Source organism: Streptosporangium heterodermiicola (assembly GCF_051390675.1).
GTDB lineage: Bacteria > Actinomycetota > Actinomycetes > Streptosporangiales > Streptosporangiaceae > Streptosporangium.
In genome coordinates, this window is sequence record NZ_JBPJSR010000038.1 from 1 (window position 1) to 48690 (window position 48690).

Annotated in this window: 34 protein-coding genes; 25 read left to right on the forward strand and 9 right to left on the reverse strand. The window is 72.6% G+C overall.

Annotation, left to right across the window (positions count from 1 at the left end; translation table 11 throughout):
• Positions 1–337 precede the first annotated feature (337 nt).
• The gene (locus tag ACSC1Q_RS40740; protein ID WP_436764094.1) at positions 338–2023 is read right to left on the reverse strand and encodes an FAD-dependent oxidoreductase; all 1686 of its coding nucleotides are present in this window, start codon (positions 2021–2023) and stop codon (positions 338–340) included.
• A gap of 83 nt (positions 2024–2106) precedes the next feature.
• Between ACSC1Q_RS40740 and ACSC1Q_RS40745 the strand changes: the two genes are divergently transcribed.
• Positions 2107–2697 carry a helix-turn-helix domain-containing protein gene (locus tag ACSC1Q_RS40745; protein WP_436764095.1) on the forward strand — a complete coding sequence of 197 codons (591 nt, stop codon included), beginning with the start codon at positions 2107–2109 and terminating at the stop codon, positions 2695–2697.
• A 62-nt stretch (positions 2698–2759) separates the two neighbouring features.
• Here ACSC1Q_RS40745 and ACSC1Q_RS40750 read toward each other — a convergent pair whose 3' ends face one another.
• Positions 2760–2942 (reverse strand): hypothetical protein, encoded by a 183-nt coding sequence (locus tag ACSC1Q_RS40750; protein WP_436764096.1) that lies wholly within the window; start codon positions 2940–2942, stop codon positions 2760–2762.
• A 31-nt stretch (positions 2943–2973) separates the two neighbouring features.
• Here ACSC1Q_RS40750 and ACSC1Q_RS40755 point away from each other — a divergent pair, with 31 nt between their 5' ends.
• Positions 2974–3351 carry a hypothetical protein gene (locus tag ACSC1Q_RS40755; RefSeq protein ID WP_436764097.1) on the forward strand — a complete coding sequence of 126 codons (378 nt, stop codon included), beginning with the start codon at positions 2974–2976 and terminating at the stop codon, positions 3349–3351.
• A gap of 173 nt (positions 3352–3524) precedes the next feature.
• Here ACSC1Q_RS40755 and ACSC1Q_RS40760 read toward each other — a convergent pair whose 3' ends face one another.
• Complete coding sequence (locus ACSC1Q_RS40760; RefSeq protein ID WP_436764098.1) at positions 3525–4346, reverse strand: nitroreductase/quinone reductase family protein; 822 nt, start codon at positions 4344–4346, stop codon at positions 3525–3527.
• A 706-nt stretch (positions 4347–5052) separates the two neighbouring features.
• Between ACSC1Q_RS40760 and ACSC1Q_RS40765 the strand changes: the two genes are divergently transcribed.
• Genes ACSC1Q_RS40765 through ACSC1Q_RS40780 form a run of 4 tightly spaced genes read left to right on the forward strand, consistent with a single transcriptional unit; the run spans position 5053 to position 8476 of the window.
• Positions 5053–5577, forward strand: coding sequence for a PadR family transcriptional regulator (locus tag ACSC1Q_RS40765; protein ID WP_436764099.1), 525 nt, complete (start codon positions 5053–5055; stop codon positions 5575–5577).
• Positions 5570–6232, forward strand: coding sequence for an ABC transporter ATP-binding protein (locus ACSC1Q_RS40770; RefSeq protein WP_436764100.1), 663 nt, complete (start codon positions 5570–5572; stop codon positions 6230–6232). The genes ACSC1Q_RS40765 and ACSC1Q_RS40770 overlap by 8 nt, the downstream gene beginning before the upstream one ends.
• Positions 6229–7593, forward strand: coding sequence for an FtsX-like permease family protein (locus ACSC1Q_RS40775; protein ID WP_436764101.1), 1365 nt, complete (start codon positions 6229–6231; stop codon positions 7591–7593). Before ACSC1Q_RS40770 ends, ACSC1Q_RS40775 begins: the two co-directional genes overlap by 4 nt.
• A 28-nt stretch (positions 7594–7621) precedes the next feature.
• The gene (locus tag ACSC1Q_RS40780) at positions 7622–8476 is read left to right on the forward strand and encodes a (2Fe-2S)-binding protein (RefSeq protein WP_436764102.1); all 855 of its coding nucleotides are present in this window, start codon (positions 7622–7624) and stop codon (positions 8474–8476) included.
• Between the two features lie 102 nt (positions 8477–8578).
• On the opposite strand, the gene ACSC1Q_RS40785 is transcribed toward ACSC1Q_RS40780, so the two are convergent.
• On the reverse strand, positions 8579–9004 hold the full coding sequence (locus tag ACSC1Q_RS40785; protein WP_436764103.1) for an SgcJ/EcaC family oxidoreductase: 426 nt from the start codon (positions 9002–9004) through the stop codon (positions 8579–8581).
• A gap of 377 nt (positions 9005–9381) precedes the next feature.
• On the opposite strand from ACSC1Q_RS40785, the gene ACSC1Q_RS40790 reads away from it, so the two are divergent.
• The 8 genes from ACSC1Q_RS40790 (at position 9382) to ACSC1Q_RS40825 (ending at position 17566) form a co-directional block, all read left to right on the forward strand.
• Positions 9382–9543, forward strand: a complete 162-nt coding sequence (locus ACSC1Q_RS40790) for a hypothetical protein (RefSeq protein WP_436764127.1) — start codon at positions 9382–9384, stop codon at positions 9541–9543.
• A gap of 7 nt (positions 9544–9550) precedes the next feature.
• Positions 9551–9934 (forward strand): diol dehydratase small subunit, encoded by a 384-nt coding sequence (locus ACSC1Q_RS40795; protein ID WP_436764126.1) that lies wholly within the window; start codon positions 9551–9553, stop codon positions 9932–9934.
• Positions 9935–10058: 124 nt separating this feature from the next.
• Positions 10059–12386 (forward strand): propanediol/glycerol family dehydratase large subunit, encoded by a 2328-nt coding sequence (locus ACSC1Q_RS40800; RefSeq protein ID WP_436764104.1) that lies wholly within the window; start codon positions 10059–10061, stop codon positions 12384–12386.
• 57 nt (positions 12387–12443) lie between these two features.
• Positions 12444–14309, forward strand: coding sequence for a diol dehydratase reactivase subunit alpha (locus ACSC1Q_RS40805; RefSeq protein ID WP_436764105.1), 1866 nt, complete (start codon positions 12444–12446; stop codon positions 14307–14309).
• The gene (locus ACSC1Q_RS40810; protein ID WP_436764106.1) at positions 14306–14818 is read left to right on the forward strand and encodes a glycerol dehydratase reactivase beta/small subunit family protein; all 513 of its coding nucleotides are present in this window, start codon (positions 14306–14308) and stop codon (positions 14816–14818) included. Before ACSC1Q_RS40805 ends, ACSC1Q_RS40810 begins: the two co-directional genes overlap by 4 nt.
• On the forward strand, positions 14811–15254 hold the full coding sequence (locus ACSC1Q_RS40815; RefSeq protein ID WP_436764107.1) for an OsmC family peroxiredoxin: 444 nt from the start codon (positions 14811–14813) through the stop codon (positions 15252–15254). Before ACSC1Q_RS40810 ends, ACSC1Q_RS40815 begins: the two co-directional genes overlap by 8 nt.
• Positions 15255–15396: 142 nt before the next feature.
• Complete coding sequence (locus tag ACSC1Q_RS40820) at positions 15397–15855, forward strand: GlcG/HbpS family heme-binding protein (protein ID WP_436764108.1); 459 nt, start codon at positions 15397–15399, stop codon at positions 15853–15855.
• Between the two features lie 214 nt (positions 15856–16069).
• A complete protein-coding gene (locus tag ACSC1Q_RS40825) occupies positions 16070–17566 on the forward strand; it encodes an aldehyde dehydrogenase family protein (protein WP_436764109.1) in 1497 nt (498 codons plus the stop codon).
• 192 nt (positions 17567–17758) lie between these two features.
• Here ACSC1Q_RS40825 and ACSC1Q_RS40830 read toward each other — a convergent pair whose 3' ends face one another.
• Entirely contained in the window at positions 17759–18958 is a 1200-nt protein-coding gene (locus ACSC1Q_RS40830) for a hypothetical protein (protein WP_436764110.1), read from the reverse strand.
• A 322-nt stretch (positions 18959–19280) separates the two neighbouring features.
• Between ACSC1Q_RS40830 and ACSC1Q_RS40835 the strand changes: the two genes are divergently transcribed.
• Together ACSC1Q_RS40835 and ACSC1Q_RS40840 are read left to right on the forward strand one after the other, a co-directional pair.
• Complete coding sequence (locus tag ACSC1Q_RS40835; protein WP_436764111.1) at positions 19281–19997, forward strand: polyprenol monophosphomannose synthase; 717 nt, start codon at positions 19281–19283, stop codon at positions 19995–19997.
• Between the two features lie 340 nt (positions 19998–20337).
• Entirely contained in the window at positions 20338–21444 is a 1107-nt protein-coding gene (locus ACSC1Q_RS40840; protein WP_436764112.1) for an ice-binding family protein, read from the forward strand.
• A 98-nt stretch (positions 21445–21542) separates the two neighbouring features.
• Here ACSC1Q_RS40840 and ACSC1Q_RS40845 read toward each other — a convergent pair whose 3' ends face one another.
• Complete coding sequence (locus ACSC1Q_RS40845; protein ID WP_436764113.1) at positions 21543–22094, reverse strand: DinB family protein; 552 nt, start codon at positions 22092–22094, stop codon at positions 21543–21545.
• A gap of 479 nt (positions 22095–22573) precedes the next feature.
• On the opposite strand from ACSC1Q_RS40845, the gene ACSC1Q_RS40850 reads away from it, so the two are divergent.
• Both ACSC1Q_RS40850 and ACSC1Q_RS40855 read left to right on the forward strand, forming a co-directional pair.
• The gene (locus ACSC1Q_RS40850; RefSeq protein WP_436764114.1) at positions 22574–23923 is read left to right on the forward strand and encodes a PP2C family protein-serine/threonine phosphatase; all 1350 of its coding nucleotides are present in this window, start codon (positions 22574–22576) and stop codon (positions 23921–23923) included.
• Positions 23924–24102: 179 nt separating this feature from the next.
• A complete protein-coding gene (locus tag ACSC1Q_RS40855) occupies positions 24103–25416 on the forward strand; it encodes an aminotransferase class V-fold PLP-dependent enzyme (RefSeq protein WP_436764115.1) in 1314 nt (437 codons plus the stop codon).
• Positions 25417–25651: 235 nt separating this feature from the next.
• Here the strand turns inward: ACSC1Q_RS40855 and ACSC1Q_RS40860 are convergent, their stop codons facing one another.
• From ACSC1Q_RS40860 to ACSC1Q_RS40870, 3 genes are all read right to left on the reverse strand, one after another.
• Entirely contained in the window at positions 25652–26983 is a 1332-nt protein-coding gene (locus ACSC1Q_RS40860) for an MFS transporter (RefSeq protein ID WP_436764116.1), read from the reverse strand.
• Positions 26980–28281, reverse strand: a complete 1302-nt coding sequence (locus ACSC1Q_RS40865) for a PLP-dependent cysteine synthase family protein (protein ID WP_436764117.1) — start codon at positions 28279–28281, stop codon at positions 26980–26982. Before ACSC1Q_RS40865 ends, ACSC1Q_RS40860 begins: the two co-directional genes overlap by 4 nt.
• Before the next feature lie 113 nt (positions 28282–28394).
• Positions 28395–28838 carry a hypothetical protein gene (locus ACSC1Q_RS40870; protein WP_436764118.1) on the reverse strand — a complete coding sequence of 148 codons (444 nt, stop codon included), beginning with the start codon at positions 28836–28838 and terminating at the stop codon, positions 28395–28397.
• Between the two features lie 235 nt (positions 28839–29073).
• Here ACSC1Q_RS40870 and ACSC1Q_RS40875 point away from each other — a divergent pair, with 235 nt between their 5' ends.
• The 7 genes from ACSC1Q_RS40875 to ACSC1Q_RS40905 form a co-directional block, all read left to right on the forward strand.
• Positions 29074–29520 (forward strand): MarR family winged helix-turn-helix transcriptional regulator, encoded by a 447-nt coding sequence (locus tag ACSC1Q_RS40875; protein ID WP_436764119.1) that lies wholly within the window; start codon positions 29074–29076, stop codon positions 29518–29520.
• Positions 29521–29630: 110 nt separating this feature from the next.
• Positions 29631–30140: a hypothetical protein gene (locus ACSC1Q_RS40880; protein WP_436764120.1), complete on the forward strand. Its 510-nt coding sequence runs from the start codon at positions 29631–29633 to the stop codon at positions 30138–30140.
• 191 nt (positions 30141–30331) lie between these two features.
• Positions 30332–31189 (forward strand): isocitrate lyase/PEP mutase family protein, encoded by an 858-nt coding sequence (locus tag ACSC1Q_RS40885; RefSeq protein ID WP_436764121.1) that lies wholly within the window; start codon positions 30332–30334, stop codon positions 31187–31189.
• Positions 31190–31531: 342 nt separating this feature from the next.
• The gene (locus ACSC1Q_RS40890; RefSeq protein WP_436764122.1) at positions 31532–33097 is read left to right on the forward strand and encodes a LuxR C-terminal-related transcriptional regulator; all 1566 of its coding nucleotides are present in this window, start codon (positions 31532–31534) and stop codon (positions 33095–33097) included.
• A gap of 104 nt (positions 33098–33201) precedes the next feature.
• Positions 33202–43194 (forward strand): type I polyketide synthase, encoded by a 9993-nt coding sequence (locus tag ACSC1Q_RS40895; RefSeq protein ID WP_436764123.1) that lies wholly within the window; start codon positions 33202–33204, stop codon positions 43192–43194.
• A gap of 14 nt (positions 43195–43208) precedes the next feature.
• Complete coding sequence (locus tag ACSC1Q_RS40900) at positions 43209–48113, forward strand: type I polyketide synthase (protein WP_436764124.1); 4905 nt, start codon at positions 43209–43211, stop codon at positions 48111–48113.
• Between the two features lie 31 nt (positions 48114–48144).
• Positions 48145–48690 (forward strand): beta-ketoacyl synthase N-terminal-like domain-containing protein (locus ACSC1Q_RS40905; protein ID WP_436764125.1); only part of this gene is annotated, 546 nt, incomplete at its 3' end.

The window sequence follows — 48690 nt, forward strand, 5'->3', positions numbered from 1 at the left end:
AGGTCGGGCCCGAGCCCCGGATCTCGTAGTGAAGGGTCGCGCCGGGGACCTTCAGGGTGTTCGTCTTCGTGGGTTCCATGCTCGTGTCTCCTCGGGACTCGCCGGTCTCGGTTCGGCCGGTCACCGAGGGGTCGGAGCCGTGGCCGCCTTCTCGACATCCTCGCGCGCGATTTCCCCGGAGACCCCGGGCACCGTCACAGGTCACGCGATCCAGGCGGGTGCCGGGGGTTCGTACTCCAGATCGCACGGCTCGTTGACGGGACGTGCTGACGGTGGCCGCCGGTTCGCCGGAGGCAGGCCCCCCGCCGTACGGAACCCGCACGGCGGGGGCGGTGGCTCAGCCGTGCAGGCGCCGGACCTTGAGGACGTTGTCCCTGCGGGTGGTGGGCTGCCCGTCGGGGTCGTTCTGGATCCGGTCGTGTTCCTCGCAGAGCAGCACCTCCCACTCCCCGTCCGGGAGCTCCAGGCTTTCCAGGACCTCCTCCGGCGTGGGGAGGTGCACGTCGGGGTGGGGGTTGTGCTCCCAGGCGGGGAACCCGGCGTGCCCGACGACGAGGAGCGTCCCGCCGGGCGCGACCGCCGAGGCGGCGGTCCGCAGGATCTTCTCCCGGGGCATGTCGCCGGGGGAGTGCAGGAAGTGGGCGGAGACGAGATCGAAGAGGCCGTCGGGGAAGGAGACCCCCAGGTCGTGCCGCTGCCAGTCGACGCGATCGGCGACGTCCGCCGACGCGGCGTGCCGGGCGGCGCGCTCCAGGGCGACGCCGGAGATGTCGGTGGCGGTGACGCGCCATCCTCGCCGCGCGAGCCAGATCGCGTCGGCCCCCTCACCGCATCCCAGGTCCAGGGCGCTGCCCGGCTCCATGCCGGTGACCTCGCGGACCAGGATGACGTTGGGGTTCCCGCTCCAGATCTGGTCGCTCTCGCCGTAACGGAGGTCCCAGAACTCCGCCTCCGGGAGGGCGGTCTCCCGCGCGTGCTCATGCCCGGCGGACTCGCGGGCGGAAAGGGATTCGCGGCGGGCGGCGACGGCCCGGCGGGTCTCCTCGGCGATCAGGTCGGTGTTGATCGCCGCGCCGGCGCGCACGCCCGCGGCGGCGGCGCCGATGACCTGCTCGGTCAGGACGGTGACGTTCCCGGCTACCCACACCCCGGGCAGCGCCGTCGCCCCGGTCGGGTCGGAGGCGACGTAGCTGCCGATCACGTGCCCGCCCATCTCCTGGTCGGTCGTCTCCAGACCCAGGCCGGTGAGGAGGCCGGAGCGGGCGGTGAAGCGCGGGCCCGCCACGAGGGCCTGACGGGGGATCACCCGGCCGTCGGCGAGACGTACGCCGGTGAGCCGGTCGCCCGTCGTCTCCAGAGCCGCCACCCGCCCGTCCACCACCACGATGCCCCGGGCGGCCAGCTGCTCGTGCTCCTCGGCGCCGAACCCGGGCGCGGTGTGCGTGAAGAGGGTGACGTCCGCGCTCCACTGCCGCCACTGCAGGGCCTGGTGGACCGCGAGCGGTCCGGTGGCCAGGATGCCGATCGCCTGGTCGCGCACCTCCCAGCCGTGGCAGTACGGGCAGTGCAGGACGTCGCGCCCCCACAGCTCCGCGAGCCCCGGCACCTGGGGCAGCTCGTCGACCAGGCCGGTGGTCACCAGCAGCCGCTCCGCCACGACCGAGGACCCGTCTTCGAGGACGACGCGGAAGCCCCCGGCCTCCAGGCGCTCGGCCGCGACGGCGTCGCCCCGCGTGATCTCGCCGCCGTAGCCGGTCACCTCCGCGCGCCCCGCGGCCAGGAGCTCCGAGGGGGGCACGCCGTCGCGCGTCAGATAGGAGTGGACGTGGGCCGCCGGAGCGTTGCGCGGCCGGCCCGCGTCGATCACCAGCACCGAGCGCCGTGCCCGTGCCAGGACCAGCGCCCCGCTCAACCCGGCGGCCCCACCGCCGACGACCACCACCTCATAGCGCCGTTCCCCGTCAGAGAGGGCCGAGGAGTCCGGGGGAGCTGTTGTCACTTTTTGTTCCGTTCGTCCGCTCATGTGTGATTCCTCCGTTCACCGCAAATGGTCCACCCTGGCCCCCGGATTTGACAAAATTACTTGCCGGGTCAGCAAATAGAGGCATGGCAGACGACACCCTCGCGAGCGTGCTGACCGCCGTGGGCCCCCGGCTGCGGGCGCTGCGCCGCACTCGCGGCACCACCCTGGCCCAGCTGAGCGAGACGACCGGGATCTCGCTCAGCACCCTCTCGCGCCTGGAGTCCGGGCAGCGCAAACCGACCCTGGAGCTCCTGCTGCCCCTGGCGAAGGCGTACGGCGTGCAGCTGGACGAGCTGGTCGGCGCGCCGGAGACCGGTGACCCCCGCGTGCACATGCGTTCCTTCACCCGGCACGGCATGACCTTCGTGCCGCTCGCCCGCCACCTCGGCGGCCTGCACGCCTACAAGCAGATAATCCCGGGCAGGCCGCACGGGGACGCGCCGCTGGAACAGCGGACGCACGAGGGCTACGAGTGGCTCTACATCCTGTCAGGCCGGTTGCGGCTGCTCCTGGGCGAGCACGACCTCGTCCTCAGCCCCGGGGAGGTGGCCGAGTTCGACACCCGCACCCCGCACGGGTGGGCCGCCGCCGGTCCGGAGCCGGTCGAGTTCCTCAGCCTGTTCGGGCTGCAGGGCGAGCGCATGCACGTGCGGGCCAGGCCCACCGACAGCTGATCCACTGATCCACCGACCTGCCGATCCGTACACCGTGGGAAGGCTTTCCCGGCACACCGCCGTCACGGGCAGGGCGGCCGGTAGGTCACGCCGGGGAGATACCGGTCCCAGTCCGAGCGGGTGATCGCGGGGTGGGCGAGCGCGCAGACCCGCCTGGCCACGTTCTCCACGTCGGTGTCCCACAGCCGTACCGTGGCGTCGACGCCTCCCGAGGCCACGGTGTGACCGTCGGGAGCGAACGCCACCGCGAAGACGTTGTCCGAATGCCCGGTGAGGGTGGCCAGCGCACTCGGGCGGCGGGGATCGGCGACGTCCCGTCCGGTCGGCGCTCGCCGTGGCGAGAAGCCGCCCGCCGCCTACGTCACGGCCAAGGGCGACCCGGCCGATCCGGCGATCGACTCCAGCCACTCCCACGGCGACGGAGAGGTTCCGGCCGTCACCCGCCTCGCGCCGGGCCACTACCGGCTCACCTACGCCGGGATCGGAAAGCCCGGCGACAGCGCCCAGGTCTCGGCGATCACGGCCGGGCGGTACTGCCACCTCGGGACGGTGAACTCCTGCAGCGCCACGCCGCTGCTGGTCCTCGACGTCTACTGCCACTCCGCGGCCGGGACCGGCGCCGACTTCGGCATCGCCTATCTCCGGGCACCGTAGGCACTCCGGCGTCACACGGGCTCTGCAGCGTAAACCCTCCGGCGGCACATGGGCCCTCGCCACCGGACGCCCGCCTGCCGGGCCGGCGCCTCCGGGGGCGTCGGCCCGGCCTGCGGGGTCCGGGGTGCACGTGGACCTCACCTCCCCGGTGTCCCCGGCCGGGGAGGTGAGGGCTACGTGTCGAGGATCGGCATCAGCTGCCGCTCCTCGTAGGCCAGGTGCCTTTCGAGCTCGTCCGTCAGCCGTTCGACCTCGGCGAGCACCAGCATGGAGTCCGCGCCCTCGGCGGAGATGACCTCCCGCAGCTCCTCGACGAGAGCCGCGATCTTCTCGTGTTCGCGGCTCAGGCGCTCCAGGGTGGGGGCGAGTTCGGGGTAGCGCCGGGCGAGGAAGGGGAACATCGCGATGTTCTCACCGGTGTGGTGGTTGTGCAGCCCTTGGCAGAGGGTGAGGCAGTTCACCCGCAGCTGGGCGCCCAGCCCGGGACCCGACTCGGTGACCTCCTTGCGGATCAGGGCGAGTTCCCGCCGGAACATGTCGTGGACCCGCTTGAGGGTCTCGCTCGCCGACCCCGCGTTCGGCGGCCCGCCCCCGGCCAGGGCGACCACGGGGATGACACGCGTCGTCCTCGCCTGATAGTCGGCCCAGCCGGGGTCGGCCTCTGCCGCGCGGGCGAAGACGCGGTCGCGTTCGGCGCCCTCCAGGACGACGGCCCGCGCCTCGTACGTGAAGATGCCGTCCTCGACCGTGACGACGGGGTTGGCCACCAGGTTGTGGTACCAGGCCGGATGGTTCGGCGCGCCACCGGCCGAGGCGATGACCAGGACCCGTTCGCCGCCGTCGTGAAGGTAGCCGAGCGGGGTCGTGTGCCGGGCGCCGGACCGCGCTCCGACGGTGGTCAGCAGGAGCAGCCGGGCCCCCTCGAAGGGGCCGCCGACCTTCCCGCCGTTGGCACGGAACTCCTCGATGATCTGCTGGTTGAATTCGATCGGCATTCTCTGTTTTCTTCTCCGGGATCTGTGGTCCCGCGAGCTGTTCGCGGGCATGACGAAGGACCGCCCGGCGGGCGGCACGAAGACACCACGGGGCGACCGCGACCGTGGTGCGGGAAACGAGGGAGGGCGCGCCGGACGACCGGCCGGACCGGCGGTTCACCGCCGGGGCCGGTTCGCGGGTGGCGCGGGATCGGCGACGGCCGGCGACGACCGGCACCGTGAGAGCACGTGGGAATCACGCGAAACGTGGCGGCCACCTGGGACGCGGAGACCGCGAGGTGGGGACCACGGGAAACGTCACGCTCGACGCGTGGAAGGAAGGAGAGAAGGGGTGGGCCTCTGGCCCGCCCGGGGCTCACGCCTCGGCCGGGTGCCCTACTCGCTGTTGGCCCAAGGCCGACCCGGCAGTCACGGGATCAACCGTAGTGCCACGGACGCGCCAAGGCAACGCCGCTTCCGCCGTCACCGGCCGTGCGTCGCTCCGCCGTCGGTGACGATCCGGGCCAGGGCCGCCGAATGGACACCGCCCGCCTCCGGTCCCGAACGGCGGTTCCGGCCGGTCGGTGCGGGCTCGGCGCACTGTCAGTGCGCTATCAGCGCACCGTCGGCGCATGGTCGGCCGGGATCTCCGGATTCCGGCCAGGGTGCCGGGTGATCGTCGTCAAACTATTCACCTGGTGTATGCATCGAGTGTATAGTCATGATCATGTCTACCGGACACGTCATGCTCGGGCTGCTCGCCAAGCGGCCCAAACACGGGTACGAGCTCAAACGCGAGCACGACCAGCGCCTGCCGGGTGCCAGGCCGCTCGCGTACGGACAGGCCTACGCGACGTTGCAGCGCCTGCAGCGGGACGGGTTCGCCGAGGTGGCGGAGACCGTGCAGGAGGGCGGTCCCGAGCGCACGGTGTACGCGATCACCGAGGAGGGGCTCGCCGAGCTGGCCCGATGGCTGGAACAGGTGGAGACACCCGCGCCGCACGTCTCCAGCGCGCTCCTCTCGCGCGTGGTGGTGGCGATCGTCGCCGGTGGCGCCGCGGACGGCTACCTGGTCAGGCAGCGCGCCGCCCATCTGGCGCGGATGCGCGAGCTCACCGCGGAGCGGGCCTCGGGATCCCCCGCGCAGGTGCTCGCCGCCGACTACGCGCTCCAGCACCTCGACGCCGACCTGCGCTGGATCGGGACGGCGATGGAACGACTCGCGGATCTTAAGGAGGAGATGGATGCTTGAGGCACGTGCGTTACGCAAGACCTTCGCCAGGACCGTCGCGCTGGACGGGGTGTCGGCGGAGATCGGCGACGGGGAGATCGTCGCGATCACCGGCCCGAGCGGTTCCGGCAAGTCGACGCTCTTGCACTGCCTGGCCGGGATCGTCCGCCCCGAGGCGGGGGAGGTCCACTTTGACGGGCGGCGCGTCGACACCCTCGGCGACGCCGATCGCACGAGGCTGCGCAGGCAGAGCTTCGGCGTCGTCTTCCAGTCGGGCGGGCTGGTCCCCGAGCTGACCGCCGAGGAGAACGTGGCGCTGCCGCTGCTGTTCAACCGGCACGGGCGCCGGGAGTCGCTGCTGGCCGCCCGGTCCCGGCTGGAGAGACTGGACGTGATCGGCTGCGCGGACAAGCGGCCGGGCGAGCTGTCCGGCGGCCAGCTGCAGCGGGTCGCCGTGGCCCGCGCGCTGGTCACCGGCCCCCGGGTGGTCTTCGCCGACGAGCCGACCGGCGCGCTCGACTCGCTGGCCGGTGAGCGGGTGATGGACGAGCTCGTCGGCACGGCCCGCGCGGACGGCACCACGCTGGTGATCGTCACCCACGACAACCGGGTGGCCGCCTACGCCGACCGGGAGATCGCGCTGCGCGACGGCAGGCTCGCCGGGGTGACCGTGTGATCGCCGTGATGCGGATGCTCGCCAGGGGCGGGTCGCGGCGCGAGCGGGTACGGGGGCGCCTCATGACCGCGGGGGCGGCGCTCGCGACCTTCCTGCTGTGCGTGGCGGCGAACCTGCTGGCGTTCGGGCTCGGTATCTCGGTTCACCCCGGGGGCTTCCTCGTCCAGACGCGGATCGAGTATCTGGGCTTCTTCTCCGGCCGGGACGCACGGCTCATCACCGCGCTGACGCTGGCCCTGCTGGTCGTGCCCACCATGGCCTTCGTCTACCAGGTGAGCCGCCTGGCCACCGCGACCCGGGAACGGCGGCTCGCCGCGCTCCGGCTGGCCGGGGCCACACCGCGCGAGGTGCGCCTGCTCGGGGCGTACGAGAGCGGGTGGCGGACCCTGCTGGGCGGGGTGTGCGGCGTCGCGCTGCACCTGGTGGCGAACCTGGTGCTGGCGGCGGCGCTGGAGGGCCCGGTGCCCCTGGTCCCGGCGGCGCAGATCGCGGCGATCCTCGTCGCGGTGACGCTCGCCGGGACGCTGTCCGGGCTGAGGGCGGGGCGGCACGTGGTGACCTCCCCGCTGGGCGTGGTCCGGCGGACGCCCGCGACCGGTCCCAGGCCGCGCGACCTGGTGCTGGTCGCGGTGGGTGTCGGGCTGCTCGCCGCCGGGATCGCCGGTCTGGGAAGGTTCCCCGGCGGGCCGTACGCCGCGGCGCTGTCCGTGACGACAGGCATGGTGCTCCTGCTGTTCGGCCTGGTCCTCGGTACCGCGTGGCTGATCAGGGTGGCCGCCCGGCGGGTCGGTGACCGGGCCGGGGCGGCGGAGACCCTGCTGGCCGCCCGGATGGTCGGGGCCGATCCCCGGGGGTGGGCCCGCGCGCTGTCGGTGGTGGGGCTGACCGTGTTCTTCGGCGCCGGGGTGGGCGCCCAGCAGGGGCCCATCCTCCTCGGGGGCGGCCTCGACTCCTCCTGGGCCGTGGCCTACCTGCTCGTGGACCTCGCCCTGCTGGTCGCGCTGGTCACCTCGGCCGCCGCCCTCGTGGCGCACCAGGCGGAGGACCTGCTGGACCATCGGAGCTCGTTCGCGGCCCTGGCCGCCTCGGGCGCGCCCGGTCCCGCGCTGGGCCGGGTGCTCACCCGGCAGGCGCTCATCGCGGCGCTGCCGGTGTGCGTCGTGGCCGCCGCCGCCGGGGTGGGGGTGGTCCTCTCGACGGGGTGGGACGTCTACCGCGAGGTGCCGGAGGGGCTCGCCTTCACAGCCGTCCGGGCGGTGCTCATGGTGGGGATCGGGGTGCTGGCCGCGACGCTGGTGGCACGGGCCGCCCGGCCGATCCTGCGCCGCACGCTGCGTCCCGAGGAGCTCAGGGACGAATGAGGGGGAGCGGGGCTGTGTGAGTATGGGGGTGACTCTTCCTGAAGTCTTCCCCGGCTCTCCCAGAGAGGACGTGGTCGCCGTGCCGTCCGTCCGGTCCGGAGCACCGGGACCGTTTCCCGCCTCCCCGGCCGCAATCGCGGCGGCGGTCGCGGACGTCTCCGCCGCCGGGGGGTACTTCGGCCTGGAACTCGGACCGCTTCTCCCCGAGCCCGGCTGGCGGCCGCTCACCGATCTGCTCACCGATCCCGGCACCGTGGAGGCCCGGGTCGCGGACATGGCCGGGCGGCTCGGCACCGCGCAGACCCGGGTGGCCGCCTCCATCCTCTTCCAGGGCCTGGCCGCCCGTTTCTGGTCGCCGTCCCTCGGCGCCGCGGTCGCGCACGACCTGCTCGTCGATCTGGCTCCCCGGCACGTGTACTGGCGTCCGGCGGCCGGTGGTCCGCTGCCGTTGCGGGCCGTCCACCTGGAAGGGCAGGAGGTCCGCGACCCCGCGAGCATCACCGGGCCGCTGTACCGGACCGTGGTGACCGGGTTGCTGGAGCCACTCGCGGAGACGGTACGGCGGGTCGTGCCGACGGCCCCCGGCCTGCTGTGGGGCAACGCGGCCTCCGCCCTGGTGGGCACCCTCCTCGAACTGGGCCGCCACCGCCCCGGACTCGCCGCCAAGGCCGTGGCACTGGGCCGCGAGCTGCTGGACACGGGCCTGCTGCGCGGCACCGGCGAACTGGCCGAACCCGTCCCCGGCCGTCCCCTCTTCGCCCGGCGCAGTTGCTGCCTGTTCTACCGCCTGCCCGGCGGCGGCATGTGCGGTGACTGCGTTCTGGTCGATCCCGAGATCCGTCGCGAGCGGTGGGCGCGAGCCGCGCGGGAGTCCGGCCGGTGACCGTGTCGTTCCCGTGCCCTTCGTCGTCCGGGCGCGCCCCGGGTTCCCGGCCGGGTGAGGACCGCCCGGTCGGGGCATCGGGTTCTCAGCGGGGCCCGGCGGTCACCCGTCGAGCACCTCCGTGTTCTGGCAGGCGACCAGGAGCCACCGTCCGTCCTCCTTGGCCATGACGTACAGCGGGCTGCCCTCGTTCTGTCCCTCGATCGGGTGGCCGTCGAGTGTCACCGCCCGCTGGCGCACCTTGACGGCGGCGACGTCGGGACGGATGAACAGCACGTGCACCACCTCGTAGTCGCTCGTCGAGTCCCTCATCGCGCCGGGAAGCACCCGGTGGGTGAACGCCGAGATCTCGTCACGGCCGGTGAGGCGCCTGCCGTGCCCCGTCGTCCAGATCGCGTCGGACCTGAACAGGCCGACGAACTCGCCGGGGAGTTCGTGTTGCTGGGCGTGCTCCAGTGTGGCGATCACCTGCTCGATCGCCTCGATCTCCGTCTCGCGTGCCCGCTCGTCGATGTGTGTCGCGTTCATGCCGGCCAGCGTGGTGCCTCAAGCGTGGTTGAGGTCAACCCGGCCGGTCCGGTCGCCACCCTCTGGCGGTTCGGCGTTTCCCGCGAAGGGGTCGGCCGCGTGCCGTCGAGTTCACGCGGTTCACTGTCGGTGAGCAGCCGGGGGCGTCGATGGCGATGTGGGTGTGCCTCCTGGTCGCGGCACTACGGTCGGCCGTTTTATCGCGAAATTTGCCCGAATAGTGGACGTCGCGTGAGGAGAACCTGACGCTCGACGGCGTTCCACCTATGTGTGACATCGCACTGGACGTGCACGTGCTCGTCCCGAGGCGGTGACGACTCCGGTGGCACGGGCCCGTGAGCATTGTGGGGCTTGTGAGGCTCGTGAGGAGAGGACGGGTGCGATCCGATGACCTTCGCGAAAACAACGTCCGGGAAGAAGACGTCCGGGAAGAGGACACCCGCGAAGACGACGTCCGGGAAGACGACGTCCGGGAAGACGCCGTCCGGGAAGACGGCGTCCGCGAAGAGGGGCTCGGCGAAACTGGATCCGGGGCGTGACTACCCGCTGGCGTCCCATCGCCCGGAGCTGCTCAGGACACCGACGGGCAAGCGCCTCGACGAGATCACCATGGAGGCCGTCCTGGCCGGGGAGGTGGCGGCCGAGGACCTCCGTATCGCGCCGGAGACACTACGGCTGCAGGCGGAGGTCGCGGACTCGTCCGGCAGGCCGCAGCTCGGGCAGAACTTCCGGCGGGCCGCCGAGCTGACCGCGCTGCCGGACGAGAAGGTGCTGGAGATCTACAACGCGCTGCGGCCGCGCGCCTCCACGAAACAGCGGCTGGCCGAGATCGCCGGGGAGCTGGAGCGCGACCACTCCGCCACGCTGTGCGCGCGGCTGATCAGGGAGGCCGCCGACGTGTACGAGCGCCGGGGCATCCTCGCGGGTTGAACGAGCCAAACGAGCCAAACGAGCCAAACGAACTGGACGCGCCGGACGAACTGGACGAGCCGAACGAGCCGTACACGGCGAGTGTCCGGCGGCGGGGCAGGGCGTCAGGAAGGTGGGACCGGAGATGAGCACCAGGAACGCCGCGAGCGGGCAGACCGGCGGGCGGGCGGACAGGCGAGCGAGTGGACGGGTACCGGCGCCCCGGCGGTCCAGGCGTACGGAGATCCTGGAGGACCGTCCGGTCAACCTCGACGGTTTCGTGGAGGAGTGGCCCGAGGTCGGCATGGTCGCGATGGACAGCCCGTACGACCCGCGCCCGAGCGTGCGCGTGGAGAACGGGACCATCGTGGAGATGGACGGCAGGGAGCGGAAGGACTTCGACTTCCTCGACCAGTTCATCGCCGACCACGCGATCGACGCCTCGGCGGCCGAACGGGCGATGGGCCTCGAACCCGCCGAGATCGCGCACATGCTGGTGGACCCGAAGGTGTCGCGCGGTGAGGTGCTGGCGGTCTCGTCCGGCCTGACCCCGGCGAAGCTGCTGGAAGTCGTCAAGACCATGAACGTGGTCGAGATGATGATGGCGCTGCAGAAGATGCGGGCGCGTCGTACCCCGGCCAACCAGGGGCACTCCACGAGCGCGCGGGACAACCCGGTCCAGGTGGCCGCGGACGCCGCGGAGGGCGCGCTGCGCGGGTTCCGCGAGCTGGAGACCACCCTCGGCGTGGTGCGGTACGCCCCGCTGGTGGCCATCGCGCTGCAGGTCGGCGCCCAGGCGGGGAGACCCGGCGTGCTCACGCAGTGCGCGCTGGAGGAGGCCACCGAGCTCGAACTGGGCATGCGCGGCATCACCGCCTACGCGGAGACGATCTCGGTGTACGGTACCGAGCAGGTCTTCTGCGACGGCGACGACACCCCGTGGTCTAAGGCGTTCCTCGCGTCCGCCTACGCCTCCCGCGGGATCAAGATGCGGTTCACCTCCGGCACCGGCTCCGAGGTGCAGATGGGCCACGCCGAGAGCAGGTCGATGCTGTACCTGGAGATCCGCTGCGTCCTGGTCGCGAAGGGCGCCGGGGTCCAGGGGCTGCAGAACGGCTCGATCAGCTGCATCGGCGTGCCCGGCGCGGTACCGGCGGGAATCCGCGCGGTGCTGGCCGAGAACCTCGTCGCCAGCACCGTCGACCTGGAGTGCGCCTCCGGCAACGACCAGTCCTTCTCGCACTCCGACATGCGCCGCACCGCGCGGCTGATGCCGCAGCTGCTGTCCGGCACCGACTTCGTCTGCTCGGGCTACTCCGCCGTGCCGAACTACGACAACATGTTCGCCGGTTCCAACCTGGACCCCGAGGACTACGACGACTGGAACACCATCCAGCGGGACCTGCAGGTGGACGGCGCCCTCCGGCACGTCCCCGAGCCGGAGATCCTCGCCGCCCGGCGCAGGGCCGCGCGTGCGCTGCAGGGCGTGTTCGCCCACCTCGACCTGGCGCCGATCACCGACAGGGAGGTCGAGGCGGCCGTCTACTCCCACGGCAGCAGGGAACTGCCGCTGAGGGACGTACTGGAGGACCTGAAGTCGGCGCGCTCGGTGATGGACCGGGGCGTCACCGGGCTCGACATCGTCAAGGGGCTGGAGGCCGGTGGCTTCCCCGACGTGGCCGAGGCGCTGCTGGGCGTGCTGAGGCAGCGGGTCTCCGGTGACCTCCTGCAGACCTCGGCGATCCTCACCCCGGAGCTGACGACGCTCTCGGCCGTCAACGACCCCAACGACTACGCGGGACCGGGCAGCGGATACCGCCCGGACGGCGCGCGGTGGGAGGAGATGAAGCGGCTGCGGCACGTCGTCGGCGCCCGCGACCCGGAGGAGGGGGAGGTCGCCGACGACGTGCGTACGATGCGCCTGGGGGAGAAGGGCGCGGCGCGGCCGGGGCGCCGCTCCGACGAGGTGGTCATCGGCGTCTCCCCGGCCTTCGGCGCCTTCTTCTCCACGACCATCGTCGGTGTCCCGCACGTGGAGGTGCTGCGGGAGCTGCTGGCCGGGGTGGAGGAGCAGGGGATGCACGCCCGCGTCGTCCGGTTCCACGGCAGCTCCGACCTCGCGGTCATCGCCCACACCGCGGCCGTGCTGTCCGGGTCGGGGATCGGTGTCGGCGTCCTCTCGCGCGGTACCACCATGATCCATCAGAGGGACCTGCTCCGGCTGTCGAACCTGGAGCTGTTCCCCCAGGCGCCGCTGATGGACCTGGAGACCTTCCGCAGGGTCGGCGGCAACGCGGCCAGGTACGCCAAGGGCGAGTCGCCGGAACCCGTGCCCTCGCGCAACGACCACATGGCCCGCCCGCGCTGGCAGGCCAAGGCCGCGCTGCTGCACATCAAGGAGACCGAGTTCGTACGGGAGGGCGCGGACCCCGTGGAACTCGACGTGCTGATCCGGATGGCCGGTACCGGCTGAGCCGAGGAAGGCCGGGCGGCTGGACGGCTGGACGGCCGGATGTTCGGAGGGAGGACCATGTCGCTGGTGGTGGGGGTGGACATCGGCAACTCGACCACGGAGGCGTGCGCCACGCGCGTCGGCGAGGACGGGAGGGTCGACTACCTCTGCGCGGCGCTCGGCAGGACGTCGGGGGTGAAGGGCACCGTGGAGAACGTCTCGGGTGTCGTCGAGGTCGTACGCCGTGCCCTCGCCGGGGCGGGCTGTGATCCGGCAGGGCTCCAGGCGGTGCTCGTCAACGAGGCGACCCCGGTGATCAGCGGGCTCGCGATGGAGACCATCACCGAGACGATCATCACGGAGTCCACGATGATCGGGCACAACCCGGAGACGCCGGGCGGCGTCGGGCTGGGGACCGGCACCACCGTGGCCTTCCCCGAGCTGCGGGGATGCGCCGCCGGGAGCGCGGTGATCTGCGTCGTCGGCGCGGGCGTCGACTTCGAGGACGCCGCCGGGGGGATCAACGCGGCCGTCGCGCGCGGGGTCCGGGTCACCGGCGTGGTCGTCCACGCCGACGACGCCAACCTGATCGCCAACAGGCTGGGCGAGCCGGTACCGGTGGTCGACGAGGTCACGCTGGTGGACAGGGTGCCGCTGGGCATGCCCGCCGCCGTCGAGGTCGCCGAGCCGGGCCGCACCATCAGGACCCTGTCCAACTCCTACGGGATCGCCACGGTGTTCGGGCTCGACCCCGAGCAGACCCGCGTGATCGCGCCGGTGGCGCGGGCGCTGGTGGGCAACCGCTCGGCCGTCGTGGTGCGCACCCCGGCAGGGGACGTCACCGACCGCAGGATCCCGGCCGGCGCCCTCACCCTGATCGGCGGGAAGGTCAGGCGGTCGGTCGGGATGGACGCCGGGGCCGAGGAGATCATGGCGACGCTGCGGCGGGTCCGCCCCCTCGCCGACGCCGTCGGCGAGCCCGGCACGAACGTCGGCGGGATGCTCGCCCGCGTCCGCGACACCATGTCCGACCTGACCGCGACGCCCGCCGACACCGTACGCGTCCAGGACGTGCTCGCCGTGGACACCTTCGTGCCGCAGCGGGTCACCGGCGGGCTGGCGGGGGAGTTCGCGCTGGAGAACGCGGTCGCGCTGGCCGCGATGGTACGTACCAGCAGGGGGCCGATGGAGCTGCTCGCCGCGCGGCTGCGGGAGGCGCTCGGCACCGAGGTGCTGATCGGCGGGGTCGAGGCCGACATGGCGCTGCTGGGTGCGCTCACCACTCCGGGGGCCGGCCGGCCGGTGGCGATCCTCGACCTCGGCGGCGGCTCCACCGACGCGGCGGTCGACACCGGCGACGGCGAGACGCGCTCGGTGCACCTGGCCGGCGCGGGAGACCTGGTCACCAACCTGATCGACTCCGAACTCGGGCTGGAGAACACGGAACTCGCGGAGGAGATCAAGAGGTTCCCGCTGGCGAGGGCCGAGAGCTTCTTCCACGTCCGGATGGAGGACGGCACCGTCCGCTTCTTCGACAGCCCCCTGCCCGCCGACGCCTTCGCCCGCGTCGTCACGCTCACCGACGACGGAATGCACCCGATCCCCACCCGGCACGGCGTGGAGAGGATCCGCCAGGTACGCAGGTCGGCCAAGCAGCGGGTCTTCGTGGTCAACGCGCTCCGCGCGCTCGAACAGGTGGCCCCGGGCGGCGACCTCCGGCAGGTCGGCTTCGTGGTGGTCCTCGGCGGTTCCGCGCTGGACTTCGAGATCCCCGACATGATCGCGGAGGCGGTCGCGGAGTTCGGGATCGTCAGCGGGACCGGCAACGTGCGGGGTCACGAGGGCCCCCGCAACGCGGTGGCCACCGGCCTGGTCGTCAGCCACGCGTCGGCATGCGCGGCCGGGACCGCCGGGACCGCCGGGACCGTGGTGGGTGGCCGATGACGTACGGAGAGCGGAACCGGCCCGCCGTGGTGGTGTTCTGCCATCCGGCCCCGGAAAACCGGCACCGCCTGCGCGAGATCGAGGCCGGCCTGGAGGAGGAGGGCGTGCCGTACCGCGTCGAGGACGGACACATCGACGTCGAGGACGGACATACTCGCTTGAAGGACAGACGTATCGGCGTCGAGGGCGGCCATGTCCGCGTCGAGGGCGGACGCGTCGGTGTTGGAAACGGACGTACTCGCGTCGAGGACGGTCATGCCGGGGGCGGGGTAGGCGGCGGGGCGCGGGAGCTGGCCTTCGCCGCGGCCCAGGCGTCCAGCCTCGCTGTCGGGGTGGGAGTGGACGCCGCGGGGAACATCTGCGTGCACCACGCCAAACTTCCGCCGGACGCGCCCGCGGTGGCGGGCACCGCCTCGGATGCCCGCGTCATGGGGCACAACGCCGCCCGGCTGGTCGTCGGCGTCCCCTTCAAGCAGTTCGAGCAGAGGGAGGATCCCCAGCATGCCTGATCGCATCGCCACGACACGATGGACCGGTGACCTGACCACCGGATCGGGAACGGTCACGCTCGTCTCCTCGGGAGCGGGCGGGTTCACGTTCTCGCTGCCGACCCGGGCCGGTGAGGCGAACGGCCAGACCAGCCCGGAGGAACTCGTCGCCGCGGCGCACTCCGCCTGCTACAGCATGCAGCTGTCGGCGCTGCTCACCGCGGCCGGTACGCCCCCGGAACGGATCGACGCCACGGTGACGGTGTCCCAGAACCCACGGGACGGGGCCTATTTGATCACCGAGATCCGGATGGTCGTGCGGGCCGCCGTCCCGGGCGCCGACGCGGAGGGCTTCCGCCGCGCGGCGGAGAGGGCGAAGGAGACCTGTCCCGTCTCCGTGGCCCTCGCCGGCACGGTGATCACCCTGGACGCCGAGCTGGATCAGGTGTCCATCTAGGAGGCCGTCGCGTCCCGGCCGTACGAGAACGCGCCGGTCAGGAACTCGCCGACCAAAGACTCGCCGACCAGGGAAGAGCGACCAGGGAAGAGCGGCCAGGGAAGAGCGGCCAGAGAAGATCGTCCAGGGAAGGGAGACTCACATGTCCGTACGGCTCGGCCTCGCCGGTGCCCGTCACGTGCTGGACGCCGCGCTGGAGAAGGCGGACGAGCTCGGCCGGCCCATGAACATCGCCGTGGTCGACGGCGGCGGGCACCTGCTGGCGTTCGCACGCCAGGACGGCGCGATCCTCGCCGGCGTCGACATCGCCACGCGCAAGGCCCGCACCGCGGTGCTGATGGCGATGACCACCGAGCAGCTGGGCGAGGCCGCCGCGCCCGGCGGCTCCCTTCGCGGCATCGAGGTGACCAACGAGGGTCTGGTGATCTTCGGTGGCGGCATCCCGCTGGCCGGGGCGGACGGCGTGGTCGTCGGCGCGATCGGGGTGAGCGCGGGGAGCGTGGAGCAGGACATCACGGTCGCCCAGGCAGGGGTGGACGCGTGGGCGACCACGGGCGACGACGGCACGGGCGGCTCCACGCGACCGAGGCGACCGAGGTGACCGGGGTGACAGCGGTGACCGAGGCGGCCGGGGCCGCGCGGGAGTGGGCGGAAGCGGGCGGAAGCGGAGAGTCCTTGTGCTCTCACTTCGTCCGTAGTCTGATTGAGAGGAATTGTTCATCGGGCCGAGCGTTCACGCACCCCGGACGGTTTCGTGATGCGGGCGGGCGCGCGGTCCGGCACAGCGTCTCTGAACAGGAAGGGAGCCGACGCTGATGACGGTGACCCTGGAAAAGAGCGTCGAGGACTTCATCACCACCCCCCACAAGTTGTTCATCGACGGACAGTGGGTGGACGCGGCGTCCGGCAGGACTTTCGCGACCCCCAATCCCGCTACCGGACAGACCCTGGCGCACGTCGCCGAAGCCGACGCCGAGGACGTCGAGCGGGCGGTGCGCGCCGCCCGCAAGGCCTTCGAGCAGGGACCCTGGTCACGGATGACCGCCTCCGAGCGAGGGCGGATCATCTGGAGGATCGGTGACCTGATCCTGGAGCACGTCGAGGAACTGGCACAGCTCGAATCGCTGGACAACGGCAAGCCGGTGGCCGTGGCACGGGCCGCGGACGTCCCGCTCGCGGCCGACCTGTTCCACTACATGGCGGGCTGGGCGACCAAGATCGAGGGCAACACGATCGCGCTGTCGGTGCCGTACATGCCGGGCGCCGCGTTCCACGCCTACACCCTGCGCGAGCCGGTCGGCGTGGTCGGCCAGATCATCCCGTGGAACTTCCCGCTGCTGATGGCGGCCTGGAAGCTCGGGCCCGCGCTGGCGACCGGGAACGTCGTGATCCTCAAGCCCGCCGAGCAGACCCCGCTGTCCGCCCTGCGGCTGGCGGAGCTGATCGCCGAGGCCGGGATGCCCGACGGCGTGGTCAACGTCCTGCCCGGGTACGGCGAGACCGCCGGTGCGGCGCTCGCCGCGCACGACGGCGTGGACAAGATCGCCTTCACCGGCTCCACCGAGGTCGGCAAGCTGATCGTGCACGCCGCGGCGGGCAACCTGAAGAAGGTCACCCTGGAGCTCGGCGGCAAGAGCCCCAACATCGTCTTCGACGACGCCGACCCCGACATCGCCATCCAGGGCGCGGCGAACGCGATCTTCTTCAACCACGGCCAGTGCTGCGTGGCCGGATCCCGGCTGTTCGTCCAGCGTGACCGGTTCGACCAGGTGGTGGAAGGCGTCGCCGAGATCGCCCGGGGCATCAGGCTCGGTCCGGGCATGGAGCCCGACACGCAGATGGGGCCCCTGGTCTCCGACGAGCAGCTGCGCCGGGTGACCGGCTACCTGGACTCGGGGCGCGAGGAGGGCGTCCAGACCCTGGCCGGCGGCAACCGGCACGGGGAGCGGGGCTACTTCGTCCAGCCCACCGTGCTCACCGACGTACGCCCGGAGATGAAGGTCGTCCGCGAGGAGATCTTCGGGCCGGTGGTGGTCGCCTCACCGTTCTCCGACCTGGACGAGATCGCCGCGGAGGCCAACGCCACCGACTACGGGCTGGGGGCCGGTATCTGGACCCGTGACATCTCCAAGGCGCACGCCCTCGCGAGCAAGATCCGCGCGGGCACCGTCTGGATCAACTGCTACAACGTCTTCGACGCCGCCCTGCCCTTCGGCGGCTACAAGCAGTCGGGCTGGGGCCGTGAGATGGGGCACCAGGCTCTCGACGCCTACACCGAGGTGAAGTCCGTCTGCACCCAGCTGCAGACCTGACCGCACCACGCACCGGACCCGTGCCCGCGCCGTACGACAGGCGAGCGGGCACGGGTCCGGTCGTCTCACCCCGCCAAGGCGACGCCGACGAGCCGACGACGGGTGAGCGGGTGGCGGGTCAGGCCGTTCCGCCGGGGGGCGCCGGCTCCACGCTCCCGGTCGTGACGGTCTTCGCGGCGGTCGCGGAGACCGTCACGACCGGGAGCCGGCCGCGGACTCCAGCAGGGACCAGCTCCTGTCGTCCCCCCAGATCGAGAACGCGTCCACGTACGGCCGCAGCAGGGCGGTGAGCTCCGCGTCGCCCCTGCCGTTGAGCTCGTCCGACGCTATCTTCCTCGCCGCCCCGGCGAGGAGGTCGGCGACCTGGATCCGCGCGTCCGCGTGCGAGGCGACGAACCTCAGGCCGGTCAGCCGGGCCGTCGGCGACCAGGGGAGCCCGTCGGGCCGTGGCTCGCCCAGCGTCTCCCTGATCCGCGCCACGCGCTCCTCCGTGAGCGTGGTCTGCCGGTCGTGAACGATCGAGACGGGCCTCGTGCCCTCACCCCAGTAGGCGACGGCCCGGACGATGGCCGGGATCAGGGGGTCCAGCGACGGGACCGCCCTCGGGTCGTCGAGAAGCCGCGTCAGGAAGGAGTCCACCCGGGGCCTGGCCCGCCGGAGCAGCTCCATGATCTCGCCGGCCGCGCTCCCCGCGCCGACGTGGCGCAGGCCGTCGACCATCTCGAAGAACGCGTCGGCGGACGCCTCCGCGTTCCGGCCGTTCCCCGTGCTTCTGTCGTTCCCCATGCCCTGGCCGTTCCCCATGCCCTGGCCGTTCACCGCCCCCTGGCCGTTCCCTGTGCCCTGGCCGTTGCCTGTGAACTGGCCGTTCGCCGTGTTCCGGCCGTCCTCCGCGCCCTGGCCGTTTCCCGGGCTCCGGCCGTTCCCGGTGCGCATCAGGTCGTTGGACGACTCCAGGAAGGCCCGCCACCGTTCGTGCCCGAACGTGTGCGGGCCCTCGCGGTACAGGGTGGCGGCCAGGGCACCGGCCTGCCGGTCCTGCCGCCGGTCTCGCGGCAGGCCCATGTCCGGCGCGTGGCCGGTCTCCCCGGCGAGCAGCCCGGCGAGCCTGTCGACGACGAGGAACGTCTTGTCGGTCAGATGCACGTGGGCTTTCCCGTGGATCGGCCCCGACGGCCCGAGCAGCCACGTGAGGGCGGGCCTGTTCTTCTCGCGAAGCAGGACGTTCGCCTTGTACTCCACCGCCGGAGAGGGGCCCCTGTCCCGTATTCCCTGAATACAGCGCGCCGCCGATTCGACGTCCATGCACAGGCTGGCGTGGGTAAAGACGTCGGTGTTGCCACCGATGAGTTTCTCGCCCTCCGAGCCGGACTCGTCGCAGCTGATTTCCACGGATCGATCGGCCGATACGGAATGTGCCCGCATAATGTCCTTGCGATATCGGTCACTGCCCGGTTCCATGACTAATGGACGATTCTTTAGGATACGTCACCCTGATACCCGCGCAACGGATTTTTCCCTCCGCGCCGCCGGTGGCGCGCCGTACCGTGCCGCCGGCCTCCGTCTCCGAGGTGACCGGCGCGGCCGTCCCGTCGGCCGCTAGCATGGGGTGATCTTTTGCCACTCCGGTGTCCGATACCACCGGAAGGGAACGCCGCGCCGTTCCGTGGCGAGAGCGTCCGACCGTCGAGCCCGGAAGGCCCTGACCCCGAACATGGCCACCGTCACCGTCGTGATCCCGACGTTCAACGAGGTGGACAACCTTCCGCCGCTCGCGGAGGCGCTGCTCGCGTTGCCGCTGGACGGCCTGCGCGTCCTGGTCGTCGACGACGGTTCCCCGGACGGCACCGGGAAGGTGGCCGACGGGCTGGCCGCCGCGCACCCCGGCCGGGTCGCCGTGGTGCACCGGCGGGTGAGGGAAGGGCTCGGGCGCGCCTATGTCGACGGCATGAGGACCGCCCTCTCGGCCGGGACGGAGTTCGTGGTGCAGATGGACGCCGACTTCTCGCATCCCGTCGACGCCGTGCCGCGCCTGCTCGACACCGCGCTGGCGACGGGGGCGGCGTGCGTGATCGGCAGCCGGTACGTGCCGGGCGGGACGCTGGCCGCCGAGTGGGGCCTGCGGCGGCGGGCCCTGTCGAGGTGGGCGAACCTCTACGTCCGTACCATCCTGCGCGTCGGGTTGCGGGACGTGACCGCCGGGTTCAAGATCTGGCGGGCGGAGAGCCTCGCCGCCCTGGACCTCGGCGCGATCTCCTCGGGGGGCTACAGCTTCCAGGTGGAGATGCACTATCGGGCGATCAGGGCGGGGATGACGGTCGTCGAGATCCCGATCCACTTCTCCGACCGCCGGGCGGGCAGTTCGAAGATGAGCCTGCGGGTGCAGCTGGAGTCGGCCCGGATGCCGTGGCGGTTGATCTTCAAGCGTTGAGGGACCCGCGCGGCGCGTCGATCTTCCCGCGCCCGGGTCTCCCACGGCGGGCGCGAGGAGCGCGCCGCCGGGCCGCACCGAGTCGGCGAAAGCGCTAAATGTCGCCTTTATTAATAAACGTCATGTCATATCTAATTAGCAGCTATTTGTGATTGATAAATTTACTTCACTGGGATCTGCTGGTATGTCATACGACGGGTGTTGTGCTGCCGATCGGTAATGTCGGAAGGTGTGACGCATCATCTCAATGCGTCTGGGTGGCTCAATACCAAAAGAAAAGAACAATATTATGATATATGTCAATCGATCTCGCGGGACGGCACGGAAGACGGTCCGTTCGATGCTGACCGGGATCCTCGTGACACTGATCACGACGGGGGCCGTCGCCGTACCCCGTACCGCGAACGCGGCGGCACCGGTGCCCCTGGGCACCGCCGCGAACTTCACCGCCCTGGCCTGGGACGCCCTCGGCAGCGTCGGCGCCACCGTGATCACCGGGGACGCCGGGGTGTGGCCGGGCGCGGCGTTCGGCGGCTTCCCGCCCGGCGTCGTCACCGGGACCGTCCATGTGACCGACGCCGTCGCCCAGCAGGCGCAGACCGACGCGACCACCGCCTACAACGACGCCGCCGGCCGGACCCCCGACGCCACCGTGGCGGCGCAGCTCGGCGGGACCACCCTGACACCCGGCGTCTACGACTCCACGACCGGCGCCTTCCTGGTGACAGGGACCCTGACGCTCGACGGGCTCGGCGACCCCAACGCGGTCTTCATCCTCCAGTCGGACACGCTCGACACCTCACCCGCCAGTACGGTGACCCTCGTCAACGGCGCCGCGGCGCGCAACGTCTTCTGGCAGGTCGGCGGGCTGGTCAACCTGGGAGCCGGTTCGGCCTTCGCCGGTAACGTCCTGGCGATCGACACCATCGAGCTGTTCAACGGCGCGAGCGTGGAGGGCCGCCTCCTGGCCACCATCCACGGAGCCGTCCGCCTCGACACCAACGCGGTCACCGCGCCCGCGCCCCCGGCCTGCGGGGTCGCGACCACCACGACCGGGCTGACCTCGACGTGCGCCGGGGGGAGTGACAGCGCCCCGATCACCTTCACCGCGACGGTGACGGCGTCGGACGGGAGCGTTCCCACGGGCAACGTCACCTTCGCCACGGACGGGCTGAGCCTCGGGACGGCCATGCTCGTGGGCGGTGTCGCCTCCCTGACGACCTCGACCCTTCCCCCGGGGGTGTACCGCGTCGTCGCCTTCTACCCGGGCACCGCCCAGCTCGACCCGAGCAACTCGCCGCCGCTGATCCAGCGCGTCGGCCTCGGCTGCCCGTGCACGCCGACGACCACGGTGGGCCTGGTCAACATACGGGTCAACGCGGCGACCAGCGCCCCGGCACCCGGGGAGAGGGTGCGCACCCAGATCGTGCTCGGCGGGAGCGCGTAGGCGCGTAACCGGGCGGCCGTCGCCGCCGGTCCGTACTCCGTACACCGACCGGCGACGACCCCCCTCGCGGACTCGCGGGGGAGCGTCGTGCCGCGTGTTCATACCCGGGGATCGCCCGGCTCGCGCCTTCGCGCCTCGTGAAGGTGGCGGACGATGCCGATCTCGGAGACGTTCTTGGTCAGCTCGACGGTGACCCAGCCCGCTATGTCCACCAGCGTCTGCTCCTGCCCCCACGGCAGCCCGGCGGTCCTCTCGGTGGAGTCGAGGTCGGCGTCGGTGAGCGGCAGCAGGGCCGCCCGCCAGTCGTCCCTCAGCCCGCGCAGCCAGCCGGCCGCGGCCGCGACGTCGCCCGGCCAGGTGATCTCCTCGCGCGAAGGTGCCCCCGACCCGAAGCAGTGTCCGAGGGTGGTCGTCCACCAGAAGCCGATGTGCCAGGTCAGCCACCCGATCGAGACGACCGGCGCGGGATCCGGCTCCGGCACCTCCCAGTCGGCCACCCAGCGGCCCCGGGCGTCGGGCCGGACGGTCCAGCAGCCCGCCGCGGGCTCCCAGAGGCAGACCGGGTCGTCGAGGTCCTTCAGGTGGTACTCGAACAGCGCCCATGCGATGTCGAGTTGCCGGATCAGCAGATCAACGCGAGGTACGGTCACCCGGGCACTCTGGCACCGCCCCCGGCCGCCCTGCCACCGGTTTTCCACCGCGGGAGGACACGGTGCGGGCCGGGCTTTCCACCGGGGGAAGGGCAGGCGCGGGCCGGGCTTTCCATCGAGGGGAGACGTGGTGTGAACCAGGCTTTCCATCGAGGGGAGACAGGTGTGAACCGGGCTTTTCGCCGTGGGAAGGGCCGGGCGGCGCGCGGGTCGACGCAGGTCGGGAACGGGCGCACCGGACCGGCGCGATCGTCGGGTATGGTGGCGCCATCCGACCCGGGTACGCGCCCGGCGAGGGGAGCGGACCCTGTCCCCGTCCGTGTCCCTCTCCCCGTCCCCCTCCGTGGCAGGTCGCCCCACGCGCGATCGCGGACGGCGAGGATCGTTGGTTCGTCAGGAGGATCGGATGCGGGGACGAGCACATGGGGAAACCCCTTCACCGGTGACGGGAACGACCGTTCGCGCCGTGGATGTGCGGGGTGCCTGAGGAAGGCGTCGCGCCGTCACCGAGGGGACGCCACCTCAAGACGATCGCCGACCTGCCCGCCGAGGTGTTCGACGAGGCACGGCTGGCCGCGGTACGCGCCACGCGGTTGCTGCTGGACGGCGAGCCGGAGCAGGCCCTCAACGACCTGACCGAGCTGGCGGCGACCTCCGCCGGGGTCGAGCGGGCCTTCGTCACCCTGGTCGACGACCGGCGCTCGTTCTGGCTCAGCGCCGTCGGCGTGGGAGCGCTGAGCGCCGGCGAGCGCCAGAACGCGGTGGAGGAGAGCCCCTGCCACATCCTCGTCGCCACCGACCGGCCGCTGATCGTCTCCGACGCGGCGGCCGACCCGCGGATGCGGGGCCTGGCCGCGGTGGACAAGCTGGGCATCGGCGCCTGGGCGGGCTATCCCATCCACGGTCCCGGCGGTGAGGTGCTGGGCGGGTTGTGCGTGGTCGACTCCCGCTCCCGCGACTGGAGCGAGCGCCAGGTCAAGACCCTGGACACCCTGGCCAGGGCGGTGACCGCCGAGATCCGGCTGCGGCACGCGCTGGTCACCGCCGAGCGGCAGGTACGCGAGCTGGAGAGCTCCTGGCTGGCCTCCAACGCGCTGGCGCGCACGCTGCAGCAGAGCCTGCTGCCGCCCGTCCTCGCCCAGGTGCCCGGCATCGAGACCGCGGCCCTGTACCTGTCGGCCAGTGGCGGGGCGGAGGTGACGGGCGACTTCTACGACCTGTTCCCCGTCAGCGGCTCGCGCTGGTGCGTGGTGCTGGGGGACGTGTGCGGCAAGGGGGTGGAGGCGGCGACGGTCACCGCGCTGGCCCGCTACACCCTGCGCGCCGACGCGCCCAGGCACCTGTCGCCCAGCCGGATGCTGGACCAGCTCAACGACGCCCTACGCGCCCAGCAGGTGCCGGTGGGCCGCTTCCTGACGGTCGTCTGCGCGATCTTCCGTCCCGAGGGCGACAGGTTCGTCGGCCTGCTGTGCACCGCCGGGCACCCGCCGGCCCTGCTGCGCCGCGCGGACGGCACCGTGCACGAGCTGTTCGGCGCCGGGGCCGCGCTGGGCATCTTCGACGACATCAACCTGCACAACGTGCGCTTCGAACTGGACCCCGGCGACGTCCTGCTGTTCTACACCGACGGTGTCACCGAGGCGCGCCAGAAGGGCGGCGTCGACTTCTTCGGCGAGGAGGCCCTGGCCCGGCTGCTGGCCGGTTGCGCGGACCTGAGCGCCCAGCAGGTCATCACCCGGGTCAGGGACGCGGTCCTGGCCCACACCGGTGACGAGGCGAGCGACGACACGGCCCTGCTCGCCCTGCGCGTACCCCCGCGGCCGAGGTAGGCCGCGCCACGCCCGTACATCGTGGATGCCGGGGTGGGGGGCCTGGGCGCCGCACACTGGAAGCCGGTGGTGAAACGCGGAGGTCGGGGCGCCGCACGCTGGAAGCGGTGGTGAGACGCGATCGCGGTAACCGCCGTGGCCCGGCCCGCGGGGGGCCCGGGCCGTCCGCGGGGGGATCGATGACCATATCCAGGCGTCACGTGGTGACCGGGCTCGGCGCGTTCGCCGCCTCCTTCGCGGGGAGGCCACCGCGGTCGCCGCGGCCGCCGCCCGCGACACCGGTCGTTCCGGCCGGTGTCCCCGCCGACCGGCTGGCCGGGGACGAGGGTTTCTGGGGCACCGTCGCGCGGCAGTACCGGGTCAGCCCGGACTTCGTCAACCTGGAGAACGGCTACTACGGGATCATGCCCGAGCCGGTGCGCCAGGCGTACCACCGCAACGTGGACCTGCTGAACGAGCAGAACTCCCACCTGCTGCGCACCTCCTACGCCGACCGGGCCGACCGCGTCAGGAGGCGCGTCGCGGCCGTCCTGGGCGTCTCCCACGAGGAGATCGCCCTGACCCGTGGCGGCACCGAGGCCCTGCAGAACCTGATCGGCGGCTACAACCGGCTACGGCCGGGCGACGCGGTGATGTACACCGACCTCGACTACCACAGCGCGCGGTACGCGATGAACTGGCTGCGCGACCGGCGCGGGGTGAGCGTCGAGCGGATCGCCGTCCCCGAACCGGTGACCCGCCGGACCGCGCTGGACGCCTACGCCCGGGCGCTCCGCGACCATCCGCGGGTCAAGCTGCTGTTGCTGAGCCACATGAACAACCGCACCGGACTCGTCCTGCCGGTGGCGGAGATCGTCACGATGGCCCGTGACCGCGGTGTCGACGTGATCGTCGACGCGGCCCACTCCTGGGGGCAGCTCGACTTCACCCTCGACGACCTCGCGGCGGACTTCGCCGTGTTCTCCCTGCACAAGTGGATGGGGGCGCCGCTGGGGTCGGGGTTTCTCTATATCCGCAGGAATCGCCTGGCCGACATCGATCCCGCTTTCGCCGACGAGACCTACTCCGGCCGTGACATCCGCTCGCGGGTCCACTCCGGCACCATGGACGTCGCCCCGATCCTCACCGTGGGCACCGCCCTGGACTTCCACGAGACCCTGGGCGCCGCGGTCAAGCAGGCGCGGCTGCGTTTCCTGCGCGACCGCTGGGTGCACCAGGTGATCGACCTGCCGAATCTGGAGATCCTCACCCCCGAGGACCCCGCCATGTACGGGGCCATGACCGCGTTCCGGATCACCGGACGCACCTCGGAGGCCGACAACGTCGCGATCGCCAAGGACCTGATGGACAGGCACCGGATCTTCACGGTACGCCGTGGCGGGCCGGTGCGGGGCGACTGCGTCCGGGTGACACCGGCACTGTTCACCTCCCGGGACCAGGTCGACCTGCTCGCCGTGGCCGTACGCGAGCTGGCGTCGCGGATGCGCCGCTGAACGCCGGGCACCGATCTCCCCGGCCGGAACCGTGTCACGAGCCGGGAAGATCGATACGCGGGCTCGGCCTGAGCCGTGTCGCGGGCCGGGAAGAGCGGCGCTCGCCGGTTCGCGGCACCCTTTCGTGACCATGGATGCCTCAGGTGGCGGGTCCGCCTGTGTGAGGTCTCTCCTCACGCTCGGGATCTCACCGGAGGTTCCGGCCGGGCCGCCGGCCGGAAACCCCCGCGCGGTACTACGCCGTCGCCCGGGTGGCCTCCGGCGAGGGCGCCAGGCGTCCCGACCGGTCCAGGACGGCGACGGCGACGGCACAGCCGAGGCCGATCAGCGTCAGGGCCAGCCACGGCAGGGCCGGCAGTCCGGCCCGCGCGCCCAGATCCAGGGCCCACCCGGTGAGCAGGTTGCCCCCGGCGACGCCGACTCCGGCCAGGGTGCTGTAGAACCCGTAGTACGTGCCCACCATGCGCCGGCCGCCGAAGGTGGCGATGGTCGCCATCTCGAACGGATAGATGATCATGGTGGCCACGCTGAGCAGCACCGCCGCCCCCAGGAAGGGAACCAGCGCGAGCACCGGGGTGACACCCCCGGACGGCACGACGGCGGTCCCCGCCCAGGGGGCGGCCAGGGCCAGGGGGACGAAGGCGAGCCCCATCACGACCAGGCCCCGGGCGATGGCCTGCGGCGGTCGCCACCGCCGGGTCGCCCACGCCGTCAGCCGGGCCTGACCGGCGATGGTCATCACCGCGGAGACGGCGAACACGAGGGTGATCCCCAGCTCGCCGCCCGTCACCCGGCGGACCTCCAGCGGCAGCCCCAGGTAGACCTGGAAGTTCAGCACGTAGGAACCGGCCATGGCCAGCGAGAACAGCAGGAACGGCCGGTCGCCGGCCACCCCGCGCCAGGCGGGCGGCACGCCCCGCCCGGCCCCGCCCTCGCCGCCCTCGCCGTTCTCGCCGTCCTCCCCGGCCCCTCCGGCCCCTCCGGCTTCCGGAGGGGACTCCCCGGGCAGGGCTCGCATCTGGGCGACCGTCAGGGCCGCGAACATCACCCCCGCGACCAGGCAGACGAGCCTGAAGGCCACCGCGTTGAGCAGCAGGCCGACGAGCGGCCCGATCAGGATGCCGACCTGGGAGAAGGCGTTGAACACGGCGAACGCCTCGACCTTGCGCGCTCCGGCCTCGCGGGCGAGGTAGGCCCGCACGGCCGGGTTGAACAGCGCGCCGGCGAACCCCGTCAGCGCCGAGGCGATCACCAGCGCGGGCAGGGAGCCGGCCACGGCCAGCAGCAGGAACGCGACCGTGCGCAGCCCGCACCCCGCGACGATCATGGGCTTGTGGCCGAGCCTGTCGGCGAGGGTGCCGCCGACCAGGAACATGCCCTGCTGGCTGAGGTTGCGGATGCCCAGGACCAGGCCGACCAGCGCGGCCGGCAGCGCCAGCGTTCCCGAGAGGTGACCGGCCAGATAGGGCATCAGCATGTAGAAGCCGGTGTTGATGGTGAGCTGGTTGACCAGCAGCAGTCTCACCGGCCGGTCGAAGGAGCGGGCCAGGGCCAGGGTGCTTCTCACCGCCGGGCCCCCTCGCCACCGGTGGGCGCCGTCCCCTCGGCGGCGACGGCGGCGGTGTCCTTGGTACGCGCGCCGTCTCCCGAGGTGGCCCGGGGTGTCTCCGCGACGCCGTCTCCCGGGAAAGCGGCCGGGGCCGTCTCCCGCACCTCGGCGCGACCTCGGCCGCGAGGTGTCTCCGCGACGCCGTCCATTGGGAACGCGGCCGGGTCGAGCACGGTCGCGCATCGGGTCCAGCGCGTCAGCTCGCGCTCGGCCGGATGGGCGATCTCGTCGGGGTCCGTCGCCGGGGGCGCGCCGAGCAGGCCGTGTTCGGCGCAGTAGTCGTCGTTGAAGACGGTGTCGAAGTAGCGGTGCGGGCCGTCGGGGAAGATCGCGGCTATCCGGGTGTGGCCGGGTAGCGTGCGAGCCAGCCAGGACGCCACCAGGGCCACCGCGCCGACGCTCCAGCCGCCGGTGGCGTAGCGCAGCGCGGCCAGCCGGCGGCAGGCCCAGACCGCCTCCGCGGGCGCGACCCAGTGGACCTCCCCGAAGGCCTCGTACGCCACGTTGCGCGGGTGGATGCTGCTGCCCAGGCCGCGCATGAGCCGCGGGCGCGCGGGCTGGCCGAAGATGGTCGAGCCGACCGTGTCGACGCCGGCGAGCCGCAGGTCGGGGTAGAAACGCCGGAGTTCGCGGTAGACGCCGGCGCTGTGGCCGCCGGTGCCCACGCTGCACACCAGGACGTCGATCCGTCCGAGCTGGCCGGCCAGCTCCACGGCCAGTCCCGCGTAGGCGGCGACGTTGTCGGGATTGCCGTACTGGTCGGGGCAGTAGGCGTCCGGGTGCTCGCCGAGCAGTTCCCGTACGCGCTGACGGCGGGCCTGCTGCCAGCCGCCCACCGGGTGCGGTTCGGTGACGATGACGACGCGGGCCCCGTAGGCCGACAGCAGCCGGCGCATCAGCGGTTCCATGCCCAGGTCGGTCACCAGCGTCACCGGGTGGCCGTGGACGATGCCGGCCAGCGCCAGGCCCAGCCCGAAGGTTCCGCTGGTGGATTCCACGATGGGCGCCCCCGGTCGCAGCAGGCCGCGCTCGCGCGCCCGCTCGACGATGTAGAGCGCGGAGCGGTCCTTGATCCCGCCGGGGTTCCCGCCCTCCAGCTTCGCCCAGAATCCGCGTCCCCGCCCCGAGGCGAGCTCGGGAACCCAGAGCACCGGCGTGTTGCCGACCACGTGGCCGGGAGTGTGGCAGGTGGCCCCGGTGATCAGCCGGCTGAGCGAGGCTGTGTCGATCTGCGATGAACTAAGGGTGTATGTCATGATCCGTTTCCCATGGTTGCGATGTGGTCGACTCGCTTTTGGGCACGCGGAAGCGACGGCTCACGCCGATCGTGTCGAACTTGAGTCGTTGCCGAGTGGCCCGGTGGGCCGGTCTACACGCGGGAAACGGATTTGAGAACGAGGAGCGCGGCCCCCGGCGGCGGGCACGCCGGTCGCGAAGATCGCTGGGCGGGTGGTGGCGAGGGGGTCGCGGGCACCTCGGTGCTCATCGGGTCGGCGACGGCGGGACCGGTCTGCAGCAGAGGGCGCATATCGGTGATCTGCGCCCCGGCGGCCGCGCCGCACAGGCGATGATCGTGATCGACGGGAAGGCTGGGGCACGGCGCGTGCTCGCTCGGCAGCGCGGCGGGGGGTTCGGTGTTCGGGCCGCCCGAGGAGATCGCCGTCCGCGCGCCGGACGCGTGGTGGTGCGCCGCGTGGGCGTGAGCGGCGGCGTACAGCGCCAGATGGATCAGCACGACGATGCCGAGCACGGTCAGGCACAGCGTGAAGGCGATGCCTCCGCGCCGGGCGACCCGCCGTATCGACACGATCATGACCACAAACGTACATCACCGTGTGTGTTCACTCGACTCCGGGGTGTGATTTCACGCTCCGGGTGGGCGGTCCTGTGCGAGGACGGCCCGCTGGACGGCCGTGACGGACCTCGCGGAGGACGGGCCCCGGGGCGCGGTGGTGCGATCCGTCCGTCGTGCGCGGCGTCCGCTCGTCATGCGCGCCGCGCGCCGCCGGTGGCGATCCGGCGTTCCCGTGGTGCGGGAGACTGGGGAGGTGACCATCGAGAACAGCCGCCCCGGTCCGCCCGTGACCAGCGTCTCCATCGTGTTGCTTACGCTGGCGCGCCGGATCGAGACCGAACTCGGCACCGCCCTCGCGCCGCTCGATCTCACGGTCAGCCGGCTCGGCCTGCTCGGTCACATCGCCGGCGTGCCCGGGGTGTCGTTCAGCGATCTGGCCCGGATGTCCGGCACGACGGTGCAGAGCGTCCACGCCGCGGTGAAGGTGCTCGCCGGGGCCGGGCTGGTGCGCGACAACACCGCGCGTGCCGGTTCCGCGTCGGCCATCGAGGTCACGCCCGACGGGGCCCGCCTCCTCGACGCGGCGGCGGGCGCGATAGCCGAGGTCGACGACCTGCTGTTCGGCCCCGCCGCTGACCCGATCCAGCGACAGGTCGCCGGTGCCGTACGCGCCGCGTTCGGAGGTCCCGGCACGCCCTGATCCGTTCGCCCGGCCGGTCGGGTGCCACGCCTCTTCCCTCACCTTCAGGCTTCCTGAAGCTTCCGTGTTAGGCTTCAGCCTGCCTGAAGGTTGCGAGGGAGGGAGAATCCGTGGAAGCCGTGTTGCTGTCGATCCATGTGCTCGCCGGCATCGTGTTCGTCGGGGGCTCGGCCGTCGCGACGAGCCTGTTCCCCCGCTACGCGCCGGTCGCCGCGGGTGTTCCCGTGGGTCCGGACGCCGGGGCCGATCCGGCCGGCTCTCCGTCGCGAGCTCCGGAGGTCCCGCGGGACTCCGGGGAGCGGAACCGGGCCGTGGCCGTCGCGCTGCACCGCATCACCCGGGTCTACGGCGTCTTCGGGGTCGTCGTGCCCGTCGTCGGGATCGTCCTGGCCCTCGTCCAGGGCCGGATGGGCGAGGGGTGGATCTTCGTCTCCATCGTCCTCACCGGGGCCGCGGGCGGCCTGCTGGCTCTGCGGATCCATCCGGGACAACGCGACGCGCTCGCCGAACCCGACGACGGCGGGCGCCTGCGCGCGCTGTCCATGACCTCCGGGATCTACAACCTGCTGTGGGCGGCCGTCGTCGTCCTGATGATCGCCCGCCCGGGCGCCTATCCGTGAGCCCACCCGGGACAGGCCCGCCGCCACACGTGTTGGTAGCGTCGAAAACGGGAGCGGTTCATCACCCTCGACGCCACGGGCGCGGACCAGGTCATGATCGAGTGGCGGTCGTCTCGACGGGTGTGACGCGCGAGACGTGTGCGGTGACCGGCACGGCAGGGGGGCGATCGACGACCGGACGGACGACGCGTTTGAGGCGGTTGCTGGCCGCCCCCGAGATCCTCGTGGCGCCGGGCGCCCATGACGGGACGTGCGCCAGAGTAATCAAGGAGCTCGGCTTCCAGGCGTTGTATCTCAGCGGTTTCGAGACCTCGGCCGGTGTCCTGGGCCGGCCCGACGTCGGCTATCTGACGATGACGGAGATGGTGGCCCGGGTCGGGGCCCTCTCCGACGCCATCGATCTCCCGCTGATCGCCGACGGCGACACCGGCTACGGAAACCCGCTCAACGTCTACCGTGCGGTCCGTCGGTACGAGAAGGCCGGCGCGGCGGCGATCCACATCGAGGACCAGACCTTCCCCAAACGCTGCGGGCACATGCTCGGACGCCACGTCATCCCGAAGGAGGAGATGGTCGAGAAGGTCAGGGCGGCCGTCGACGCCCGGCGGGATCCCGACTTCGTGATCATCGCCCGCACCGACGCCCGCGCGACCATGGGACTCGACGAGGCGCTCGACCGGGGAGCCGCCTACCACGCGGCGGGCGCCGACGTGCTCTTCGTCGAATCACCCGAGAACGAGGACGAGATGCGGCGTGTGTGCGCGACGTTCCGGGGTGTCGTCCCGGTGCTCGGCAACCAGATCGAGGGCGGCCGTACGCCGACGCCGGGCGTTCGCGCACTCCAGGAGATGGGCTACGCGCTCGCGATCTTCTCGCTCGGGACGGGGTTCGCCGCGGCCAAGGGGATGAAGGACTATCTTGAAGTACTCGCGGCCACGGGCGACACGAGCGGGGTGCTCAAGGACATGATCCTGTTCGGGGAGTTCAACAGGCTGATCGGCCTGGACGAACACGCCGAGCTCGACCGGCGCCACCAGGTCTCCGGCTGACGGCGCCGCTTTCCGGCGGAAGCCGTTCCGTGCCCGCGTACCCTGGCCGCTTGACGACTCACGGTATTTTATGGTTACTTAGTAGGAAATGTAGACAATAGATGACGAGGGTCCGGGGCGCGGTCACGGGCCCGGCTCGCGGACGACGGCGACGGCTGAGCCGAACAGAAGGCGTTGATTCTTTGCGGCCGGTGGGGGATGCGAAAATCGCATCGATGACCGCTGCTTCTTTTCTCGGCGGAGAGTCGTATGGAATTAATGGGTTCTCAGGCTGAAATCGAGCGGCCGCTGGACGTGCCGCACTGGAAAGGCGGCGGTACGGGGAGGGCGACGATTCATGAATTGTCGCGATTCTCCGCCGTGCCGCTCGCCTCCTCCCTGGACTTCCTCAGGGAGGTTTTCGGCGACGCGGGCATCGACGAGAAAACATCGGCACGGGTCGCGGACCTGTTCGGCCAGTGGCTTCGGGAAAGGTCCTCTACCGAGGAGGCCGGAACACCGCGGTCGGTGCGACGGCTGCTCTGGCGGGGACGCGTGGACCAGGCCGTACGGGCGCTGCGGGAGCTCGGCGACTCCGCGGCTCCCGGCGCACGGGCCGCTGGACCGTTCCGCGACGTGATCGACTGGGTCTCCTGCTGGTACCCGGGCCTGCGGGTCCGCCCGGCCGTGAGAGGGCGCGACGTCGACCCGGCCGGTGAGATCGAGGTGACCACCGGCCTGGAGGGGATGCGGGTGCTGTCCGCACTCCTGACCGGGCACGAGGGACGGAAGGCCGTCGCCCGCGCCGAGCAGGTCCTGAGGCTGTGCCCCATGGGCAGGACGGCACTGGACTCGCTCACCGCCGCGCTCGTCACCCTGATCTACGCGGACCGGGCGGACCTCGCCCGGCGGTGGTGCGAGCCGCTGCTCGAACAGACCACGACCCACTGCGCCCCGAACTGGCAGGGGATGTTCGCGGCGATACGGGCCGAGACCGCTGTTCGCCAGGGCCGCCTCCAGGAGGCGGAGCGGTGCGCCCACGCGGCGCTCACCCACCTGCCGATGGCCGCGTGGGGAGTGGCCCTCGGCTTCCCCCTCGCCGCCATGGTGGCCGCGAAGGTCGGCATGGGCAAGTACGAGGACGCCGCCCGCTACCTGGCCGTACCGGTTCCCGAGGCCATGTTCGAGACGCCGGTCGGGCTGCACTACCTGTTCGCGCGCGGCGGCTACCGGCTGGCGACCGGTGCCCCCGAGGCCGCCCTCGCGGACTTCCGGACCTGCGGTGATCTCATGAGGGGCTGGGACGTCGACCTGCCGGGGATCGTCGCCTGGCGTCTCGGCGCCGCCCAGGCGTGCCTGGACCTGGGCCGTATCAGGGAGGCCAGGATGCTCGTCGACGACCAGCTGGCCGCCCTGGACCCGGCCGTGACCCGTACCAGGGGAATCGCGACACGCCTGCGGGCGGCGACGCTCGCCGTCGAGGCGCGCCCGGCCGTCCTGGAGGAGGCGGTCGAGATCCTGCAGGCCTCCCAGGACCGGTTCGAGCTGGCCCTCGTGCTCGCGGAGCTCGGCCGCGCCCACTCCCGTCTCGGTGAGTCCCACCGGGCCAGGGCCGTCCAGCGCAGGGCCCGCCACATCGCGAGCACCTGCGGCGCCGGGCCGTTGACCGACGCGGTCTCGCCTTCCGGGAACCCGCCGGGCCTCCCGGAAGGCGCCGTCCCCGCGGCGCCCGGCCTCCCGGGCGCCGGGGACGCGGACCTCAGCGACGCCGAACGCAGGGTCGCCACCCTGGCGTCCCAGGGATATACGAACCGGCAGATCTCCGGAAAGCTCTATGTCACGGTGAGCACGGTCGAGCAGCACCTGACCCATATTTACCGGAAGCTCGGCGTTTCCCGCCGGGGCGATCTCCCGACTTTCCTTGATTGACCCGGAGGTTAATCACCCCTAGGGGTTGCTAGGGGTGCTCCATACGGGTGTGAATGGCGAGAATCATGTCAGCATTTCTCGCCGGTTCACGATATGGAGCAAAGATGAGTCTCGGCCATTCGACGTCGAACGAATGGGGAAGCGGGCCGGCCGACGCGATCGCCGTCGTCGGAATGGCATGCCGGCTGCCGCACGCCCCCGACCCCGGCGCGTTCTGGAACCTGCTGCGCGAGGGACGCTCCGCGATCACGGAGGCGCCCGCCGACCGCTGGGGCGAAGGGGCGCCGGCCCCCCGCTTCGGGGGGTTCCTCGACGACGTCGACCGGTTCGACCCCGAGTTCTTCGCGATCTCCCCGCGCGAGGCGGCGGCGATGGACCCGCAGCAGCGCCTCGTCCTGGAACTGGCCTGGGAGGCACTGGAGGACGCCAGGATCCTGCCCGCCGGCCTGGCGGCCACCTCCACCGGCGTCTTCGTCGGCGCGATCGCCGCCGACTACGCCGCCCTCCTGCACCGGCGGGGGCCGGAGGCCATCACCCGCCACACGATGACCGGCCTCAACCGCGGCCTCATCGCCAACCGCGTCTCCTACGCGCTGGGGCTTCGCGGCCCGAGCCTGACGGTCGACTCCGCCCAGTCGTCGTCCCTGGTGGCCGTCCACCTCGCCGCCGAGAGCCTGCGCGGGGGCGAGTCCACCCTCGCGATCGCGGCGGGCGTGAACCTGAACCTCGTCGTCGACGCCACCATCGCCGCCGAGAGGTTCGGCGGGCTCTCGCCGGACGGGCGCTGCTTCACCTTCGACGCCCGCGCGAACGGCTACGTGCGCGGGGAGGGAGGAGGCGTCGTCGTCCTCAAGCCGCTCGCCAGGGCCGTCGCCGACGGCGACCGGATCCACTGCGTCATCCGCGGCAGCGCCGTCAACAACGACGGCGACCCCGGCGGAGGCGACAACGGGCGCGGCAACGGAGGCAACGGAGGCAACGGAGGTAACACCGGTGGTCTCACCGTGCCGAACCCGGACGCGCAGGCCGAGGTGATCCGCCTCGCCGTCGAACGCGCGGGCGTGGCACCCGGCGCCGTCCAGTACGTCGAACTCCACGGCACGGGGACGAGGGTCGGGGACCCGATCGAGGCCGCGGCGCTCGGCGCCGCCCTGGGCGCGGGCCGGACCTCCGCCGACCCGCTCGCGGTCGGATCGGCCAAGACGAACGTCGGGCACCTGGAGGGCGCCTCGGGAATCGTCGGCCTGCTCAAGGTGGCGCTGAGCATCGCGCACCGGCGGATCCCGGCCAGCCTCAACTTCGAGACGCCGAACCCGGAGATCCCGTTCGACCGGCTCAACCTGCGCGTGCAGTCGGGTACCGGTCCCTGGCCGAGGTCGGACCGGCCGCTCGTCGCGGGGGTCAGCTCCTTCGGCATGGGCGGCACCAACTGCCACGTCGTACTCGCCGAGCCACCGCTCACCGAACCGCTTTCCACCGAGCCGTCGCCCGCCGGGTCGCTTCCCGCCGATTCACTGCTCGTCGAATCGCCGCTCACCGAACCGCTTCTCGCCGAATCACCGCCCGTCGCGCCCGCACTGACCGAACCGCTTCCCGCCGAGCCGCTGTTCGTCGAATCGCCGCTCGCCGGGACCGGTGCGGGTCCGGCGGCCGAGGCCGGTGTCGGCCCGGTGGGCGGGGTTCTCCCGAGGGCGACGCCGGAGACGGGCGCGGCCAGGGTGGTCCCGTGGGTGCTCTCGGGCGCGAGCGAGGCCGCGCTGCGTGACCAGGCCGCCCGGCTGCACGCCTCTCTGACCAAAACCTCTCCGACCACGGACTCTCCGACCACGGACTCTCCGGCCACGGGCCCTCTGCCCACGGGTTCCCTCATTGCGGGCTCTCTCGCTACGGGCTCTCTCAGCGAGGGTGGCTCCTTCGACCCCGTGGACGTGGCGCTGTCGCTCGCCGTGACCCGTACGGCGTTCAGGCACCGGGCGGTGCTCGTCGGCGACCGCGCCGAACTTGTCGACGGCCTGCGGGCACTGGCCGGGGGAGACCAGGCGGCCTCCCTCGTACGGGGCACGGCCAGGCTCGACGGCGGCGGTACCGTGTTCGTCTTCCCCGGCCAGGGGTCCCAGTGGGAGGGCATGGCCGAGGGCCTGCTGCGTACCTCACCGGTGTTCGCCAGGCACATCCGGGCGTGCGCGGACGCCCTCGCGCCGCACGTGGACTGGTCGCCGGCCGACCTGCTCACCGGCCGTCCCGGCGCGCCCCCGCTGGACCGCGTGGACGTCGTGCAGCCCGCGCTCTTCGCGGTCATGGTCTCGCTCGCGCGGCTGTGGGAGTCGGCGGGCGTCCGGCCCGGCGCGGTCATCGGCCACTCGCAGGGGGAGATCGCCGCCGCGCACGTCGCCGGTGCCCTGTCACTCGACGACGCCGCCGCGATCGTCGCCCTGCGCAGCCGGGCCATCGCCGCCATCGCGGGCACCGGGGGGATGGCCTCCGTCCTGCTTCCCGCGGAAAGGGTGCGCGACCGGCTGGCCCGCTGGGAAGGGCGGCTCGGCGTCGCGGCCGTCAACGGTCCCGCGTCCACCGTGGTCTCCGGCGACGCCGAGGCGCTCACCGAACTCCTCGACGGATACCGGCGGGAGGGCGTCCGGGTGCGGGAGGTCGCCGTCGACTACGCGTCCCACTCGCCCCAGGTGGAGCCGGTGCGGCAGCGGCTCCTCGACGGGCTGGCCGGGATCCGGCCGGAGGCGTCGGACGTCGCCTTCTACTCCACCGTCACCGGTGCCAGGCTCGACACGGCCGAGCTCACCGCCGGCTACTGGTACCGAAACCTGCGCCGGACCGTGGAGCTCGAACGGGCGGTCCTGGCCGCCGTCGCCGACGGGCACCGCGCGTTCGTCGAGAGCAGCCCGCACCCGATCCTCACCGAGGGGATAGGGGAGAGCGCGGGTGACGTGCTCGCGGTCGGTACGCTCCGGCGCGGCCAGGGCGGCCCGCGCCAGTTCCTCGCCTCGCTCGCCAGGGTCCACACCCACGGCGGAGCCGTGCGCTGGCCGGACGTCATCGGCGCCGGGGCCGGTCTCGTCGACCTGCCCACGTACGCCTTCCAGCGCCGGCGCCTGTGGCTCGACCCGGACCCCGCCTCCGTTCAGGTGGCCTCACCGGCGGAGGCCCGCCGGGACGCGCTCGTCCCGCGGGCGGGTGACCAAGGGGTCGTGCCCGCCGTACGGGGTGAGGAGGGAAGGCGCACGGCCCTGGACCTGGTCCGGGCGAGCGCGGCGATCGTGCTCGGTCACGCGGCGGGGGACGCGGTCGACGAGGATCTCACGTTCAAGGACCTCGGCTTCGACTCGGCGGCGGCGGTCGAGTTCCGCGACCGGCTCGCCGAGGCGACCGGGCTGCGGCTGCCCGCCTCGCTCGTCTACGACCGCCCGACGCCGCAGGCCGTCGCCGCCTACCTGGACGCCGAGGTCAACGGAGCCGTGACGGGACCGGAGGGGCCCGCGCGGACGGCACCCGCGGCCGGGGAGCCGATCGCGATCGTCGCGATGAGCGGCCGCTGGCCGGGCGGCGCCGGATCGCCCGAGGACCTGTGGCGGCTGCTGCTGTCCGGCGAGGACGTGATCGGCGGCTTCCCCGGCAACCGGGGCTGGGACGTGGACCGGCTCCTCGCCCCGGACGGGCCCGGCACCTCCGCCACCGGGGAGGGCGGCTTCCTCCACGACGCCGACCGGTTCGACGCCGCCTTCTTCGGGCTGAGCCCGCGCGAGGCCGCGGCGATGGACCCGCAGCAGCGGCTGCTGCTCGAAGCGTCGTGGGAGCTCCACGAGCGGGCCGGGATCGACCCCTCGGGCCGGCGCGGCAGCCGTACGGGCGTGTTCGTCGGCGTGATCCCCCAGGAGTACGGCCCCCGCCTGCACGAGACGTCGGAAGGCTACGAGGGCCACGCCCTCACCGGCACCCTGACCAGTGTCGCCTCCGGCAGGCTCGCCTACACGCTGGGGCTGGAGGGACCCGCGATCACCGTCGACACCGCCTGCTCGTCCTCCCTGGTGGCGATGCACCTGGCGATCCAGGCGCTCCGCGCGGGCGAGTGCGAGATGGCCGTCGCGGGCGGTGTCACGGTGATGTCCGCGCCGGGCATGTTCACCGAGTTCAGCCGCCAGGGCGGGCTCGCGCCCGACGGCAGGTGCAAGCCGTTCGCGGCCGCCGCCGACGGTACCGCGTGGTCGGAGGCGGCCGGCCTGGTCCTGCTGGAGCCGCTGTCGGCCGCCCGGCGCCACGGCCACCCCGTACTCGCCGTCGTCCGGGGCAGCGCCGTCAACCAGGACGGCGCCAGCAACGGGCTCATCGCCCCCAACGGCCCCTCGCAGGAGCGGGTCATCCGGGAGGCCCTCGCCGGCGCGGGGCTGTCGCCCGCCGACGTCGACGCCGTCGAGGCGCACGGGACGGGGACCGCGCTGGGCGACCCGATCGAGGCGCAGGCGCTGCTGGCGACCTACGGCCGCGACCGCCGCGAGGGGAACCCGCTGCTGCTCGGCTCGTCGAAGTCGCACCTCGGCCACACCCAGGCCGCCGCGGGCGTCACCGGCGTCATCGCGATGGTCCAGGCGCTGCGGTACGCGACCCTGCCGCCGACCCTGCACATCGACCGGCCGTCGCCGCACGTCGACTGGACGGCGGGCGCCGTCTCGCTGCTGACCGAGGCCACCCCGTGGCCGGAGACCGGCCGCCCCCGCCGGGCCGCCGTCTCCTCCTTCGGCATCAGCGGCACCAACGCCCACCTCATCCTGGAGCAGGCGCCTGAGGAGACCGGTCCGCGCGAACGGCCGGGCGACCTCGGCGGTTCGGCCGATCCAGGTGAACCGAGCGAGGCCAGCGACCTCGGAGTCGTCCCGTGGCTTCTCTCGGCGAGGACCGGGGACGCGCTCCGCGAGCAGGCCGCGCGGCTGCGGGCGCGGGTGGCCGCCGACCCCGCGCTCGACGTGGCCGACGTCGGGTTCACCCTGTCCACGGCCCGCGCCGCGCTGGACCACCGCGCCGTCGTGCTCGCCGAAGGCCGTGCGGGGTTCCTGGACGGGCTGGACTCCCTCGCCGAGGGGAGATCCGCCCCGGACGTCGTACGCGGCACCGCGGGCAAGTCGGGCGGGCTCGCGTTCATGTTCACCGGCCAGGGCAGCCAGCGTCCCGGAATGGGACGGGATCTCGCCGCGGCCTTCCCGGTGTTCGCCGACGCCCTCGCCGAGGCCGCCGGGCACCTGGACGGCCACCTCGGCCGCCCGATCCTCGACGTGATGTTCGCCGGGCCGGACACCGCCGACGCCGCGCTGCTCGACACGACCGCGTACACCCAGCCCGCGCTCTTCGCCTTCGAGGTCGCCCTCCACCGGCTGGCCGAGTCCTTCGGCCTGCGCCCCGACCACCTCATCGGCCACTCCGTCGGCGAGCTCGTCGCCGCACACGTCGCGGGCGTCCTGTCGCTGCCCGACGCCGCCACCCTCGTCACCGCCCGCGGCAGGCTCATGCAGGCGGTTCCGGCCACCGGCGCGATGGCCGCCCTGCGGGGGACGGAGCGGGAGGCCCAGGCGCTCCTGGCCGGTCACCGCGGCGAGGCCGACATCGCGGCCGTGAACGGCCCCGACTCCGTGGTCGTCTCCGGGACCGAGACCGTGGTGGCGGAGATCGTGGCACGCTGGCGCGGGGAGGGCCGCACGGCCAAACGGCTGCGCGTCAGCCACGCCTTCCACTCGCCGCACATGGACGCGGTGCTCGACGACTTCCGGCGCGTCGCGGCGGGGCTCGACTTCTCCGCGCCGCGCATCCCGGTGATCTCCAACGTCACCGGCCGCCCGGCGGGCGCGGACGAGCTGCGCGACCCCGGCTACTGGGCCGGACACATCCGGCGGGCCGTCCGGTTCCGCGACGGGATCGCGGCCCTGCGCGAGCTCGGCGTGACCGACTACCTCGAACTCGGTCCCGACGCGGTCCTGACCGCCCTCGCCCACGACTGCCTCGCGGACTCCCCGCCGCGCACCCTCACCGCCGCGTCCCGCGCTGACCGTACTGACCGTTCCGACCGTTCCGACCGTTCTGACGCTTCTGGCCGTCCCGTCCGCTCCGATGTCCCTGGCCGTTCCGATCACTCCGGCCGTACGGAGGTCCGGGCGTTCACCTCGGCTCTCGCCCACCTGCACGTCCACGGCGTGGGTGTCGACTGGCGGGCGGCCCTGGAGGGCCGTGACGCGAGGCTTGTCGACCTGCCCACCTACGCCTTCCAGCGACGCCGGTTCTGGCTGGACACCTCCTCCGCCGTCTCCGGCCCCGCCGCCGCGGGGCTGGAGACGGCGGACCACCCGCTGCTCGGCGCGGCGGCGGACCTGGCGGGCGGCGAGGGTTCGCTCCTGACCGGCCGCCTCTCGTCCCGCACCCGGCCCTGGCTCGCCGACCACGTGGTCTCCGGCAGCGCGCTGCTTCCCGGTACGGCGTTCGTCGAGCTCGCCCTGCACGCCGCCGACCGGCACGGCGGGCTGCGCCTCGACGAGCTGGCGCTGGAGGCGCCCCTGGTCATCCCGGAGCGCGGCGAGGTACAGGTCCAGCTGTTCACCGGCGCCGACGACGGCTCCGGCCGCCGCCCGATCGCCGTCCACTCCCGGACCGCCCCGTCGGACGGCTGGACCCGTCACGCCACCGGCCAGCTGGTCAACGCCCTTCCGTCACCCGGGGAGACGGCCGAGGCCTGGCCGCCGCCGGGAGCGATCCCCGTCGACCTGACCGGCCTGTACGAGCGGCTCGCCGACCAGGGCTACGAGTACGGGCCCGCCTTCCAGGGGCTGGTGGCGGCGTGGCGGCTGGGTGACGACACCCTGGCCGAGGTGCGGCTGCCGGACGAGCGGCTCGCCGAGGCCGCCGGGTACGGCGTGCACCCGGCCCTCCTCGACGCCGCCCTGCACGCGGTCGTCGGGATCACCTTCTCCGGCGACCACGCGCAGGCCGTCCACCTGCCGTTCTCGTGGAACGGGGTGTCGTTGCAGGCGTCGGGCGCGACCGCGTTGCGCGTGCGGATCACGCCGACCGGCCCCGGCACGGTCGGCATCACCGCCGCCGACGCCACGGGCGCGCCCGTCGTCTCCGTCGAGTCCCTCACCTTCCGGCCCGTCGCGCCCGAACGGCTCGGCGCCTCCCGTACGCGGGACCGCGCGGTACCGTACCGGCTGGACTGGACGCCCGTATCCGCATCCGCACCCGTCGGCCCGGTGCCGGTTCGCTGGGCGGTGGTCGGAGCCGGTCTCGACCTACCCGATGTACCGATATTTGATGACTTGGAAGCAGCGGGGGCGGCCGCTCCGGACCTCCTGCTCATCCCGGCGACCACCGGGGACACACGACAGGACACGCGACCGGACACCGTACCGGGCGGGGGACAGGACGCGGGGCGGGACACGGCGCTGCCGGAGATGCTGCACGCCGGGACGGTCGCGGCACTGGAGCTGCTGCGCGACGCGCTGCTGGACGAGCGGTTCGCGACGACCCGGATCGCCGTCGTCACCCGGCGAGCCGTCGCCACCCACCCCGGGGAGGACGTCGAGGACCTCGCGCGAGCCGGGATCTGGGGCCTGGGCCGTACGGCACAGACCGAGTTCCCCGGCCGTGTCGTCCTGCTCGACCTCGACATCGATTTCGACTCGGACCCGGGATCGAGGGCGGCCGTCGCGGCGGCGCTGGCCACCGGCGAGGGCCAGCTCGCGATACGCCGTGGCGAGATCCTCGTCCCCCGGCTCGCCCGCCCGGCGGCGGGAGACGCCCTGGACCTTCCCGGCGAGGCCTGGCGGCTGGACGTCACCGTCCCCGGCACACTGGAGAATCTCGCGCCGCTGCCCGCTCCCGAGGCGGAGCGCCCGCTGGCCGAGGGGGAGGTCCGGGTCGCGCTCAGGGCGGCCGGGCTGAACTTCCGTGACGTGCTCATCGCCCTCGGCGTGTACCCCGGCGGAGCCAGGATCGGCGCCGAGGGCGCGGGCGTCGTCGTGGAGACCGGGCCCGGCGTGACCGGCCTGGCACCCGGCGACCGCGTCATGGGCCTGATCCACGGGACCGTCGGCCCGCTCGCGGTCACCGACCGGCGCTACCTGACGCGCGTCCCGGCCGGGTGGTCGTTCGCGCAGGCCGCCACCGTGCCGGTGGCCTTCCTCACCGCCTACCACGGCCTCGCCGACCTGGCGGGCGTCCGTCCCGGCGAGCGGCTGCTGGTCCACGCCGCCACCGGCGGCGTCGGCATGGCGGCTGTCCAGCTCGCCCGGCACTGGGAGGTCGAGGTGTACGGCACCGCCTCGCCCGGGAAGTGGGGCACCCTGCGCGGGCAGGGGCTCGACGACGACCACATCGCCTCCACCCGCACCCTCGACTTCGAAGCGGAGTTCCCCGCCGTCGACGTCGTCCTCAACTCCCTCGCCCACGAGTTCACCGACGCGTCCCTGAGGTCGCTCGCGGACGGCGGCAGGTTCATCGAGCTGGGCAAGACCGACAAACGCGACCCCGCCGACGTGGCGGCGGCCCACCCGGGTGTCACGTACGAGGCGTTCGACCTGTTCGAGGTGGACCCCGACCGGATCGCCGAGATCCTCGACGTGCTCGCCGCGCTGTTCGACGAGGGCGCGATCCTGCCGCTGCCGGTCACCGTACGGGACGCCCGGCACGCCCACCACGCCCTGCGCCATCTCGGCCAGGCGCGGCACACCGGCAAGCTGGCCGTCACCCTGCCCGCCCGCCTCGACCCGGCGGGAACCGTCCTCGTCACCGGCGGCACCGGCACGCTGGGCGCTCTCACCGCGCGCCACCTGGTCACCCGGCACGGGGTCCGCCACCTGCTGCTCGCCGGACGGAGCGGCCCGGACGCGCCGGGCGCCGCCGAACTGCGCGCTGAACTCACCGCGCTGGGCGCCGAGGTGCGGATCGCCGCGGCCGACGTCGCCGACCGCGCCGCGCTGTCCGCGCTGATCGCCTCCGTACCGGCCGGGCACCCGCTGACGGCCGTCGTCCACGCCGCCGGGACGCTCGACGACGGGGTGCTCGGCTCGCTCACCGCCGACCAGGTGCGTGGCGTGTTCCGTCCCAAGGCCGACGCCGCCTGGCACCTGCACGAGCTGACCCGCGACCTCGACCTGTCGGCGTTCGTGCTGTTCTCCTCCGCGGCGGGCATCCTGGGCAACGCGGGCCAGGCGGGCTACGCCGCCGCGAACGCCTTCCTCGACGCCCTCGCCCACCACCGCCGCGCGCACGGCCTGCCCGCCACGTCGCTCGCCTGGGGACACTGGGCGCAGGCCAGCGGCATGACCCGCGACCTCACCCGGACGGACGTGGCCCGGCTGGCCCGCTCGGGCCTGCCCGCCATGCCGACCGGGTACGCGCTCGCCCTGCTCGACGCCGCGCTGGCCGCGCCGGACCCGGTCGCGGTGACGGCCAGGCTCGACCGGCCCGACTCGGAGGGCGCTTCCCCGCTGCTGCGAGGGCTGACGGCGCACGGACGGCCCCGCCGGACCGCCGCACCGGCGACGGGAACGGCCTCTCTCGCGGTCTCCCTCGCGGCCTCGCCCGGGACCTCCCTCGTGACCTCCATCGCCGAGGAGCTCACCGACCGGCCGGAGGCCGACCAGCTGCGCAGGCTCCTGACACTCGTCCGGTCCACCGCGGCCACCGTGCTCGGCCACCCGTCCCCCGACGCCATCGACCCCGACCGGGGGTTCCTCGACGGCGAGTTCGACTCGCTCAGCAGCATCGAGCTCCGCAACCGGCTCGACAGGGTCACCGGGCTGCGGCTGCCCACCACCCTCGTCTTCGACCATCCCACCCCGCTCGCGCTCGCCGCGTACCTGCGGACTCGGCTCGTCCCGGCCAGGACACCCGAGCCGGAGGCCGAACTGGACCGCGTCGAGGCGGCCCTCACCGGCGAGGACCTCGACCCCGGTACGCGCGAACGCGTCCTGGTCCGGCTGAACGACCTCCTCACCAGGTGGGGCGGCCCGAGGCTCGCACCGCAGGACGATCTCGGACGCATCGGCGCGGCCACCAACGACGAGATCTTCGAGCTGATCGACAACGAACTGCGCCTCTCGTGAAGGGCACCTCTCCCATGGCTGACGAAGAGAAGCTCCGTACTTACCTCAACCGGGTGACCCTGCAGCTCCAGCAGACCCGGCGGCGTCTCCACGAGGTCGAGTCCGCGGGCAGGGAACCGATCGCGATCGTGGGGATGGCCTGCCGGTTCCCCGGCGGGGTCACCTCGCCGGAGGACCTGTGGCGGCTGGTGACCGAGGAACGGGACGTGATCGGCCCCTTCCCCGCCGACCGCGGCTGGGATCTCGACGGTCTCTACCACCCCGACCCGGCCCGCAGCGGCACCTCCTACGTGCGCGAGGGCGGGTTCCTGTACGACGCCGCCGACTTCGACGCGGAGTTCTTCGGGATCTCGCCGCGTGAGGCGCTGGCGACCGACCCGCAGCAGCGGCTGCTCCTGGAGACCGCCTGGGAGACGCTGGAGGACGCCGCCGTCGACCCGCTCACCCTGCGCGGCAGCGACACGGGCGTGTTCGTCGGCGCCATCGCCCAGGAGTACGGGCCCAGCCTCCATCACCGTCCGGCGCGCAACACCGACGGCTACGTGCTCACCGGCAACACCACCAGTGTGGCGTCGGGGCGGATCGCGTACTCGTTCGGGTTCGAGGGACCCGCGGTCACGGTCGACACGGCCTGCTCGTCCTCACTCGTGGCACTGCACCTCGCCGCCCAGGCGCTCCGGCTGGGCGAGTGCTCCTTCGCGCTCGCCGGAGGCGCCACGGTCCTCGCCGCCCCGGGAATGTTCATCGAGTTCTCCCGCCAGCGCGGGCTGGCCCCGGACGGACGGATCAAGGCGTTCGCCCAGGCCGCGGACGGTACCGCGTGGGCCGAAGGTGTCGGGCTGCTGGCACTCGAACGACTCTCGGACGCCCGCCGCAACGGTCATAAGGTCCTGGCCGTACTGCGCGGCAGCGCGGTCAACCAGGACGGCCGCAGCAGCCAGCTCACCGCTCCGAACGGTCCGTCGCAGCAGCGGGTGATCCGGCAGGCGTTGGCGGGTGCGGGGTTGTCGGCGTCTGATGTTGATCTGGTGGAGGCGCATGGCACCGGTACGACGTTGGGTGATCCGATCGAGGCGCAGGCGATCATCGCGACGTATGGGCAGGGGCGGGTGGTCGATCGGCCGTTGTGGCTGGGGTCGTTGAAGTCGAACATCGGTCATGCGCAGGCGGCGGCGGGGGTGGGGGGTGTGATCAAGCTTGTTCAGGCGATTCGGCATGGGGTGTTGCCGAGGACGTTGCATGTGGATGAGCCGTCGGCGTATGTGGATTGGTCTGCGGGTTCGGTGCGGTTGCTGACCGAGGCGCGGCAGTGGCCGGGGGTGGGGGTGCCGCGTCGGGCGGGGGTGTCGGCGTTCGGGGTGAGTGGCACGAACGCTCACGTGATCGTTGAGCAGGCCCCGGAGGGGCCTGTTCCGGGTGAGGTTGAGGCGGCTCCGGTCGTTTCCGTTCCGGCTGTTCCGGCTGTTCCGGCTGGTGGGGTGGTGCCGTGGGTGGTGTCGGGTCGGTCGGTGGCGGGGTTGCGGGGTCAGGCGGAGCGGTTGGCCGGGTTCGTGGGAGCTGATCTTGACGCGCGGGATGTGGGGTATTCGCTGGCGCGAGGCCGGGGGGTGTTGGAGGAGCGGGCGGTGGTCGTGGCCGCTGATGTCGCGGAGCTGGTCGCCGGGTTGGGGGCGTTGGCGGCGGGTGAGTCGTCAGCGCAGGTGGTTCAGGGGCGGGCTGGTGGGGGGTTGGCGTATCTGTTCACTGGTCAGGGGAGTCAGCGGGAGGGGATGGGTCGGGAGTTGTATGGGCGGTTCCCGGTGTTCGCGGCTGCTTTTGATGAGGTGGTTGCCGAGCTGGATCGTCATCTGGGTGGGGTGTCGGTTCGGGAGGTGGTGTTCGGGGAGGCGGGGTTGCTGGATCGGACGGTGTTCACCCAGTCGGGGTTGTTCGCGTTACAGGTGGGGTTGTTTCGGTTGTTGGAGTCGTGGGGGGTCCGGCCGGATTATCTGGTGGGTCATTCGGTTGGGGAGGTGTCGGGGGCGTATGTGGCGGGGGTGTGGTCGTTGGGTGATGCGGCGAGGGTGGTGGCGGCTCGTGGCCGGTTGATGCAGGCGTTGCCGGTGGGTGGGGCGATGGCCGCGATCGAGGCGGGCGAGCGGGAGATTCTCGAGGCGTTGCCCGACACGGATCGGGTGGGGATCGCGGCGGTGAACGGTCCGTCGGCGGTGGTGGTCTCCGGGGATGAGGATCTCGTCGAGGTCGTGGCGGCTGACTTCACTCGGCGGGGGCGGCGGGTTCGGCGGTTGACGGTGAGTCATGCGTTTCATTCGGCGCGGATGGAGCCGATGCTGGCCGACTTCCGGCGGGTTCTGGAGGAGGTGACGTTCAACGAGCCGCGGATTCCGTTGGTGTCGACGTTGACCGGGCAGCTCACGGCTGGACGAGATCCGGGGTATTGGGTGCGGCAGGTGCGGGAGCCGGTCCGGTTCGCCGACGCGGTGACCACTTTGGACGAAGCCGGGGTGACGACGTTCCTGGAGCTGGGGCCTGATGGGGTGTTGTCGGCGATGGCCCGGCAGTCACTTCCGGAGCGCGACGACGCCGAACCGCACGTGCTGGTCCCTCTGCTGCGCAAGGACCGGCCCGAGGAGGTGGCCGCGTTCCTGGCGCTCGGGCAGGCCCACATCCACGGCAGCCCGATCGACTGGGAGACGGTCTTCCCCGGCGCGAACAGGGTCGACCTGCCCACCTACGCCTTCCAGCGGCAGCGCTACTGGCTCGACGCCACCCGGTCCGACGGCGGCGAAGCGCGGGCGACAGATGCCCGCTTCTGGGAGCTGGTGGAGAGCGCGGACCCCGAGCGGCTCGCCGACACCCTCGGCCTCGACGACGAGGGCACGCGCGGCTCCCTCACCACCGTGCTGCCCGCGATCACGTCGTGGTGGAACGCGAAACGCCTCCGCTCCTCGGTCGACTCCTGGCGCTACCAGGTTGTCTGGCGGCGGATCCGGGACAGGCCGGAAAGCCGCCCGCAGGGAACCTGGCTCCTTCTCGTCCCGGCCGGTGAGACGGCATGGGCGGACCCCGCGGAGCGCGCCCTGACCGCCCGGGGAGCGGAGGTCGTCCGGATCGTCGTGACCGACGCGGACCGGGCGAAACTGGCAGTACACCTGGAGTCGGTGGAGAGGCTCGCGGGTCTGCTGTCCCTCCTGTCGACGGCGGAGGAGACACAGGCCGTCGTGCCCTGGTCGTACGCGGCCAACGTGGCGCTGCTCCAGGCGATGGACGACATGGGCCTCACCGCCCCTCTCTGGTGCGTGACCAGGAACGCGATCTCGACCGGCCCCGACGACGAGGCACCGGATCCCGCCCAGGCGCTGACCTGGGGCCTGGGCGCGATCGCGGCGGTCGAGAGTCCCGCGCAGTGGGGCGGTCTGGCCGACCTTCCCGTCTCGGCCGGAGAGCCCCACTGGGAACGCCTCACCGGCCTGATCACCGGAGACGACCGCGAGGTCGAGGTGGCCGTACGAGACTCCGGCCTGTACGCGAGACGCCTGGTCCGCGCGCCGGTGCGAGAGCAGCCAGAACTGTCGGAACCGTCGGAACCACAGCCGTGGAACGCCGAGGGCACCGTTCTCGTCACCGGTGGGACGGGTGCGCTCGGCGGGCACGTGGCGACCTGGCTCGCCGGGAGAGGGGTCAGGAACCTGCTCCTGGTCAGCAGGCGGGGTGAGGAGGCGCCCGGCGCCGCCGAGCTCGGGGCACGGCTCGCCGACGCGGGCGCCCGGGTCACCTTCGCCGCCGTGGACGTCGGAGATCGGGACGCCCTCGCCCACGTGATCGCCTCGGTGCCACCGGAGCACCCACTGACCGCCGTGGTGCACACGGCCGCCACGCTGGACGACGGCCTGATCTCCACGCTCACCCCCGAGCGGCTCGACCACGCCCTGCGGGTCAAGGCCGGTGGGGCCCGGCACCTGCACGAGCTGACCCGCGAGCTCGACCTGTCCGCCTTCGTGCTGTTCTCCTCGGTCGCCGGTATCTGCGGCGTCGCGGGTCAGGGCAACTACGCGCCGGGCAACGCCTACCTCGACGCGCTCGCCGCGCACCGCCGGGCCACCGGCCTGCCTGCCACCTCGATCGCCTGGGGACAGTGGGCGGGCGGCGGCATCGTCACCTCCGAAGCGGGCCGCAACCTGGCCAGGCACGGCCTGCGCGGGCTCCCGCCCGAACTCGCCGTCACCGCACTGGGCCGGGTACTCGATCGCGACGAGTCCCACGCCGTCATCGCCGACATCGACTGGAAGGTCATGTTCGAGGGCCGGTCCCACTCCCTGGTGAGCGAGCTGCCGGAGATCGTCCAGGCCGGTCCTCAGACGTCCGGCACCGACACGGCGCCGGCCGGTGTGGACACCTCCGACCTGGTACGGCGGCTCGCGGGCCTGGCGGAGGCGGAACAGCACCGGACCCTGCTGCGACTGGTCCGGGCCCAGGTCGCGGTGGTGCAGAACCGTCCGTCACCCGACGCCGTCGAGGCCGACAGGAGGTTCCGGGACCAGGGGTTCGACTCGCTGGCCGCCGTCGAGCTGCGCAACCGGCTCGGCGCCGCGACCGGACTGCGGCTGCCTCCCTCGATCGTGTTCGACCATCCCACCCCGGCGGCTCTCGCCGGTCACCTGCACGCGGAACTCGTGCCGCGCGCCGAGGCGGCGACCACGACGATCACCTCGGTCCTGGCGGGGATCGAGGCGCTGGAGGCGACCCTCTCGGAGGCCTCGGTGAGCGACGCCGAACGGGAGGCCGCCGCCGCCCGGCTGCGGAGACTCGCCGCCACATGGGGTGACGCGACACCGGCGAACGCCGTCACGGACGAGCTGTCGTCGGCGAGTGACGACGAACTCGTCGAGTTCATCAGCAGAACGCTTGGAATCTCCTGAACCGCGGGCTTGAGAGGGACAGAGAAAGACGATGAGCGAGGACCAGATCAGGCATCTCCTCAAGCGGGTCACCGCCGAGTTGCACGAGACGCGGCAGCGCCTCCAGCGGGTACAGGACGATCAGACCGAACCGATCGCGATCGTCGGGATGGCGTGCCGCTTCCCCGGCGGGGTGAGCTCGCCGGAGGACCTGTGGCGCCTGGTCGCCGAGGGCCGGGACGCGGTGTCGGAGTTCCCGTCCGACCGGGGCTGGGACCTGGAGGGCCTGTTCGACCCCGACCCCGACCGGCCCGGCAAGACCTACACCCGGCACGGCGGGTTCCTGGACGGCATCGCCGACTTCGACGCGGAGTTCTTCGGTATCTCGCCGCGTGAGGCGCTGGCGACCGACCCGCAGCAGCGGCTGCTCCTGGAAAGTGCCTGGGAGGCTTTCGAGCGGGCCGGGATCGACGTGTCCACCCTGAGGGGCAGCAGGACCGGGGTCTTCGCCGGTATGAACGGCCAGGACTACGCGGCCCGGCTTCCCGAGGTGCCGGAGGCCGTCGACGGCTACCTCAGCATCGGCAACGCGGCGAGC

Bases quoted from the DNA above. Each gene is read 5' to 3' on its own strand.
- ACSC1Q_RS40740 (WP_436764094.1), bottom strand. From the start codon at position 2,023: ATGAGCGGACGAACGGAACAAAAAGTGACAACAGCTCCCCCGGACTCC.
- ACSC1Q_RS40745 (WP_436764095.1), top strand. From the start codon at position 2,107: ATGGCAGACGACACCCTCGCGAGCGTGCTGACCGCCGTGGGCCCCCGG.
- ACSC1Q_RS40760 (WP_436764098.1), bottom strand. From the start codon at position 4,346: ATGCCGATCGAATTCAACCAGCAGATCATCGAGGAGTTCCGTGCCAAC.
- ACSC1Q_RS40765 (WP_436764099.1), top strand. From the start codon at position 5,053: ATGTCTACCGGACACGTCATGCTCGGGCTGCTCGCCAAGCGGCCCAAA.
- ACSC1Q_RS40770 (WP_436764100.1), top strand. From the start codon at position 5,570: ATGCTTGAGGCACGTGCGTTACGCAAGACCTTCGCCAGGACCGTCGCG.
- ACSC1Q_RS40785 (WP_436764103.1), bottom strand. From the start codon at position 9,004: ATGAACGCGACACACATCGACGAGCGGGCACGCGAGACGGAGATCGAG.
- ACSC1Q_RS40800 (WP_436764104.1), top strand. From the start codon at position 10,059: ATGAGCACCAGGAACGCCGCGAGCGGGCAGACCGGCGGGCGGGCGGAC.
- ACSC1Q_RS40805 (WP_436764105.1), top strand. From the start codon at position 12,444: ATGTCGCTGGTGGTGGGGGTGGACATCGGCAACTCGACCACGGAGGCG.
- ACSC1Q_RS40810 (WP_436764106.1), top strand. From the start codon at position 14,306: ATGACGTACGGAGAGCGGAACCGGCCCGCCGTGGTGGTGTTCTGCCAT.
- ACSC1Q_RS40815 (WP_436764107.1), top strand. From the start codon at position 14,811: ATGCCTGATCGCATCGCCACGACACGATGGACCGGTGACCTGACCACC.
- ACSC1Q_RS40820 (WP_436764108.1), top strand. From the start codon at position 15,397: ATGTCCGTACGGCTCGGCCTCGCCGGTGCCCGTCACGTGCTGGACGCC.
- ACSC1Q_RS40825 (WP_436764109.1), top strand. From the start codon at position 16,070: ATGACGGTGACCCTGGAAAAGAGCGTCGAGGACTTCATCACCACCCCC.
- ACSC1Q_RS40835 (WP_436764111.1), top strand. From the start codon at position 19,281: ATGGCCACCGTCACCGTCGTGATCCCGACGTTCAACGAGGTGGACAAC.
- ACSC1Q_RS40840 (WP_436764112.1), top strand. From the start codon at position 20,338: ATGCTGACCGGGATCCTCGTGACACTGATCACGACGGGGGCCGTCGCC.
- ACSC1Q_RS40855 (WP_436764115.1), top strand. From the start codon at position 24,103: ATGACCATATCCAGGCGTCACGTGGTGACCGGGCTCGGCGCGTTCGCC.
- ACSC1Q_RS40865 (WP_436764117.1), bottom strand. From the start codon at position 28,281: ATGACATACACCCTTAGTTCATCGCAGATCGACACAGCCTCGCTCAGC.
- ACSC1Q_RS40870 (WP_436764118.1), bottom strand. From the start codon at position 28,838: ATGATCGTGTCGATACGGCGGGTCGCCCGGCGCGGAGGCATCGCCTTC.
- ACSC1Q_RS40895 (WP_436764123.1), top strand. From the start codon at position 33,202: ATGAGTCTCGGCCATTCGACGTCGAACGAATGGGGAAGCGGGCCGGCC.
- ACSC1Q_RS40900 (WP_436764124.1), top strand. From the start codon at position 43,209: ATGGCTGACGAAGAGAAGCTCCGTACTTACCTCAACCGGGTGACCCTG.